Origin of the sequence: Acidovorax sp., from assembly GCF_046339755.1 — a bacterium.
GTDB lineage: Bacteria > Pseudomonadota > Gammaproteobacteria > Burkholderiales > Burkholderiaceae_C > Acidovorax.
Genome location: NZ_JBKDTZ010000183.1, coordinates 1 through 57,671, shown reverse-complemented (window position 1 = coordinate 57,671; position 57,671 = coordinate 1). Strand labels below are relative to the sequence as shown.

General features: G+C 66.1%; 46 protein-coding genes (2 of these 46 only partly in view). 28 read left to right on the top strand and 18 right to left on the bottom strand.

Annotated elements, in window-relative coordinates:
* On the bottom strand, positions 1-2 hold part of the coding region annotated (locus ACK59X_RS15120; protein WP_409958359.1) for a glycosyltransferase (this coding region is incomplete at its 3' end). 451 nt of the annotated region lie to the left of the window's left edge; 2 of 453 annotated nt are visible.
* A protein-coding gene (locus tag ACK59X_RS15115) for a class I SAM-dependent methyltransferase (RefSeq protein WP_409958357.1) crosses the window boundary here: on the bottom strand, positions 1-1,180 show its 5' portion. 8 nt of this gene lie to the left of the window's left edge; the window shows 1,180 of its 1,188 coding nt (coding positions 1-1,180); the start codon lies at positions 1,178-1,180; its stop codon lies off the left edge, out of view. The genes ACK59X_RS15115 and ACK59X_RS15120, both read right to left, overlap by 10 nt.
* Complete coding sequence (locus ACK59X_RS15110) at positions 1,177-1,920, bottom strand: hypothetical protein (protein ID WP_409958355.1); 744 nt, start codon at positions 1,918-1,920, stop codon at positions 1,177-1,179. The genes ACK59X_RS15115 and ACK59X_RS15110 overlap by 4 nt, the downstream gene beginning before the upstream one ends.
* A 36-nt stretch (positions 1,921-1,956) precedes the next feature.
* Positions 1,957-2,904, bottom strand: a complete 948-nt coding sequence (locus ACK59X_RS15105) for a lysophospholipid acyltransferase family protein (protein ID WP_409958353.1) — start codon at positions 2,902-2,904, stop codon at positions 1,957-1,959.
* Entirely contained in the window at positions 2,901-3,659 is a 759-nt protein-coding gene (locus tag ACK59X_RS15100; RefSeq protein WP_409958351.1) for a class I SAM-dependent methyltransferase, read from the bottom strand. Before ACK59X_RS15100 ends, ACK59X_RS15105 begins: the two co-directional genes overlap by 4 nt.
* 179 nt (positions 3,660-3,838) lie before the next feature.
* The gene (locus tag ACK59X_RS15095; RefSeq protein WP_409958349.1) at positions 3,839-4,849 is read right to left on the bottom strand and encodes a hypothetical protein; all 1,011 of its coding nucleotides are present in this window, start codon (positions 4,847-4,849) and stop codon (positions 3,839-3,841) included.
* Positions 4,846-6,162, bottom strand: a complete 1,317-nt coding sequence (locus tag ACK59X_RS15090) for an ABC transporter ATP-binding protein (protein WP_409958348.1) — start codon at positions 6,160-6,162, stop codon at positions 4,846-4,848. The genes ACK59X_RS15095 and ACK59X_RS15090 overlap by 4 nt, the downstream gene beginning before the upstream one ends.
* Positions 6,152-6,916, bottom strand: a complete 765-nt coding sequence (locus ACK59X_RS15085) for an ABC transporter permease (protein ID WP_409958346.1) — start codon at positions 6,914-6,916, stop codon at positions 6,152-6,154. The genes ACK59X_RS15090 and ACK59X_RS15085 overlap by 11 nt, the downstream gene beginning before the upstream one ends.
* 85 nt (positions 6,917-7,001) lie before the next feature.
* Positions 7,002-7,700, bottom strand: coding sequence for a Crp/Fnr family transcriptional regulator (locus ACK59X_RS15080; RefSeq protein ID WP_409958344.1), 699 nt, complete (start codon positions 7,698-7,700; stop codon positions 7,002-7,004).
* Between the two features lie 423 nt (positions 7,701-8,123).
* Between ACK59X_RS15080 and ACK59X_RS15075 the strand changes: the two genes are divergently transcribed.
* The 7 genes from ACK59X_RS15075 (at position 8,124) to ACK59X_RS15045 (ending at position 19,966) form a co-directional block, all read left to right on the top strand.
* Positions 8,124-9,479 (top strand): FecR domain-containing protein, encoded by a 1,356-nt coding sequence (locus ACK59X_RS15075; RefSeq protein WP_409958342.1) that lies wholly within the window; start codon positions 8,124-8,126, stop codon positions 9,477-9,479.
* Positions 9,480-11,660, top strand: a complete 2,181-nt coding sequence (locus tag ACK59X_RS15070; RefSeq protein ID WP_409958341.1) for a CHASE2 domain-containing protein — start codon at positions 9,480-9,482, stop codon at positions 11,658-11,660.
* Between the two features lie 88 nt (positions 11,661-11,748).
* On the top strand, positions 11,749-13,260 hold the full coding sequence (locus ACK59X_RS15065) for a tetratricopeptide repeat protein (RefSeq protein ID WP_409958339.1): 1,512 nt from the start codon (positions 11,749-11,751) through the stop codon (positions 13,258-13,260).
* A 314-nt stretch (positions 13,261-13,574) separates the two neighbouring features.
* Positions 13,575-15,290: a beta strand repeat-containing protein gene (locus ACK59X_RS15060; protein WP_409958337.1), complete on the top strand. Its 1,716-nt coding sequence runs from the start codon at positions 13,575-13,577 to the stop codon at positions 15,288-15,290.
* 521 nt (positions 15,291-15,811) lie between these two features.
* A complete protein-coding gene (locus ACK59X_RS15055) occupies positions 15,812-17,347 on the top strand; it encodes a class I SAM-dependent methyltransferase (RefSeq protein WP_409958335.1) in 1,536 nt (511 codons plus the stop codon).
* Between the two features lie 525 nt (positions 17,348-17,872).
* Positions 17,873-19,252, top strand: coding sequence for a hypothetical protein (locus ACK59X_RS15050; protein ID WP_409958333.1), 1,380 nt, complete (start codon positions 17,873-17,875; stop codon positions 19,250-19,252).
* A 165-nt stretch (positions 19,253-19,417) separates the two neighbouring features.
* Positions 19,418-19,966 carry a hypothetical protein gene (locus ACK59X_RS15045; RefSeq protein ID WP_409958331.1) on the top strand — a complete coding sequence of 183 codons (549 nt, stop codon included), beginning with the start codon at positions 19,418-19,420 and terminating at the stop codon, positions 19,964-19,966.
* A gap of 42 nt (positions 19,967-20,008) precedes the next feature.
* Here the strand turns inward: ACK59X_RS15045 and ACK59X_RS15040 are convergent, their stop codons facing one another.
* The 8 genes from ACK59X_RS15040 to ACK59X_RS15005 are packed head-to-tail and all read right to left on the bottom strand — an operon-like array spanning position 20,009 to position 29,370.
* Positions 20,009-20,893 (bottom strand): 3-keto-5-aminohexanoate cleavage protein, encoded by an 885-nt coding sequence (locus ACK59X_RS15040; RefSeq protein WP_409958329.1) that lies wholly within the window; start codon positions 20,891-20,893, stop codon positions 20,009-20,011.
* 13 nt (positions 20,894-20,906) lie between these two features.
* Positions 20,907-22,073: an acyl-CoA dehydrogenase family protein gene (locus tag ACK59X_RS15035; RefSeq protein ID WP_409958327.1), complete on the bottom strand. Its 1,167-nt coding sequence runs from the start codon at positions 22,071-22,073 to the stop codon at positions 20,907-20,909.
* A gap of 4 nt (positions 22,074-22,077) precedes the next feature.
* Positions 22,078-24,051: an acetyl/propionyl/methylcrotonyl-CoA carboxylase subunit alpha gene (locus ACK59X_RS15030; protein ID WP_409958325.1), complete on the bottom strand. Its 1,974-nt coding sequence runs from the start codon at positions 24,049-24,051 to the stop codon at positions 22,078-22,080.
* Positions 24,048-24,863, bottom strand: coding sequence for an enoyl-CoA hydratase/isomerase family protein (locus ACK59X_RS15025; protein WP_409958323.1), 816 nt, complete (start codon positions 24,861-24,863; stop codon positions 24,048-24,050). Before ACK59X_RS15025 ends, ACK59X_RS15030 begins: the two co-directional genes overlap by 4 nt.
* A 13-nt stretch (positions 24,864-24,876) precedes the next feature.
* Positions 24,877-26,058: an acyl-CoA dehydrogenase family protein gene (locus ACK59X_RS15020; RefSeq protein ID WP_409958321.1), complete on the bottom strand. Its 1,182-nt coding sequence runs from the start codon at positions 26,056-26,058 to the stop codon at positions 24,877-24,879.
* Positions 26,059-26,116: 58 nt separating this feature from the next.
* Positions 26,117-27,730 (bottom strand): acyl-CoA carboxylase subunit beta, encoded by a 1,614-nt coding sequence (locus ACK59X_RS15015; RefSeq protein WP_409958319.1) that lies wholly within the window; start codon positions 27,728-27,730, stop codon positions 26,117-26,119.
* A complete protein-coding gene (locus tag ACK59X_RS15010; RefSeq protein ID WP_409958317.1) occupies positions 27,727-28,632 on the bottom strand; it encodes an SDR family oxidoreductase in 906 nt (301 codons plus the stop codon). The genes ACK59X_RS15015 and ACK59X_RS15010 overlap by 4 nt, the downstream gene beginning before the upstream one ends.
* Before the next feature lie 3 nt (positions 28,633-28,635).
* On the bottom strand, positions 28,636-29,370 hold the full coding sequence (locus ACK59X_RS15005; RefSeq protein ID WP_409958316.1) for a TetR family transcriptional regulator: 735 nt from the start codon (positions 29,368-29,370) through the stop codon (positions 28,636-28,638).
* Between the two features lie 258 nt (positions 29,371-29,628).
* On the opposite strand from ACK59X_RS15005, the gene ACK59X_RS15000 reads away from it, so the two are divergent.
* Positions 29,629-30,747 carry a carboxypeptidase regulatory-like domain-containing protein gene (locus ACK59X_RS15000; RefSeq protein ID WP_409958314.1) on the top strand — a complete coding sequence of 373 codons (1,119 nt, stop codon included), beginning with the start codon at positions 29,629-29,631 and terminating at the stop codon, positions 30,745-30,747.
* Positions 30,748-30,761: 14 nt separating this feature from the next.
* On the opposite strand, the gene ACK59X_RS14995 is transcribed toward ACK59X_RS15000, so the two are convergent.
* Complete coding sequence (locus tag ACK59X_RS14995; protein WP_409958312.1) at positions 30,762-32,495, bottom strand: hypothetical protein; 1,734 nt, start codon at positions 32,493-32,495, stop codon at positions 30,762-30,764.
* Between the two features lie 803 nt (positions 32,496-33,298).
* Between ACK59X_RS14995 and ACK59X_RS14990 the strand changes: the two genes are divergently transcribed.
* The 20 genes from ACK59X_RS14990 (at position 33,299) to ACK59X_RS14895 (ending at position 57,568) form a co-directional block, all read left to right on the top strand.
* A complete protein-coding gene (locus tag ACK59X_RS14990) occupies positions 33,299-34,615 on the top strand; it encodes a M12 family metallo-peptidase (RefSeq protein ID WP_409958310.1) in 1,317 nt (438 codons plus the stop codon).
* A 165-nt stretch (positions 34,616-34,780) separates the two neighbouring features.
* On the top strand, positions 34,781-35,389 hold the full coding sequence (locus tag ACK59X_RS14985) for a hypothetical protein (protein ID WP_409958308.1): 609 nt from the start codon (positions 34,781-34,783) through the stop codon (positions 35,387-35,389).
* Positions 35,386-37,146: a type I secretion system permease/ATPase gene (locus ACK59X_RS14980; RefSeq protein ID WP_409958306.1), complete on the top strand. Its 1,761-nt coding sequence runs from the start codon at positions 35,386-35,388 to the stop codon at positions 37,144-37,146. The genes ACK59X_RS14985 and ACK59X_RS14980 overlap by 4 nt, the downstream gene beginning before the upstream one ends.
* Positions 37,147-37,167: 21 nt before the next feature.
* On the top strand, positions 37,168-38,913 hold the full coding sequence (locus tag ACK59X_RS14975) for a type I secretion system permease/ATPase (RefSeq protein WP_409958304.1): 1,746 nt from the start codon (positions 37,168-37,170) through the stop codon (positions 38,911-38,913).
* A gap of 58 nt (positions 38,914-38,971) precedes the next feature.
* Positions 38,972-40,330, top strand: a complete 1,359-nt coding sequence (locus ACK59X_RS14970) for an HlyD family type I secretion periplasmic adaptor subunit (RefSeq protein ID WP_409958302.1) — start codon at positions 38,972-38,974, stop codon at positions 40,328-40,330.
* A 4-nt stretch (positions 40,331-40,334) separates the two neighbouring features.
* Positions 40,335-41,726, top strand: coding sequence for a TolC family outer membrane protein (locus ACK59X_RS14965; RefSeq protein WP_409958300.1), 1,392 nt, complete (start codon positions 40,335-40,337; stop codon positions 41,724-41,726).
* 196 nt (positions 41,727-41,922) lie between these two features.
* Positions 41,923-43,023, top strand: a complete 1,101-nt coding sequence (locus ACK59X_RS14960; RefSeq protein WP_409958298.1) for an MraY family glycosyltransferase — start codon at positions 41,923-41,925, stop codon at positions 43,021-43,023.
* Between the two features lie 244 nt (positions 43,024-43,267).
* The gene (argB, locus tag ACK59X_RS14955) at positions 43,268-44,158 is read left to right on the top strand and encodes an acetylglutamate kinase (protein WP_409958297.1); all 891 of its coding nucleotides are present in this window, start codon (positions 43,268-43,270) and stop codon (positions 44,156-44,158) included.
* A gap of 13 nt (positions 44,159-44,171) precedes the next feature.
* Positions 44,172-44,864 carry a response regulator transcription factor gene (locus ACK59X_RS14950; protein ID WP_184858658.1) on the top strand — a complete coding sequence of 231 codons (693 nt, stop codon included), beginning with the start codon at positions 44,172-44,174 and terminating at the stop codon, positions 44,862-44,864.
* Positions 44,865-44,944: 80 nt separating this feature from the next.
* The gene (locus ACK59X_RS14945) at positions 44,945-46,396 is read left to right on the top strand and encodes a sensor histidine kinase (RefSeq protein ID WP_409958295.1); all 1,452 of its coding nucleotides are present in this window, start codon (positions 44,945-44,947) and stop codon (positions 46,394-46,396) included.
* A 182-nt stretch (positions 46,397-46,578) separates the two neighbouring features.
* Positions 46,579-47,241: a nucleoid occlusion factor SlmA gene (slmA, locus tag ACK59X_RS14940; protein ID WP_409958293.1), complete on the top strand. Its 663-nt coding sequence runs from the start codon at positions 46,579-46,581 to the stop codon at positions 47,239-47,241.
* Between the two features lie 188 nt (positions 47,242-47,429).
* Positions 47,430-48,164, top strand: coding sequence for a TetR/AcrR family transcriptional regulator (locus ACK59X_RS14935; RefSeq protein WP_409958291.1), 735 nt, complete (start codon positions 47,430-47,432; stop codon positions 48,162-48,164).
* 4 nt (positions 48,165-48,168) lie between these two features.
* Positions 48,169-49,965 carry an acyl-CoA dehydrogenase C-terminal domain-containing protein gene (locus ACK59X_RS14930; protein ID WP_409958289.1) on the top strand — a complete coding sequence of 599 codons (1,797 nt, stop codon included), beginning with the start codon at positions 48,169-48,171 and terminating at the stop codon, positions 49,963-49,965.
* Positions 49,966-50,017: 52 nt separating this feature from the next.
* On the top strand, positions 50,018-50,464 hold the full coding sequence (locus tag ACK59X_RS14925) for a DUF2147 domain-containing protein (RefSeq protein ID WP_409958287.1): 447 nt from the start codon (positions 50,018-50,020) through the stop codon (positions 50,462-50,464).
* An 89-nt stretch (positions 50,465-50,553) separates the two neighbouring features.
* Positions 50,554-52,977: a 3-hydroxyacyl-CoA dehydrogenase NAD-binding domain-containing protein gene (locus ACK59X_RS14920; protein WP_409958285.1), complete on the top strand. Its 2,424-nt coding sequence runs from the start codon at positions 50,554-50,556 to the stop codon at positions 52,975-52,977.
* Positions 52,978-52,997: 20 nt separating this feature from the next.
* On the top strand, positions 52,998-53,513 hold the full coding sequence (locus tag ACK59X_RS14915; RefSeq protein ID WP_409958283.1) for a DUF4442 domain-containing protein: 516 nt from the start codon (positions 52,998-53,000) through the stop codon (positions 53,511-53,513).
* 14 nt (positions 53,514-53,527) lie between these two features.
* Complete coding sequence (locus tag ACK59X_RS14910; protein ID WP_409958281.1) at positions 53,528-54,727, top strand: acetyl-CoA C-acyltransferase; 1,200 nt, start codon at positions 53,528-53,530, stop codon at positions 54,725-54,727.
* 197 nt (positions 54,728-54,924) lie between these two features.
* Entirely contained in the window at positions 54,925-55,818 is an 894-nt protein-coding gene (locus ACK59X_RS14905; protein WP_409958279.1) for an alpha/beta fold hydrolase, read from the top strand.
* A gap of 28 nt (positions 55,819-55,846) precedes the next feature.
* Complete coding sequence (locus tag ACK59X_RS14900) at positions 55,847-56,689, top strand: acyl-CoA thioesterase (RefSeq protein ID WP_409958277.1); 843 nt, start codon at positions 55,847-55,849, stop codon at positions 56,687-56,689.
* A 99-nt stretch (positions 56,690-56,788) separates the two neighbouring features.
* Positions 56,789-57,568, top strand: a complete 780-nt coding sequence (locus ACK59X_RS14895; RefSeq protein ID WP_409958275.1) for an enoyl-CoA hydratase — start codon at positions 56,789-56,791, stop codon at positions 57,566-57,568.
* Positions 57,569-57,671: the final 103 nt, after the last annotated feature.

Here is a 57,671-nt window from a genome sequence, read left to right as displayed (position 1 = left end):
ATGGGCTGTCCTTGCGCGGAATGGCGCGGACCAGGAATGCATAGGTGTCCCAACTTGCCGCATCGGCCTTCAGGCGCGGGCTCTGCCCCCAGTGCCGGGCCCAGTCCTCAGGCGCTGGAACCCGCACGCGCTCCAGGTGCTCGACCTGGAAGCCGGCGCTGGCGAGCAGATCCTGCAGGGTCTTCCAGGTGAAGAAGCGCAGATGGGTCACGCAGTGGATACCCAGTGGGCAGTAGTCCCAACGCCCTTCGATCAGATCGGCCATCACGCCCCAGTGGCCCACGTTGGGGATGGAGAGGAGGACCGAGCCACCCGGGGCCAGCAGGCTGCGGGCCCGGGCCAGCCAGGCACCTGGGTCGTTGGCATGCTCCAGCACATCCAGAAAGCTGATGCAATCGAATGCGCCCTCGCCATGGCCCGCCAAACCGGCAAAGGGCTGGGTGAGAAAGTCGCCTTGCCACACATGGTCCACCTGGGCGCGCGCGGTGCGGCAGGCTTCTTCCGAATACTCGGCCAGGTGGGTCTCGCAGCCGCGCTGCTCCTTGACCGCCTGAAGAAAGCCGCCTTCTCCGCCACCGACGTCCAGCACGCGGGCCACGCCGGAAGGCAGCAGGGGCAGCATGTCCTCGCGCCGCGCCTGGTGGTAGCTGGCGAAGTCGTGCACGAAAGCACCGGGTATCCACAGGGCCTGGTTGCGCACGGTGCCGGCGCGCACGGCGGCCACGGTGGTCAGCGTCACCAGCGGTGCGTGCTGGCCGCTGTCCGCAAGAGCGGGGAGATCGCGCGCGCCCAGTTGTTCCAGGTAGCGCTCCATGCCGCGCACGGTGCAGTAGTCAGGGGCCAGGGAGGGGGGAAAGCCCGGGTCGAACGCATGCACCGCCGTAGGCGCATCTCCCGGCACGCCGTCCAGCGCCCTGCCCAGCCGCTCCAGCACGTCGGGACCGACCATGACATGGCCATGGCGCAGCAGCAGCACGCGGGCAGTCCCGTCCAGCGGCGCTGCGGCCAGTGCCTGGTCCAGGGCCTCGCGCCACGCCTGCGGACTGGCCGGGTCGGGCGTCTCCTGCCACCTGGTGGGTGGCGGTAGCGCGCGGTGCAACTGGTCCCAGCCGTAGCGGAATTCTTCCGACGACAGCGGGCTTGATGCCGTGGAGACGATGACCAGTGCGATGCTTGTCATGGCGCGTCCTGGTCCAGGGGCTGCGCATCGGCCGCAAGCATCGATTGCGCCAGCGTGCGCACATCCCCACGCTGGTGGATGGCAACGCAGGTCGTCGTCAGGGGAAATTTCTGTTCCCACTTGGCCTCGAACGCTGCCCCGCTGCGCGCGATGCGCTGCGCCGTGGGTCGGGGCAGGGGGGGCTGCTGCGGGGTGTTGGACCAGTGCTCGCAAAACGCATCCACGGCGGCGGCCTGCAGACCCGCCGCCTGGGCCTGCAGCACCAGGTCGGTGGCGTAGAAGTCCCAGCCCAGCGCCGGGTCCATGCGCAGGCCGATGTCGCTGCGCACGGCCACCAGCAGTTCGTCCAGGCTGTCCACCAGGCAAGGCAGCGGTGCCGCGCCGCGCAGCACCTGGCCCCGGTCCAGCACATGGCCCGCATGGACCGCGGCAGCCCCTGCGCCGGTCACGCCGTAAGTGCCGACGATGGCCAGGCGCCCCAGCCGCTGTTCGGCCTGCGCGATGGCCTGGGCGAACAAGGTGTCCCAACCTTCGGGCAGGACCACGTCCTGGTGCACCCACACCACCCATTCCTGTTCCGGCCGGGAATCCATCACGGCGTTGAACACCTGGGCCGCGGACGCAGCATTCCAGCGCAGCACCAGCGGCCGCCTGCCGGCAGCCAGGCAGGGCGATGCCAACAAGCGTTCGCGCACGGTATCGAAGCTGCTCACGGCACTGACAAACAGAAAATCAGACACGGTCAACCATCCTTGGAGCGGCACAGCCGGCCGCCATCATGCACTGGGGGTCTCGGCGGGCACATAGGTGCGGTACAGGTCGGCGGCCCACCATTGCCACGGGTGGGACAGCAGATGGCGCTCAAGCGCCGTATAGGCCTGTTGCAATCCGCCATTGTCGAGGGTGACGGGTTCGGTGACCTCCACCGTGAAATGCCCACTCGGCCCTTCCTGGCATGTATAGAGCGCCAATGGCGCGTGGCCGGCCTTGGCCAGAAACTGCGGGCCCGACGCCATCAGGCGGCGTGCACCCAGAAAATCCACCGGTTGCGACCGATCCTGCGACGTCGAAGGGCCATCGCAGGCGATGACCACGATTTCACCGCGCCGCAGCGCACTCACGAAAACACGCAGGCTGTCCTCGAAATGCATCACCCGCCCGGGGGCCAGCAGCCGGTTCAAGGCCACGGCCTTGGTGGCAAAGTGCCGGCTGATGGCTGGCGGCACCATGGCGTCGTCAGTGAGCCGGGTGGCCATGAGATTGACGGTAAGGCCCGCTTCGGCCAGCGCTGCCAGCCCCACATAGAGACTGTCGAAATGCGCGGTCAGGAGCACCACACCCTGCTGGTTGTCACGTGCCTTGAGCAGCGGCTCCAGGCCGGTGATCCGGGCCTGGATGGTCTTGCGGTCCAGGCGGTTCAACCGAACGGCCTCGACCTCCTCGCGCGACATGCACAGAAAACGCCGCAGGGTCAGCCGCCGAGGCAGCGAGCCTTCCGGAGCTTGCAGGCGCAATTGCGCCATGGCGTGCTGCGTGGCTTCGCGCACATAGCCGTGGCCCAGCGACAGGGTGCGCCAGTCCCAGTCCATTGCATAGTTGATGCACCCGCGCAGCAGCCACAGCGGGCGGGCGAGCCAGCGTGGCAGCCGCGCCAGCAGGGGCAGCACCAGGCCGTAGTCCAGCCGTGCCACGCCCCGCGAGAGCCAGCGTGGAAACTGCTTCAATGGCCTGGCGCCGGGGCTTCCGGCTTCTTCAACACGAAGATGTGGTACCCCATGGCCCCGTCCTGGGCGAGCTCGCGGTAGTTGTTCAGCACCAGCGACCAGTACTTGGAAATGCGGCTGCGGTTGTTGGGTTGGCCAGCATTGAATTCATGCACGTGCTGGTACAGCGGGCCATACACCTCTGGGCCAATGTCCTCGGTCGAGACCAGCTCAAAGCCGGCATCGCGGATGAGTCCGTGGTAGGTCGCCGCGCTCTCGAAGTAGTTGCCCTGGCGAAAGCGCACGCCCTCCACGCGCGAACAGGTGATGTCTGCCACCACGGCGCGGCCTCCCGGCCGCAGCGTGCGGAAGATCTCGCCGAAGAACGAGGGCTTGTTGTCGTAGTGGAACGAGGATTCGATGCACAGCCCGAAGTCGAAAGCGTTGTCCTGCAGGGGCAGGGCCATGGAGTTGCCCTGCTGTGCCTGGAAGCGGTCCTGCACCCCATGGGCCCTGGCATTGGCCTGCGCCAGCGCCAGCTGGCCCTCGGCGATGTCGACTCCGGTCATGCGCGCGTGCGGCAGTTGCTTGAGCACGTTGATGCTGATCCCGCCGATGCCGCAGCCCACTTCGACACCCTGAGCGCCGTCCTTGGGAATCGAGGCAATGATGCGCTGCACCAGCGACTGCTGGGCCTCGTAGAGATGGTCCACCCCCTGGGGCCAGTAGCCGAAGTTGAGCATCACGGTGGGCGGTGCGCTGGCCTTGCTGCCCATGGCGATCCAATAGTCGCGGTTCTGGGCGTAAAAATCTGAAACTTCGTGAACGCTGTGCATAAAACTTGGTAAGTAGGTGGGGCACGGACCACTGCGGGGTCCATGTCCATCATCGTGAAAATCAGCGCTGGAGCGCCATCGCGGGGCGCAGGCCGTCGGTCAGGCTCCAGACGTCAAGCTTAGCGAAAATCTGTATCCCCCCCGGTAAGCCACCACGGCTGGCCGCCGATGCCCGTTGGTACGGCGGCCGACATGCGTTGCGTCACGCAGTGCGGGCAGGCGGCCTGCTCGGTGGCGCGGATGCCGTCCACAGGGGCCGCCAGGTCCTGCAGCCGGCGCACCAGGGGCTGGCTGATCCAACTGGTCAGCACGCTGGCGCCGCCTTGGGCGGCCAGCTCCCGGGCTGCGGCCATCAGCACTGGCATGTGCTCCATGGCGCCCAGCCAATCGAGCAGCTCCCAGTCGCCGCCAGCGTCCTTTGCGGGGCGCAGCACCACGGCCCCCAGAATGCGCCGTGCATAGCGGCCGCGCACCCACCAACACCGGTAAGCCCCATCGGGGTGGTTGGCAAACCGGTGGCGCCACCAGTGCGCATCCCGCTGGGGCAGGACAAACTCTCGGGCGCTGGCGCGCAGCGCCTGCCACAGGGCATTGAGCCGCGCATCCGTGCCGGCCATGCCCCAGTCGATGGGGGCTGTGACCCAGGGGCGCTTCCAGAAAGGCGTGGCACAGGAGGAAAGCTTCCAGCGCAGTTCGAGAATTTCTCCCACCGGGGTGTACAGGCCCAGCTTCTCGCCCAGGCGCGTATGGCGTGCGTTGGGAAATCCGAAGCCCAGCGCAAAGCCCGTCGGCGTGCCGATGTGGTCTTGCAGGAAGGCCTGGGTGGCGGTGGCGAACGGCCCCTGGCGTGAAAGGATGCCGCGCGCCTCGGTCTTGACCATCACGTCGCCCAGTTGCACGGCCTGCACCGCCTCGCCCGTGCAGATCAGTGTGCGGGCCGTGCCGCCATAGTGGGCCAGCAGGCTGCCATCGTCGCCTCGGGTCCCGGTGGCGCGGCCGCGCCCGCCATCGTATTTCCAGCGCCACAGCGCCTCGCTCATGGGATGGCCGAACACCTGCGCGAACAGGGCGCGGATCTCCTCCATCTGGGCGGCGCCCAACTCAACGGCGTGCCAGGACCGCGTGCTCACCGGCCGACCTTGCTTTCCCAGTGGTGGGGCAGGCTCACCAGGCCTTGCTCCAGCCCGGTCTGCACCACGCGCAGCGTGATGGCGCGTTCCACGATCTCATAAGGGTGCAGGCCGCGCTCGCAGGCCAGTATCACCGAGACCGTGTAGTCCCCCTGCAATAAAGGCAGGTGCGTCAGGGTGAGCACGCCCACGCCTGTGCCCGTTGCATCCCTTTGCAGCTCCACGCCATCATTGGCGCTGCCGGCGCTGGCCACCACCGTGCCGTTGGCATGGGCGATGCCGATGGCCATCGAGGGGCAGGGGAGGGCGGGGTCGCTGTCGAACTGCATGCGCAATTCCAGTGTCGTGCGTCCGGAGTGGATGGCCAGCTCACGCCCTGCCACGCCATCGGCCAAGGCCTTGATGTCGGTGATCACGGCGGTGCCGTCGGGCGCCTTGCGCACTTTGGCGCCGTGCGCGATGGAATCGGCCTCGAAATCGTCTGCCGCCGACGCGGCGGCCGGCACTGCGATGGCAGCCGCTCCTTGCGCGCCTTCGCGGCTCGGGGCATCTTCCATCACCAGCGAGGTCTCGTAGGCTGCGGTGACCTTGGGCGCCTCGTCCCACATGCGCATGCGGCCGCCTTCCAGCCACAGCGCACGCGAGCACAGAGCCTGCACGTGGTACATGGAGTGGGAGCAGAACAGGATGGTGGCGCCCCGGTCCTTCATGTCCATGATGCGGTCGAACGATTTGCGCGCGAAAGCGCCATCGCCCACGGACAGTGCCTCATCGATCACCAGGATGTCGGGCTCCACACTCGTGGCCACGGCAAACGCCAGGCGCACGAACATGCCGCTCGAATAGGTCTTGACCGGTTGGTGGATGAACTGGCCGATGTCCGCGAACGCCAGGATGCTGTCCAGGCGCTCGTCCACCTGCGCGCGCCCCATGCCCAGGATGGCAGCGTTCATGTAGACGTTTTCGAGCCCGCTGAAATCGGGGCTGAAGCCCGCACCCAGCTCCAGCAGGGCAGCCACGCGCCCGCGCACCGCCAGCGTGCCCGTGGTGGGCGCCAGCGTGCCGCAGACCATCTGCAGCAGGGTGGACTTGCCAGCGCCGTTGCGGCCCACCAGCCCTACCACCTCGCCGCGGCGGATGTCGAAGCTCACATCCTGCAGCGCCCAGAAGTCGCGGCTGTATTGCTTGTAGCGGCCCCAGAGCAATTGCTTGAGCCGGTCGCTGGGCTGCTGGAACAGCGAGAAACGCTTGCCCACAGCGCGTGCCTCGATGGCCAGGGCATGGGGGTTGTCCACAGAGGTATCAAACGACATCGGAGAACCCCGTGCGCACTTTGTGGAAAAACGCCGCACCGGCTGCGGCGACGGCGGTGCAGGCCGCCAGCAGCACCGCCAGGGCCTGCCAGTCAGGCCAGCGGCCCGCAAGCAGCACCTCGCGCGTACCGGTCATCACCCAGGCGAGCGGGTTGAGCAGCAGCCACGGGCGTATGGCTTCGGGCAATGCCTCGACCGGAAAGAAGATGGGGCTCAGGAACATGAGTGCAGCCACCACCATGCCCAGCAACTGTCCTACGTCGCGCACATAGGTGCCCACTCCGGCCAGGAACCAGCCCAGGCCCAGCACCAGGGGCAACAACGGTAGCCACACCAGCGGCAGGGCCAGCATGGTGGGCGAGAGCCCGTGGCCGCTGAGCAGGGTCAAGCCCACCAGCAGCAACGCGGACACCGCCAATCCCACCGATGCGCTGGCTGCATTCACCCAGGGCATGATCTCCAGTGGAAACACCACTTTCTTGACCAGGTGGGGCTGTTCCAACACCAGATTGGGCGCGCGGTTCACGCATTCCGCGAAGAACCCGAAGACTGCGAGGCCTGCATAGATGCGCAGGGCAAAAGCCATGTTGCCTTCATCCACGCCATGCCAGCGCACGCGCATGACGTGGCGAAACACCAGCGTGTACACCCCCAGCATCAGCAGCGGGGTGAGCACCACCCACACCATGCCCAGCCACGACTGGCGGTAGCGGGCATGCACTTCGCGGCGCGCCAGTTGCAGCACCAGGGGCATATGGCGCCAAGGCCATAGATACGACAGCAGGAATCTCAAGGCAGTAACCGTAAAACAGGGGGGGAAGGGCAGCCTGCGGGCAACGTCAGGCTTTGGGGGGGTCTGCGCGCCCTTCGGCAATATCGCGCATCAGTTCGGGCTGCATCAGCTTGAGGATGTTGCCCTCGCGCACCAGGACCTTGTGCAGAAACAACACCTGGAATGCGCGCGTCACGGTCTCCCGGCTGGCATTGATCATGATGGCCAGTTCCTGGTGGGTGGGGGCCTGGGCCACTTCGACCACCCCGTCGACCGGGCGCTGGGGCAATTGTAAAAGCAATACGCAAAGGCGCTGGAAGGGGTTGGGAAGGCTCAGCAGCGTGCGTTGTGCCATCACTGTGCGCACCCTTTGCGCCAGCCGCGCCATCACCGCCTGTGCCAGCGCAGGGTGGCCCAGGATCAGCTCGCGCGCGGCAGCGCCATCGAGAAATGCCACTGTGGACTTCACGGCAGCAATGACGAACTCCGAAGGGGGTTTGCCATCCACCAGTGCCAATTCGCCGAAATAGTCCCCGGGATCCACGAAGTACATGCCCACACTGCGGCCGTCCACCGTGAAATCGACCCCCTGCAGCCGTCCTTCCACCAGAAAACCCAGTTCCTGGGTCGGGTTTTCCTTGCCCATCACCATGGCCCGGCGGGCAAACGAGCGCAGCGCCATGCGTGCCGACAGTGGTTCCAGGGCTTCGCGCGCCAATGGCTGCAGCAAAGGAAACTGGCTCAACAACTGAACGGAAACGGGCATAGATAGGGAAAAACGCGGCTTGAGCCGATAATACGAAGCCGCTGAAAACGGCGCCCAGCGGGCGCCAGGAGATGCAGATCCGGGGTCGGACCGTGCCATGCACCCATGGAATGTTTGCCGGGCTGCGCCGGGCAGCGCATTGCGGCATTACACCACTGGCAACGCTCCCAGCATATTGCCAGCGCTGCGGCAAGTGGTGTGTGACCGTGCTCACACACTGTGAAACAGACATGAGCGAAAATAGAGACCAGAGCTATTTCCTGGCCTGCGCCCCGTTTTGGCGCCGCCAGGCATTCTCTGCTGTCCGAAAGGCACACCATGAACCACCGATTGCACCCCATTGCCGCCTGCCTCGCATTCCCCTTGATGGGAATGGGAGGCATTGCGCTTGCCTCTACGCCCGGGCAACCTTTGGGCGCGGTCGTGGGTGAAGCCACGTTTGTCATCGGTGCCGCCTCCATTCTCCAGGAAGACGGCAGCAGCCGTGCGCTCGACCGCGGCGCCGCCGTGCGCGTTGGCGATCGCATCGAGACCAAGGCCGGTGGCCATGTGCACCTGCGCTTCGTGGACGGCGGGCGCCTGAGCGTGCGGCCGGCCAGCCGCCTGCACATCGAGAGCTACAGCCATTCCGCCCAGCAGCCGCAGCTGGGCGCCATCAAGTTCCGCCTGGACGAAGGCGTGGTGCGCTCCATCACCGGCAGCTGGGGCGAGGCGGCGCGCGAGCGTTTCCGCCTGAACACCCCTGTGGCCGCCATCGGCGTCAAGGGCACGGACTTTGTCGTGCGCTCCGATATGGAGCGCACGGCTGCATCGGTGTACACCGGCGCCATCACGCTCACCCCGCTGGCCAACAATGGCTGTGGCGCCAGTGTCGGCCCCTGCATCAGTGGCCACGAAAAGCTGCTGTCGGACGACATGAAGGGCCAGATCCTCGAGTACAGCCGGCGCGATGCCACTCCCTTGCTGGTGGCCACCGACACTGTGGCGCGCAATGCGCGCGCGATGGAGATCTCGGCGGCACGCACCGAGAAGCCGCAAGCCCCGGCGCTGGACGATCTGCGCGCCGAGCCCACCCCCGTCAAGTCGCTCACCAGTGAGCAAAAGGCGGTCGAAGTCGCCGTCTACACCCCTCCGGTCGCACCGGTGGCTCCGCCGCCACCGCCTGAGCCCCCCGTGACGGTGGCGCCACCACCACCACCGCCTCCAGCGCCCCCACCTCCAGCGCCGGCTCCGCCGCCTGCCGTGGTCGAGCCCACCATCCCTGTGCAGCCGCCCCAGGTGACGCAACTGGCGTGGGCGCGCCAGTCCTGGACCGCGCGTGTCGAGGGCGACAGCTTCGTGGTGGACTACGAAACCGCGCTCAAGTCGGGCTGGAACCGTGTGGTGGGCAACGTCTCCAACGTGCTTTTCCAACAGCCGGATGCGCAAGGCAAGCTGCCCCAGGAAGGCGTCGTCAATTTCCGCCTGGCCAACGCCAGTGCACAGTTCTACAAGGACGCCCAGACCGCCATCGAAGCAGTGGCGGTGCAGAGCGGGGCCTTGCAGGTGGACTTCGGTCGCTCGCTGTTCCAGACCTCGCTGTACATGGCCAGCAAGAGCGTGGGCACGCAAAACATCCAGGCCACAGGCAATGTGAGCGCGACGGGGAATTTCGTGCCCACCGCAGCCAATGCCAACGTCATCGGCGGCCTGAATGCGAGCGGCACCGAAGCCGCCTATGGGTTCGAGAAAAGCCTGCCCCAAGGTTCGCTCAGCGGCGTAACCCTCTGGGGGCGCTGATTGACGCCACGCCAGCCGCCAGCGGACAGACGTCCGGTAGGACGACACCGGGCTCTGCTGGCAGGTCTGGCAGCCGCTGCCATTGTCAGCCTGCTGCTGTCGCTGCTTTTTGGCCCTGCGCTGCAGGCGGTCGAAGAGCGCGCGGGTGACTGGGTCTGGCGCCTGGGCTCCCAGAAAACCGAGGAGCGCCGCGTCCTCGTTGTCGACATCGATGAAAAATCACTCGCCGAAATCGGCCCCTGGCCCTGGCCGCGCAGCACCCAGGCGCGCCTGATCGAGCAGATCGCCCAGCTGGGCGCGCGCGAGCAGATCCTCGATGTGGTCTTCACCGACCCGCGCGACGACGACGCCGCGCTGCTCGCCGCCGTGACCGAGCACCGGCCGGTCCTGGCCCAGGTCTTCGCACTGGGCGCGTCGGGTCCCGGCACCGGTCTGCCCCAGCTCAGCGAGCAGGCCGCCCCGCGCGTGGGCCAGCCTTCGGGAGCGCTCGACTGGGCCAGCTGCCCGGCGCCTTTTTCGGAAGCACTGGGGCATCTGTCCAACTTTCCCGCGCTGGCAGCGCTGGGCGACATGCCGCTCGGGCGCACTGGCCACATCAGCCCCCGCATCGCCGACGACGGCGTGGTGCGCCACCAGCCTGCCATCATCTGCTGGCAGGGCAAGTCCTATCCCTCGCTGGCCATCGCCTCACTGCTGCGGGCCACCTCCGAGACCAGCCTGCTGCTGCAGCGCGGCGGATGGTGGGATGCACCCTGGACCCTGGGCAGCGCCGGCCAGGCACTGCCTGCGCTCCCGCTGGACGAACGCGGCAACATGCGTGTCGCATGGCGCCTGCATCCCGACAGCTTCGTGAGCATTCCTGCCGCCGACGTGCTGGCCGGCCGGGTTCCGACCGACATCATGGCCGGTGCCTGGGTGCTGGTGGGTGCCAGTGCCTTTGGCATGAACGACACCATTGCCACGCCTTACAGCGGCTCCAGCGCCGGGCTGTTGGCGCATGCCCAGATCCTGAGTGCCCTGGTGGATGGGCACACGCCCTATACCCCGCGCGCTGCGTTGCCGCTGCAGGCGGCGGCCGCTGCGCTGGGTGCCCTGCTGCTGTGGCTGCTGGTGCGGCTGGCAGGGGCTGCGGCCAGCGGGCGCGGCGGCTCCGAGCGTGGTGCCCAGGCGCTCTCACCGTCGCCCATGTTGCGCATGCCGGTGTACCTGCTGCCCCTGGCGGCCCTGGCCTATGCGCTGGCACTGGTGCTGGCCCATGCCCTGGCCCTGTGGCTGGCCGATGTATGGGTGGGGTGGCTGCTGCCAGCGCTCTTCGTGCTGCTGGCCGGGGTGTTTGCCGGCACCATCGAGCACGCGCGCAGCCGCAGCGAGCGGGACCGCCTCTACCAGCATCTGGCCAGCTACCTGCCGGCGCCTGTGGCGGCTGCCCTGGCGCTGCAGCCGCCCTCCAGCGCCATCCGCGCCAGCACACGGCAGGTCAGCGTGCTGCTGGCGGACATCCGCAATTTCTCCGCTTACTGCGAGGCCCGTCCGCCCGAAGAGGCCGCGGCCGTGCTGCATGCCTTCTTCTCCGCCGCCAGCCGCATCGTGCAGGCGCACGGCGGGGTCATCGAATCCTTCCAGGGCGACGCCGTCGTTGCCGTGTGGAATGGCGCGGACGACGTTCCCCTGCCTTCGGCGGCCGATGACCAGCATGCACAGGTGCACTCACGGCAGGCCGTTGCGGCTGCGCTCGACCTGCTCGCGGAATCCCTCAAGCTGCTGCCCGACCCGGCGCCCGCCGGCCTGGAGCCCCTGAGCCTGGGCCTGGGCCTGGAGACAGGCCCTGCCATGGTGGGATCCTTCGGGCTGGCCAGCCGCCGCACCCACACGGTCATGGGCCGTACCATCACCATCGCCAGCCGCCTGGTCGATCTGACGGTAGACCTTGCGCACCCCATCCTGGTCGGCGAGGGCATGGCGGCGCAACTGGGCGGGCAATTCACCGTGAGCGCGCGTGCAGGAGGCGGCGCAGGCTCCGTGGAGCCGCAGCACCTGCAGTCCATGGGCACCTTCCTGCTCGAGGGCCTGCGCGTACCCCACCACATATATGCTGTGCCCCTGGACACCCTGGCGGCCGAGCACCCGCCTGCACCGGGGGACAGCCAGGCAGCCCAACCCACAACCCATGGCACAGCGTAGGCGGCACTACCGTTTTTCTGCCGAATCCCGCGCAGCATCCGCGCCCCCGGGCCCATGGCCCCGCACGGTGTGGACGCTTGCCATCGCCATGTCCGCTGCCACGGCCGTCCAGGCCCAGGCGCCCCGCGCAACTGAGCCTGAAAAGCGCCTGCCCCCCCTGTCCGCCCCTGTGCAGGAGACCGCTCCCGCTTTCAACGTGCCCCAGGTGCCACCGGCCGGCGCCGATCCCAGTGCCGCACAGGCTGCAGTGGCTGCCGTGTGCGTCCCGGTGCCTGATGGCACCCCTGCCGACCGCCTGACCCCTTATGTCATCACCTGCCAGCGCGTGCCCGAATGGCTGGCGCAACTGGGTGCATTGCTCAACAAGGAAGGCCGTTACGACGAAGCAGCCGAGCACCTGGAGCGTTCGCTCATGCTCGCGCCCGACCAGATCCAGGCCGGGCTCGACTACGCCGTGGCACTCGCTGGCGTGGGCGACCTGCTCAGTGCGACCCAGCTGCTGGGCCAGTGGCTGGCGCGCCCCGACCTGCCCGACACCTTGCGCGCCAGCCTGGCCCAGGCCCAGCAGCGCTATGCTGCGGCGGGCCGTGCCAATACCGGCTGGCAATGGCGCCGCCACGCCGGGCTGCGGCAGGGGCGCGACAGCAACCTCGCAGGCGCCCCCGGCATCACCAGCCTGACGCTGACACTGCCCACCGGCAACATCACCTTGCCGGTGGAAGAAGCCAGCCTTCCCCGCCCCGGTACCTACACCCGCGCCGACGTGCGCATGGACCTGGCGCGCCAGTGGGCCGATGGCCAGCGCGTGGAGGTGGCGGCCGCCGTGCTCGCCCGCTCCGCCCCCCAGGCCCCCCAGACCGGGACCACCCAGGCCGAGCTCGCGGGCGAATATTCGCGCCTGGCGGGAGAAATCGGCTCCGGCGGCAACACCACCCTGCTGCAGCACTATATGGGTGCTGCCATTGCCAACCTCCATACACGCGGTGGCACACGTTACTCAAGTTTGCACCTGGGCTCGGGCCTGCAACTGCAGGACAAATACATGCCCGCCAACGGCACCGGCCTGCCCAGTACGCAGGGCTTGTCGTCAATCTGCAACACCCGCGTGGGCGCAGAAGTGCAGTTGCGCAATCTTTATAGCAACCCGGTGCTCTCGGGCCGCTATGCGGGTCTGGCCTGGCAGTGGAGCTGCAACGCGCAGCCCCAGCAGGTGCTGGCGGACGGCGCAGGCCTTGCCTTCAGCCAGTGGCAGATCGGCCTGCGCGCCGGTGTGGACATGCCCACCGATGCCACCCGCCCCGGTGGCCGCCAGCAGCAGTACAGCCTGCGCGCCGCCGCCCACCTGGGCCCGCGCTGGTACCTGGACGCGGAACTGGGCCACAACCGGGACACCACCGCCTACAGCGCCATTCTGGACAACGGGCGTGTGCGCAACACCACCCGCCTGTCCATGCGCGCCGAATACCAGCATCCGCTGACCGGCCTCGCACCCGGTGCCGTGGCAGTGCTGGGCTTCGAAGGCTTCAGGCAGACCGCCAACCTGCCCTTGTTCGCCATCCGCAGCAGCGGGCCCTACATTGCCATTCGGGGCCAGTGGTAGCCACAAGCCACTGTGGGCTGTTGGCTTGCTGCAACATCGTAAGCAGGAGGCAGACATCACCGACAAGCGCGCGCTACTTGTGATCCGCATCACGCCCCCACCGGTGGGTTGGTTGCTACACTTCATCCCAAGTTGGCTAGGCATTGCTCTTGAATCACTGGCATTTTTTTAAAAGTGCGTGTGATAATGCCAGAGCAAACTTGTAAAGATGGGGCTGAACTGGCACGCACGGCAGACAAGCGTGGTGCACTAGACGGGCTGGCCTTGCTTTAGCAACTTGTTTTCATTTTTCAACTGTCAATAGGAAGTTTCAAATGCCTAAGCAAATTTTTGGTGTCGATTCGACGGTCACTTCGCTGAACCGCGCGTTCAACGACCAATCCCCTGCCAATGCCGTGTACAACAACCAAGTGGCGCAAGCCACTGCAGTTGGCACCAACGCATTTGCTCTGTCGTTCGGCGCCGGCTACTCCAGCCTGACCGAAGACGCTCTGGCTGCAAAGATCCTGGGCAACCTGGGCGTGCTGCCTAACACCGGCCTGCAAGCCGCCGTCAAGGACTACCTGGTTTCCGTGGGCAAGGCCAACGTGGGTATCGTTGCTCTGCAACTGGCTGACATCCTGTCCGGCCTGGAAAACGCCACCGGCGACCAAGCTGCTTTCGCTCCATTCGCTGTGAAGTGGAACAACGAAGTCACCGCTTCGTACACCTATTCGGCTAACCCAGCTAACACTGGTCCTTCGCCTATCGGTGATACCGACCAGTCCGTGACCGGCGTGACCCTGTCGCTGACCAACGGTGACGACTTCCTGTCGACCCAAGCTGCTGAAGCCAAGTACAAGACCACGGCTAACAACGACACCATCGTTGGTGGCACTGCCAACCTGGGCGCTAATGACGTTATTGACGGTGGCGCTGGCACCGACACCCTGAAGGCTGCTATTTCTGCCAACGGCGTGGCTCCAACGGTCAGCAACGTTGAAAACTTCTTCATCGCCAACACCAACGCCGGTTGGGGCTTTGACCTGAAGAACTCCACTGGCGTGCAACAGCTGTGGAATGATGGCTCTGCTGTCGCTACCAACTTCAACACCATTACCCTGGGTACCACGGTTGGTCTGAAGGACACGACCGCAGACACCACGTTCAACTTCGCCAAGGCAACCGGCACGGCTGACGCAGCTACCCTGGTTCTGAGCGGTTCCGGCGCTGGCAACACGCAAATCGACGCTATCGAAACGCTGGCCGTGCAAAGCACCGTCAAGGCCAACACCCTGACGCTGAAGGCCAACACGCTGGAAACCATCACCGTGACTGGTGACAAGGGCCTGACCCTGTCGGCGACGAATGCCAATGCCGCTTCGGTGAAGGCTGTTGACGCTTCTGCCGCTACTGCTGCAGTGAGCATTGACCTGGCTGCCAACGCCAATGGCGTGAACGTCAAGGGCGGCACGGGTGCTGACACCGTGAGCGTTATCGGTGCTACCAAAGCTGTCACGATCGACGGCGGTGCTGGTGCTGACACGATCTCCGTGACGGCTTCCAAGGGTCACACCTTGACCGGCGGTGCTGGCAATGACTCCTTCAACGTTGCTGTCGGCGGCAAGGGCGCTGGTGAAACGACCGGTAGCCTGACCGCTGGCGATCTGACCACTTCGGCCAAGCTGATTGCGGCAGCTGTCAAGATCACCGACTTCGCTTCGGGCGACACTCTGACGCTTAACACCAGCGCCACGAAGTACGTTGCTGCTGACGTGGTTAAGCTGACCGGCACGCAAGTCGAAAACCTGGCAGCTACTGGCGACCTGCTGAACATCGTCTCCGATCTGACCGACACCGCTCTGCCAGCTGGCTCGGGTACCACGACCACCATCGTCGGCGGCATTGCTGCCGGCGCTGCAGTGAGCTTCACGGTTGGCGGTAACGCTTACATCTTCGTGAACGACAGCGCTGCTGGCCTGACCGCTGGCGACGTGCTGATTCAACTGACTGGTGTGACCGCTCCTGCTACCATCACGTTCGCTGGTTAATTTGGCGATTGAAGTGGGCTCCTCTCAGTGGAGCTCCCGAGAAAAAGCTGCCCTCTGGGCAGCTTTTTTTTGTCTGACCCTTTCTGCCTTTAGCTGGTCCCCTTTCGTTGAGGAAAGAGCAGGAGTCATGGGATCAACGACCAATCACACATGTGCGCAAGAGCCAGAAGACTGCAGAGTTGAGACCCCTGCGGAGCGCCTTACGGCCCGACTTTGGACGGAGGCATCCAGCAATGCTCAATCTACTTTCAGACCCTAGAAGTGGCCTGATCTGCTCAATGGCGCGTGGCTATGGCTGCTACCAGCACGCGCTGTCATGACCGGTCAATGGGATCCTGAAGCCGGAATTGCTGCTCTATCGACCGCATGAACTGAGCCACGGCAAACGCATAGTGGGAAAGACCATAGTGACGGGTCTTGCCCCATGTTGACACGCCCTGCGTCTAACCATGTCTATCTCTACGCATTGGACCGGCCTGATCGCGTGTCAAAATAGGGAATCAAAACAGGAGTGGTATTGCATGTCTGACTGGACCGCCGGCTACGTGGCCGATATTGGATACACCTACGGCTACTATCCTGAGCTCAATCCTTTGAGAGTCAAGCTAGCTTTCCTCAGCCAAGGGTTGGTCTTTCCAGAATTCGGTGCTGCCTGCGAACTAGGCTTCGGTCAGGGTCTGAGTGCCAACATACATGCTGCGGCTTCTCTCACTACTTGGCATGGAAACGACTTCAATCCCGCTCAGGCCGGCTTTGCGCAGGAACTGGCGGCCGCTTCTGGGGCGGGTGCACAGTTGTCCGACGAATCTTTTGCGGAGTTTGCAGCGCGCACAGACTTGCCGCAGTTCGACTACATCGGCTTGCATGGCATCTGGAGTTGGATCAATGATCAGAATCGGGCCATCATCGTAGAATTTGTGCGCCGCAGGCTCAAGGTGGGGGGCGTACTCTACATAAGCTACAACACGCTCCCAGGCTGGGCCGCTTTTGCGCCAATGCTCCATCTGCTGACTTTGCATTCACAAGTGCAGGGCTCAAGCGGCCAGGGAATCGTTGCCCGTATCGAAGGGGCGTTCGAATTTGCGGACAAACTGCTCGATGCGAACCCTGGCTACGCCCGCGCCAATCCTTCGGTGCGGGATCGCATCACGAAGGTCAAAGAGCAGAATCGCCACTATGTGGCGCACGAGTACTTCAACCGCGATTGGTTGCCCATGCATTTCGCGACCATGTCCGAGTGGCTTGAGCCCGCAAAACTGCAATTTGCGTGCTCGGCCAGTCCTTTAGATCATGTGGATCCCCTCAACCTGACACCGGACCAGCAGGAGCTGCTCAAGGGGATTGGCGACGTCACACTGCGCGAGACCACCAGGGACTTCCTGATTAACCAGCAGTTTCGCAGGGACTACTGGGTACGTGGTGCGCGGAAGCTAAGTGCGCTTGATCAGCGAACGGCTTTGCGGGCTCTAAGGGTGCTTCTAGTGGTGCCACGCAGCGAAGTCTCATTGAAGGTTACTGGGGCTGCAGGCGAAGCGGAGATGAGTGAAGCGATTTACAAACCCATTCTGGATCTGCTGGCCGACTACAAGCCTCGCACGCTGGGACAGATCGAAGAGGCCTTGCGTGAGAAGGGAGTATTGTTCGCTCATGTCCTGCAAGCAGCGCATGTACTTAGTGGAGGCGGCCACTTGGCGTGCGCGCAAGACGACGCACAAGTGAACAAGGCGCGCAAGCAGAGTGACAAGCTCAACGCCATTCTTATGCAGAAGGCAAAGAGTAGCCATGACGTTGGCTACCTAGCCAGCCCTATGACCGGCGGCGGTGTGTTGGTCCCGCGCTTTTCTCAGCTATTCCTTGCTACATACATGCAAGGAAAAAAGCTGCCAGCCGATTGGGTGCAACCCGTTTGGCAAGTGCTGCAGATGCATGGCCAGCACCTGCTCAAGGATGGAAAGCCATTGTCGACCCCTGAAGAAAATCAAGCTGAACTTTTGGCCCAAGCCCAAACCTTCGCTGAGAAACAACTGCCAATCATGAAGGCACTGATGGTGGTCTAAAGCTGAACATGCCACCCGCATCGCTTTAAGATGGACCCATCAGCATAAGTTGGAACTTGCACACCTCTAACGACCGCCTCTGGGGTCGCCTGCCGTGTTGTTCGCCTGGTCTTGAAGTGCTTTAAAAAGAAGTCCAAGTCCGGTGCTTGTCAGTAGGCGCATGCCATAGGCTTAACAAGGAGTGGAAGCGCTGGACTTACCTGAGGAGAGCGTGCCAGCGAGGTGTGCATATATGCCGCACCTTCCCGGTTCCGGGCATCCCGCGGACATTGCTGCCACGGGCGAGGTGCCCGGACAAATGGGCAGGCAAGGGCCCGGAAAGGGAATCACACCATGGGACGTCATCTGGTACCGGGCACGGACGCGCAGAACCAGGCCGTATTGGCGGTGGCCGAAACGGCGCTGGCTGCGGGGGACTATGCCAAGCTGGGAGCAGGGGGGCTGGTGCGGCGAGCTGCCGATGGCGTACCCCTGGCGCTGCAGAATGCAGGGGCTGGTGTCAGCGCGCTGGTCCCAACTGCCACCGTGGAGAGCAGCGGGAGTGCCTGGGGGCGCAATATCTTCAGTGCCCAGGTCTTTCGCTCGGTTCTCGCTTTGGACAATGGCAGCTTTGCGATTGTCTACAGCGGCAACGGTTCGCAGTCTGATACGGGAGCCAATCTGCGTATCTATGGCCCGATGCGTGTTGCGCTGTCCTCCAGAATCCCGGTGGCCACTGGCAACGGAGTTGTGGGAACCCGCCTGGCACGGGTTGGCAGCGACGGCATTGCCGTCATCTGGGTGGAAAGTGTGAGCCTCAAGCTGGCGATCCATGCTGCGGTGACGGGCGCCATGGTGGTGTCTGAATCCACCTTGGCAACACTTCCCAACAATGACAACCAAAGCTGGAACGTGGCGATGCTGGCCAGTGGTGAAATCGTGGTGGCTTATGCCAAGAACGGGTCCAACGACCTGGCGTTCAAGCGCTTCAATGCATCGGGCGTGTTGCAGGGCAGCGAGGTGCTGGTGGAGGCAGGTGCCAACCCCAGTTGCGTGGGCGTGCTGCCTTTGGCTGCAGGGGGCTTTGTGGTGCACTATTTCCGCAGTGCGGTGGCGACTGCCTACAAGTTTGCACGCTTCAATGCAGCGGGGGCTTTGCAAGGGGCATTGACAACGTTGGCGGTAACGACTTTCAACCGCAATGTGACCCCAGCAGAGCGCAATGCCATGGAGCTGGGCAATGGCAATCTGGCTTTTGTCGACACGTCCAGCAGCACCAATGCCGGTGTGCGCCTGTACGACGCGCTGGGCAATTTCCTCAGCACGGTGGTGGCGGCCACCGGGGCATCGGGCATGCCGAATACCGTTTGCATCTGCCCGCGCCAGTTTGGCGGCTTCTGGTTGGCGGTGGGGGGGCAATTGTACGAATATGACAACGCAGGGACCAGCCTGCGGCAGTCGGCGGTGGCGGGGTTTGCGCCGTTCATGCTGCTGGACCGTGCGGGCAATGGGCCGGTCATGGTGTCCCACTTGGTGGGCGGCGGGTTCACCGTCGTGCTGAGCAGTTGGAGCGCCGATCTGTCGGCCGTTGAAAACACCCTCACCTTGAGTACATCCAGCTCATACCCCTTGTCGTATGCGTGGACTGAGGTGCTGTCCAATGGCATGCTGGCCAGCGTGGTGTGTGGTCAGGCATCTACCGGGGCAGCAACGGTGCATGTGAGCATTCCCCAGGCGGCATCCATCCTGGGCATCGTGCAGGAGCCCGCAGCGGCCGGCGCGGTGGTGCGGGTGGCCACGGCCGGAAAGTTCGCGTCAACGCAGTCGTTCAGCGGCCCCGCGTTTGACCGGCGCAGTGCCACCCCTCCGGGTACGCGTGGTGTGGCAGTGGGCACTGCAGCCATTCTGGGCGGATTGGCGGGATAGCGGGCGGCTCGACAGCAGAGGGGCCGGCAGCCAGAGCCGGGGGCAGGGGCGTGAAGAGGCATTGGTCGCCTCGGGCGGTCGCTGCGCACCACACAATGTTTTCTTGTAAGCCCTGGCGTGTAGGCTCTATGCTCTGCATGTTTCACCATCATTGGAGCTGTGTTTGTGGCCATCGTCCTCTCTGCCGACCTCGAAGTCAGCATTTTGAACCGCGCATTGAACGACCAGTCCCCCTCGAATGCGGTTTTCCACCAGCAGAGGTTGGCTGCCGGCGCTACCCCGCAAAGCTGGGAAGCCTATGCCTTCCAGTTCGGCGCTGGCTACCAGCACCTGACGACGGGTTCCATGGCGTTGCTGATCTCGACCAACCTGGGGCTGCCGCGAGACATTGGCCTGCAAGGCGCGCTGGTCTCGTACCTGGACGCCGTGGGCAAGGAAAATGTGGGCATCGTGGCCTTCCAATTGGGCTACGCATTGCTGGGCCTGGAAAAGGCCGGCGGTGAGCTGGCCGTTTACAACGCAGCGGCCGAGGCATGGTCCAAGGAGGTCGCGGAAGCCTATGTGTACTCGACCAACTCGGCCCACGGCAGCCCGTCGCCCAAGGGGGCATCGGCAGGTGCGGCGGGCTGGAGCTCCGCAGTGGAGCAACAGCCGGTCGACGCTACCGCATCGGTGCAACTGGTGGGCGTGGACGCCGGGGTTGTGCTGGCCTGAAGAGGCTGTCGCTGACGGGCCGCTGGCTGCCCAGCATCATCATCAAGCGGTGTATGTTTGCAAGCCCAGTAGCTCCCGCGCCTCCTGCGGTGAGGCCACGCTGCGCCCTGCGTCGCGTGCGACCTGGGCCAACTGCGCAATCAGCGGCCCATTCGATGTGGCCTTGCTGCCGTCGGGCAGGTAGAAGGTATCTTCGAGCCCGGTGCGCAGGTGGCCGCCCAGTTCGGCCACGCGCTGGTGCACGGGCCAGATATCCTGCCGGCCGATCACGGTGGCCTGCCAGGGGGCGCCCTTTATCTTGAGCTTGAGCAGTATGGGCAGCAGGTCCGGGTCGGCCGGCATGCCCGATTCGACGCCCATCACGAAGTTGTATTCGGGCAGGCGCTCGGTGTACATGCCCGTCTGCACATACATCTCCACGCAGCGCACGATGCCCACGTCGAAGCATTCGAACTCGGGCAGGGTGCCGGTTTCCAGCATCACGTCGATGAAGTCCTTGACCTTGGCGGGCTGGTTGTCGAACAGCATGGGCGGCCAAGCCCAGGTGCCGTTGCTGCGCACCTTGAGGTAGTTGAGCGAGCCGGCGTTGCAGGCCGCCATCTCGGGCCGGGTGGCGCGCAGGCAGTCGAGCGGGCCCTGGTAGTGCGGGCCCACCACGCCGGTGGTCTGGTTGATGATGAGGCCGGGGCATTCTTCGCGCATGGCCTGAACGCAGTCGCGCGCCACCTGCGGGTCCCACGAGGGCAGGTGGCCCTTGCCCGCCTCTTGCTGGCGAAAGTGCACGTGCACCACGGCGGCGCCGGCGTTCACTGCACGGCGCGCCTCGCGCGCCAGTTGCTCGGGCGTCACGGGCACATGGTGCTGCGTGGGGTCGGTCAGCACGCCGGTGATGGCGCAGGTGATGATGGCTTTGTCGTTGTTGCTCATTGCGTCTCGTCTCCTAGATGCCAAGCTGCCGTGCCGCCAGGTCCTTCATGATCTCTTCGGCACCGCCGCCGATCATCATGACCTTGACCTCGCGGTAGATGCGTTCGCTCACGGTTCCGCGCATATAGCCCATGCCGCCCAGGATCTGCACCGCCTGGTCGGCGCAGAACTGCATGGTCTGCGTGGCGTGGTTCTTGAGCAGGCAGACCTGGGCCACCCACTCGGGGCCGGTGTTTCCTGCATCGGCCTGCGCGGCCACTGATTCGAGCCAGGCGGCGGTGGAGTGCATGCGCATCTGCATGTCCACCAGCTTGTGGCGTATCACTTGGTGCGCCACCAGCGGTGCGCCAAAGGTCTTGCGCTGGCGCGCCCAGGCCAGGGCTTCGTCGTAACAGGCTTCGGCGAAGCCCAAGGCGGAGGCGGCCAGGCCAAAGCGCTCGCCATTGAAGTTGGCCATGATGGTGCGAAAGCCATCGCCCTCGGCCCCCAGCAGGTAGCGCGCGGGCACGCGCACGTTGTCAAAGCGCAGGTGGGCGGTGTCGGAGCACAGCCAGCCCATCTTGGCCAGGGCGCTGCGCGACAGTCCCGCGCTGTCGCCCGGCACCAGCAGCATCGATATGCCGCCGCTGCCCCGGCTGCCGGCCTCGCCCGTGCGCACGGCCACGGTGATCCAGTCCGCACGCATGCCCGAGGTGATGAACACCTTCTCGCCATTGACCACGTACTCATCGCCCTCGCGCCGCGCGGTGGTGGCCAGTTGCGCCACGTCCGATCCGCCGCCGGGCTCGGTGATCGCCAGGGCGGCAATGCGCTCGCCCGCCAGCACGGGCGGGATCACCTCGTCACGCACGGCATCGCTGCCATGCGCCAGCACCGGCGGCAGGCCGATGTTGTGCGACAGCAGGCTGGCCAGCACGCCGCCGCTCGTGCCATGGCGGCATAGCGCCTGCCACAGCGGCAGGCGCAGGGCGTAGCTGGCGGGTGTGCCGCCGTACTGCTCGGGGTAGCCCAGGCCCAGCAGGCCCAGCTCGCCGGCGCGGCGGTACAGCGCACGCGGGAACTCACCCGCCGCGTCCCAGGCGTCAACATGCGGTGCGATCTCGGTGCGGGCAAAGCGCGTGACCGTGTCGGTCAGCGCGGCACGGTCCGCGCGCAACTCATCATTCGTTGGGGCACGCATGGTCTCAAGCCTCCTGCGTTGCAAAGCGCGCCAGCACCTGGCCTGGTGCCACCTGCTGGCCCGGCGCCACCAGCAGTTCGGCCACGGTGGCTGCGGCAGGGCAGGCCAGACTGTGTTCCAGCTTCATGGACTCGAGCACCACCACCGTGGCGCCTGCCTGCAAGGCCTCGCCAGCAGACACGGGCACCGCCACCACGCGGCCGTTGAAAGGAGCACGCAGCTCGCTGGCACCGCCGGCCGTGCCGGCACGTGCTGCTGGCTCCCACGAGGCGTCTTCAACCCAGCCATCCACCCCGCCTGCTTGCCAGTGCCAGCGCTGCGGCCCCACCGCTGCCGTGCGCACCGTGTGCGCCACCCCATCGAGGGCGCATTGCACCCGGCCATCGGGCAAAGGGGTCATCTGAAGGGTGGTGGGCTCCCCTGCATCCCTCTGCTCCACGTGCAGATGCCCTCGGCCCAACTCACGCACGGCCATCGGCAGCACATCGCCCTGGTGGCGCAGCCGCATGGGGCGCGCAAAGCTGCAGGGCAGGGTGGTGGCGCGGGGCGGGAACAGGGCCGCCATGGCGCCGGGCAGCAGAGCGGCCTGTTGTTGCTGGCGCAGGGCCGCGCGCAGGGCATCGCCTTCAGCGGCCAGAAAGGGCACGCGCGCCTGGCCGGCGCGAAACTGCGGGTGGTCCAGGCAGGCTGCCAGCAAGGCGCGGTTGCTTGGCAGCCCGAGCAGCGTGGTTTCCCCCAGTGCGCGCACCAGCGCATCGATGGCCTCGCCGCGCGTGGCGGCATGCACGATGAGCTTGCCCAGCATGGCGTCGTAGTGGGGCGTGACCTCCGCGCCTTCTTCCAGTGCATGGTCAAAGCGCAGGCCGCCCAGCGGCGCGCGCTGGAACGCAGTCGCCTGTGGCGCCTTGAAGTGCAGCACCTGTCCCGCGTGCGGAGTGAAGTGCGCGTCTTCCGCGCACAGCCGTACTTCGATGGCATGGCCCTGCAAGGCCACCTGGTCCTGCTTCAGGGGCAGGGGCTCGCCGCGTGCCACGCGGATCTGCCACTCCACCAGGTCCAGGCCGGTGAGCGCCTCGGTCACGGGGTGTTCCACTTGCAGGCGGGTGTTCATCTCCATCAGGTAGAAATGGCCTTCGTCGTCTCCGTCGAGCAGGAATTCCACCGTGCCCGCGCCCACATACCCTGCCGCCTGGGCCAGCGCCACAGCGCAGGTGCCCATGCGCTCACGCAAGGCGGTGTCGACTGCGGGACTGGGTGATTCCTCGATCAGCTTCTGGTGCCGGCGCTGCACGGAGCAGTCGCGCTCACCCAGGTGGATGCAGTGGCCATGCGCGTCGGCAAAGACCTGTACTTCCACATGGCGCGGGCTGAGCAGGGCACGCTCGATCAGCAGATCGCCATTGCCGAAGCCAGCCAGCGCTTCCGACCGGGCGCTGGCCAGGGCCGCGGGCAGTTGCGTTGCCTCCATCACCAACCGCATACCGCGCCCTCCGCCGCCAGCCACGGCTTTCACCATCAGCGGGTAGCCGATGCGGGCCGCTTCGCTGGCAAAGCGTTCACCGCCCTGGTCGCTGCCCGCATAGCCGGGCAGGCAGGGCACGCCCTGGGCATGGGCCAGCGCCTTGGCGCCCGCCTTGCTGCCCAATGTGCGAATAGCAGCAGGTGGCGGGCCGATCCAGGTGAGGCCGGCATCCACCACGGCCTGCGCGAAATCCGCGTTTTCGCTCAGGAAGCCATAGCCCGGGTGCACCGCATCGGCGCCCGTGGCGCGCGCCGCAGCCAGCAGTTTGTCGATGCGCAGGTAGCTGTCGGCACTGGCGCTGCCGCCCAGGGCCACGGCCTGGGTGGCCTCGCGCAAGTGCAGGGCATGCGCGTCGGGGTCGGAGTACACGGCCACGGTGGCAATGCCCATGGCGTGTGCGGTGTGCACGATGCGCCTGGCGATCTCTCCGCGATTGGCGATCAGTATCTTTTTCATGCCGAAGCACTCCAGGGCGGTGCCTTGCGGGCCGTGAAGGCGGCAAGGCCCTGCGGCGCCTCCGGTCCGCGCAGGGCATGGGCAAACAGGTGGGCTGCATCGTCGAGCAGGGCCGGCAGCGGCAGGGTGCCTTGCACCTGCGCCAGCAGGTGCTTGGTGGCCGCAATGGCCTGGGGCGCAGCGTGGGCCAGGCGCTGCACGGCGGCCTGCACGGCTTCATCCATCGCGCCATCGACCACCTCGTCCACCAGCCCTGCCTGTTGTGCTGCAGCCGCCCCGCTGCGCGCCCCCGACAGCAGCCAGCGCCGTGCCGCCGCCGGCCCGAGCCGCCGCACCACGAAGGGGGCGATCTGTGCGGGCACCAGGCCCAGCGTGACTTCGGGCGCACCGAACTGCGCATTCGCATCTGCCAGCACCAGGTCGCCGCAGCAGGCCAGGCCCAGGCCGCCGCCCATGGCGGCACCTTCCACCGCGATCACCAGCCATTGGGGCAGGCCGCACAGCGCCTGCAGCGCCGCGCCGAAGCGGCGGTTCAGCGGCACCAGCGGGTCGGGCACGCCGGTATCGAGCGGCTGGCCAATGGCTTTGGCAAAACCGCCCAGGCTGCCGCCTGCGCAGAAGTGCCCGCCCGCGCCGCGCAGCACCACGCCGCGCAGCGCGGCATCGTTGCGCGCACGCGTGCAAGCGTTCAGCAGGGCGTCCACCATGGCATCGGTCAGCGCATTGCGGCTGGCCGGTTCATTGAGGGTCCAGGTCTCCAGGAAAAGGCCGCTGCCCAGCGGCGCGCGGTCGATCAGCAGGGCATCGGGCATGCGGTGTCCTGGTTCAGTGGGCAGTGGGCCGCTTGGCGATGCCCATGGTCTTGGCGAGAATGCCCAGCATCACCTCGTCGGCCCCGCCACCGATGGAGGCCAGGCGCCCATCGCGGAACATGCGCGAGACCTTGTTCTCCAGCGTGAAGCCCATGCCGCCCCAAAACTGCAGGCAGGTGTCGGGCACCTCGCGGTTCAGGCGCCCGGCCTTGAGCTTGGCCATGGAGGCCAGCTCCAGCACGTCCTGCCCGCCCACATAGAGTTCGCATGCGCGGTAGGTCAGGGCGCGCAGGGCCTCGACCTCGGTTTTGAGTTCGGCCAGCTTGAACTGCACCCACTGCTGGTCGGCCAGCGCGCCGCCGAAGAGCTTGCGCTCCTGCGCCCATTCGATGGTCCAGCCGATGCAGTTGGTCAGTGACTCCAGCGTGCTGGATGCGCACCACAGCCGTTCTTCCTGGAACTGCTGCATCTGGTAGATGAAGCCCTGGCCTTCGGCACCAATGCGGTAGCGCTGCGGCACGCGCACTTCGTCGAAGTAAAGCAGGCCGGTGTCGCTGCTGTGCATGCCGATCTTGCGGATCTTCTGCGCCACCTCCACGCCCTTGGTGAGCTGGCCACCAGGGCCATCGCGCAGGGGCACCATCACCAGGCTCTTGTTGCGGTGCACTGGGCCTTCGCCGGTGTTCACCAGCATGCACATCCAGTCGGCCTGCAGGCTGTTGGTGATCCACATCTTCTGGCCGGTGATCACGTAGTCGTCGCCGTCCTTGCGCGCCGTGGTCTTGATGCCAGATACGTCGCTGCCCGCCGCCGGCTCGCTCACGCCGATGCAGCCTACCGTGTCGCCCGCAATCGCCGGGGCCAGGAAGTCGCGCTTGAGCTCCTCGCTGCCATGGCGCGCCAGTGCTGGCGTGCACATGTCCGTCTGCACGCCGATGGCCATGGGCACGCCGCCGCAGTGCACGTGGCCCAGTGTCTCGGCCATGGCCACGGAGTAGGAATAGTCCAGGCCCGAGCCCCCGTATTCCTCGGGCTTGCACAGGCCCAGCAGGCCCAGTTGCCCCATCTTCTTGAAGACCTCGTGCGCAGGGAAGATCTCGGCCGCCTCCCACTCGTCCACGTGGGGGTTGATCTCTTCGTCGATGAAGCGCTTGAGGGTCTTCTGGATCTCGCGGTGCTCGTGCGTGAACTGCATGGTGTGTCTCCGTTGATTTTTGTGTGGACCAGTGCAAGAGGAAGAAATAGCCAGTCGTCTACATTCGTGCCACCCCGAACTGCATGGGATGCACCTTGCGCGTCTGTGCGTCGGCGCAGGTGGCCAGGCACAGTGCCAACACGGCGCGCGTGTCGCGCGGGTCGATCACGCCGTCGTCCAGCAGCAGGCCGCTGGTATAGAAGGCGTCGGCCTGCGCTTCGAACATGGCCACGATCTTGTCGAACTGGGCCTGCGACTCGGCCGGGTCGGGCGTGATGCCTTTGCGCGCCAGCGCCGCTTCGGTCACGATCTGCATGGTGCGCGCGGCCTGCTCGCCGCCCATCACGGCAGTCTTGGCGCCGGGCCAGCTGAACAGGAAGCGCGGCGCATAGCCACGCCCGCACATGCCGTAGTTGCCCGCGCCGAAGCTCGCGCCGCACTGGATGGTGATCTGCGGCACGGTGGCGTTCGATACCGCCTGGATCATCTTGCTGCCATGCTTGATCATGCCGCCCTGCTCGCTGTCTTTGCCCACCATGTAGCCGGTGGTGTTCTGCAGGTAGACGATGGGGTGGCCGAGCTGGCACATCCACTGGATGAAATGCGCGGCCTTGTTGGCGCCGGCCACGTCGATGGGGCCGTTGTTGGTGATGAAGCCCACGGGGCGGCCGTCGATGCGCGCCTGGGCGCACACGGTGGCCATGCCGTAGCGGGGCTTGAATTCCAGCAGCTCGGAGCCATCGGCGATGCGCGCTATCACCTCGCGCATGTCCACGGGCTGGCGCAGGTCGTCGGGCATCAGGGCCAGCAGGTCTTCGGAATCGAGAGCGGGAGCCGGTACTTGCGCGGGGGCGGACGGGTTCTCCCAGCCCGAGGCCGCCACAATGGCGCGCGCCATGCCTATGGCCTCGCGGTCATCTTGCGCCAGGTACTCGCCCAGGCCCGAGATGCTGGTGTGCATCTCGGCGCCGCCCAGCTCCTCTTCGGTCGCGATCTCGCCCGTGGCGGCCTTGAGCAGCGGCGGCCCGGCCAAAAAGGCGCGCGAGCGTCCCTGCACCATGATGACTACGTCTGACAGGCCGGGCATGTAGGCCCCGCCCGCCGTGCCCGAGCCATGTTGCACGGTGATGACGGGGATGCCCGCGGCCGACAGCCGCGCCAAGTTGCGGAACAGGCTGCCCCCGTGCACGAAGCCCTCCACCCGGTAGCGCATGAGGTTGGCGCCCGCGCTCTCGACCAGGTGCACGAAGGGCAGGCGGTTGTGCAGCGCGATCTCCTGCACGCGCAATATCTTCTCCAGCCCCATGGGCTGGATGGCCCCGGCCTCGATGCCCGAGTCGCTGGCCACCACCATGCAGCGCACGCCCGACACCACGCCGATACCGGCCACGATGCCGCCGCCGGGGACGGACTTGGCGGGGTCCTTGCTGTCCTGCAGGTAGCCTGCCAGCGTGGCCAGCGGCAGCCAGGGTGTGCCGGCATCCAGCAGCAGCGCAACGCGCTGGCGCGGCAGCAACTGGCCGCGCTTGTCGAATTGTGGCTGTGAGCGCGCCGATGCCATGGCGGCACGGTCTTCCAGCGCGCGCAGGGCTTCGAGCCGCGCCAGCTGGGCGCTGCGGCGGCGCTGCGCGTCGGTTGTGGCGGGGTTGAAGCGCGAGGAAAAGGACGTCAAGGTGCGCCCTCCGAAGGCATTTGCTCGGCAAACACGCGTGGCACCTGGGCGCGGTGAAAGCCTTCGAAAGGCCGCACGGCCAGCCTATATTGCGTGGCGGTGTCGGGCACCTGCATGGGCCAGCCCAGGCGGGCCTGGGGGCGGGCGCCATCCACACGCACGGTGCTGCCGTTGATGAAGCTGGCGGCGGGGCTCAACAGAAAGACGATGGCCGCCGAAACCTCGGCCTCGGTCCCGAAGCGCCCCTGCGGCACGGTGTGGCGCATGGCGCGCAGCATGTCGGCGGCGGCGGGTGGGTAGTTGTCCATGCCGCTCGATGCGATGTAGCCCGGTGCCACGGCATTCACGCGCACGCCGCTGCCTGCCCATTCCAGGGCGGCGGTCTCGGTGAAGCTGACCATGCCGGCACGCGCCGCGCCGCTGTGCCCCATGCCCGGCATGGATCCCCACATGTCGGCCACGATGTTGACGATGCTGCCACCGTGCGATGCCATCCACTGCCGGTGGCACTCGCGCGCCATCAAAAAACCGCCGGTCAGGTTGGTGTTGAGCACCGCCTCCCAGCCCTTGGCGGAGATGGTGGAGAGCGGTGCCATGAACTGGCCGCCCGCATTGTTCACCAGCGCATCGATGCGGCCGTGCCTGGCCAGAACCTGTTGCACGACGATGCCCACGGCCTCTTCGGAGCGGATGTCGCAGGCGTGCCAGGAGGCTTGCCCGCCGTCGGCGTTGATTTCGGCCTGCACCGCCTGCAGCTTGTCGGCCTTGCGCCCGACCAGCACCACCTGCGCACCCAGCCGGGCTAGTTCGTGCGCCGTGCAGCGGCCTATGCCCGATCCGCCGCCGGTGACGATCACCACCTGCCCCGTAAAGAGGCCTGGTGCGAACACGCTCTGGTACATGGCTCAGGCCTCCCTTATGAACAGTGCCAGCGCCTCACCGGTCAGCTCGTCCAGCGATTTGCCGCCCTTGGGGGCAAACCACTGCACAGCCCAGTTGAGGGCGCCAAAGAGGAACAGTCGCGCCACGCCCGGTGCGGCCTGCAGCGCGCCCTGGCGGGCCAGGGCTTCGAGCGTGGGCATCCAGGCGGCCTCGTAGGCATCCTTGACGCGGCTGATGCCCTTGCGCTGGGCGGGCGTCAGCGAGCGCCATTCGTACAGCATCACCGGGATGAAGCCGCTGCGCGGGCCCAACAGGATTTCGAAGTGGTGGCGGATCAGCACGCGCAGCTGTTCCCGCGCTGTGGCCGTGGGGGGAAGGGCGGCCAGCGCCTGCTGCTGGCTTTGCAAGGCCATGACCATGCCTTCGTTCATGACGGCGTGGAGCAGGGCCCCCTTGCTTTCGAAATGGTAGAAGGGCGAGCCGCTGTGCATGCCCGCGGCCGCCGCGATGTCGCGCGTGGTGGTGGCCGCAAAGCCTTTGGTCAGAAACAGTTTGGCCGCCCCATCCATGAGCTTGCGGCGGCGGTTGCCGTCATCGACTTCTTCGGCCGTCTTGCGCGGGCGGCCGCGGGGGCGCCGCGGCTCCTCGGAGGCGGCGACCAGGGTCTTGCGGGTGCGGGCAGCGACAGGCGCAGGAGAGGATGCAGGATCCAGTGGAACGGGGAGGGGACGCTTGCGCCGGGCAGCAGGGGTTTCCATGCGTTGCACGATAGCAAAACACTTTATTTTTAGCAATCGTTTGCTTGGTGAAAATAACACGCTGCATCCTCGGCCTGCTGCATCCCCGCTGCAGCGCGAGGGCCAACATAAATTTGTTCCGAATGTCCGGTGCACCTGCCGCGTGGATGCGGCCGTGCTGCCAAAATGCGCCTGAAGGTGGTTTTTGCCATGGTGCCACCTGGGGCATGCCATGGCATCCCGCACGCTTCGCGTTCCATTCAATGAGGGGCAGGTTTCATGAACACATACGGCATGGGCCGCTGGGCGCGCGGCGCCGTCATCGCCACGTCGGCAATCCTGGTGCTTGGAGTGCAGGCGCAGGTCATCGATTTTTCCGGCACCCGCGGCGCGGGCGTCAACAAGACGGATGTGCTGTTGGAAAACCTGCGCCTTCAGGTGCCGGTGGCCAATCCGCAGCAGCCGGGCACCACGACCCTGGTGGAGTCCAACTACAACGTCCTGTTCCGCTTTGACCCTGTCACCCTGCACCTGGTGCCAGTAGGTCTGCAGCAGACTGGCGGGGCGGGCGCGGTGCCGTGCGCGGCGGCCCAGGTGACGGTGTTCGATGCGCTGCGCGGCGCCAACCAGCCGCTGCCGAATGCATCGGTGACGCTGGGCACGCGCACGGCCACCACCAACGCACAGGGGGTGGCTTCTTTCAGCGGCTTGGCGCAAGGCTTTTTCACCGTGGCCGCGACTGCAGCCAACTACGCCTCTGCCAGCCAGACCGTGCTGCTCAGCTGCTCGGCCACCAACCAGGTAGCGGTGGCCCTGTCGCCGGCGAGCGGTGGCCTGGGCGGCCTGGCCGCTGGCCAGTTCCGCACCATCCTGACCTGGGTTGAGAATCCGCGCGACCTGGATGCGCACATGACGGGCCCCTCGGCAGGCGATGCCGCACGCTGGCATGTGTACCACGGTGCCAAGACCGGTGGAGACATGTGCGCGCTGGAGGTGGATGACACCTCGTCCTACGGCCCGGAAACCGTGACCTGCCCGCCTACGGCGAGTACGGGAACTACCGCGACCACGCTGCGCCCCGGTGTCTACCGCTACTCGGTGCACCACTATGCGGGAGCGGGCAGTCTGGGTACGTCGAATGCCAATGTGCGGCTCGAGCTGTCCAACGGCCAGTCCTACACCTTCACGCCTCCTGCGGGTCCCTACACAGGCACGAACAACGTCTGGACGGTGTATGAGCTGACGGTGCTGTCCAACGGCGCGGTGAGCGTGGCACCGGTCAACGCGGTGGCGCAGGGCGTATCGTCCGGCAGCGTGGCCCGCCAGATGCCTATCGTGGAAGGTTCAAGCCTGGGCCTGTCGGAAAGCCCGGCGTTGTTCATCAACTTGGTGAAGTAAGCGGCTGCGGCGCGTCAGGCTGCAGGAGAGGAGCGGCCGGTAAGCGCTGCGCACGATGCTGTTGGCGCGTCCTTGAAAAGATCTCCAGGTCCGGCCCAGCGCGTGCGGGCAACCGCAGCACCCTGTGCAGGTGCGGTGTGCGCGGGGCCGGATGCGGCGGGCCATGCCAGCAAGGGAGAGTAGGACAGCCGGCCATCCGCGTGCGTCACGCGGACGCGAAAGCAACCCTGCGGCTGCTTGTCCATGCGGAGCTGGCCCTGGCCCGGCACGGCCGTTGCAGTTCCATTGGACAGCACGGCAAAGCTGGTGCCCGCCGGCGCAGCCAGCTTCCATTCCAAGGCCTGGCGGTAGGCGTCATAGCCAACGTCCACGGACAACTCCGTGGGAGCCAGGCGCTCGCGCCAGCGCTGCACCATGGCGGGGATCTCGGCGTGGATGTCCTCCATGCCTTGCTGTTGGTTGTTGTAGCGCAGGACCGGCTGGGGGAACGGGGCCTGCGCATAGGCTGCCAGGTCCGACTCGTCGGCCACCGATAAAGGAGGGGGGGCGGTCCGCCCCATGGCCGGGCGCAGGTGCTCCAGGCCCTGCACAAACCAGGCAGGCACCGCTGGATCCCCCCAGATGGCAGTGGGGGCATCACGCTCCAGATAGGCGCTGCCAATGGCCCGGAACAAGGTGTTGCCGGGCAACGCGGCTTGAGCCACAGGGCGGGACTGCAGCCAGGCGGGCACGACCACGGCCAGCACGGCGGCCAGGAGCGCGGCCTGCACCCACCGGGGGCGGCCGTGCCATGCGTGCGCCAACGCCAGGGCGCAGCCTAGGGAGAGCGCAGCCCAGGGGATGATGAAGTACCGCTCCGACAGGCCTGGAAAGCGCACCAGCGGCAGCAGGGGGGCCAACAGCCATACGGGCGGCAACACGGCCCAGGCCAGCAGCAGTGCGCCAGGGGGCTTTCCATGCCGCCATGCGGCAGCTGCTGCCAGTACCCCCAGGCCTGCAAACGCCACCAGGGGGGCATTCCACAGCATGGCCGGTACGGTGGCGAATGCCGCCACGGCGTCGCCAAAGAGGTTTCCGGGAATGTCCGCTGCAGGCGTGTATCCGCCCACCAGCGTGCTCAGCATGTGGCCGCGCCAGGGAACGTACAGCGCCATGGCAAGCAGCCAGGGCCAGGCCATCGCCAGGCGCTGCCGGAAACGGCCTATCGGCAGCAGCAAGGGAATGAAGCCCAGGGGGACGAAAACCTCCTTGGCCGTGATGGCCGCGGCAAAGGCAAGGGCCGCCAGCCAGCGCAGCGGGCGGGGGCCGCCGTCCAGGGCGCGCACGGCCCACCAGATGGCCAGCAAGAAGAGCAGCAGGCCTTCCAGGTACTGCCGCACCATGAGCAGTTGTGCCGCCTGGGCCACTGGCACGCCCACCAGGAAAATGGCTGGTGCTGCAAGCGCCGCGGCATCTCCCGCCCAGCGGGCGGCAATGCGGTGCAGCAACCAGGCGCATCCGGCCAGCGTCAGCAGGTGGTGGACGAAAAACCCCCGGGGCTCGTAGCCGAACAGGGCCATGTCCAGGTCATAGGCGAGCGAGAGCCAGGGGGTGAGGCTGAAGGGTATCAGGGCCCTCCACGCGGATGGCACGGTGAAGTACTCCAGCGGTGCATAGCGCTGGGCATGCAGCAGGATGGCCGGATCGTCACAGCACCACCACAGCTGCAGGCTGTTTCCGTAAAGCGCAAACACTGCGCCAATGGCCAACACGAGAGAGGCGATGGAAAGCGTCAGGGGCCTAGGCAATCGGGATGTCCAAGAGATGGTCGGGGGAGGGCGCTCCATTGTTACCCATAGGGGGAGGCCGCCCTGCACTGTAGGCCATGAGGGGACACGCCGGCCGGATTGCCGGGGTAAATGGGCCTCGCATTGCGTCGCAATCGTATAAGGGGTGACTGTATGTTCCGTTCCGCAGGGCGGCGATAGCGCTTTTTGCTTCTGTTTTGGGAGCAAGAGAGCCTCTTCCTGCAAGGCATTGGGCCGATCAAAATGCTCCAATCCTTGCGGCCAGCATTTCTGGGCGCAGCCCCTGTTTAACAGAGACATTGCAGGGTTAATGCGACAAGGCCGGGGTGGCGGTGATAACGTGGGCGCATGAACAACACACCGAACCAAACCCCCACGCCCCCGTCCTCGGGACTTGATCCTCAAAAAGTGCGCGCCGACCTGGAGAACATCTTCCGCCAGGCCGCGAAGACGCAAGGCCAGGCGCCTGCCGAGAAGCCGGCAGGCCAATAAACCAGGCTCCATAAGCTGCGCTCACGCCGCCGGCCCGCACCGTGGCCCGGCGGCGTTTTCCTTGGTGGCGTTCCAGGCTTTGGCGATAGGGGCCGCTCACCACGCAATGGTGCCCATTGGTTTTCCATATCGTCCGTCTGGGGGCGCCGGTGTAGAGTGAGGCGACGTCCTGTCCTACGGTCAGATGTCGCGGTACCTCCCCGGCTTGGGGCTTGCCTTGCGGTGGGCCGGGGCGGTATCCGGCATATGGCCTTTCGCTAGAAAGCCCGCCCATGGCCACCGTTTCCGACCTCCAGCGCATCGTGTATTCCGGTAATCCGCAGGCCGATGCCCTGCTGGACAAGCCATCACCGTGGAACTTCTTTCCCGATGGCCGCAAGGTGCTTTACTACACCTTCGATGCCAGCCCTGGGAGCGTGGCGGCTTCGGATGCAGGGCGTCCGATCACGGCATGCAATGCGGCGCAGCAGCAGGCAACGCGGCAGATACTGCAGCATGCGGCGGCCGTCACGGGCATCACCTTCGCCGAGGTGGGCAGTTCCGCCCAAGCCGATCTGCATTTCGTGGCCACGAACATTCCGGGCGCATCGACGGCCGGACTGGCCTCCACCTTCTACAACTACAGCTACAACGGCAGCCAGACCCTGACCCAGCTCAATGCGGAATCGGTGGTGTACCTGGACAACGTGGAGCATGCCGGCATCAACAACCAGCCTACGGCGGGTGGTGCTGGGTACGAGGTGCTGCTGCATGAAGTGGGGCATGCGCTGGGACTGGCGCACCCGTTCGACTCCTCCCGGCCACTTCCGTCGGCGCAGGACAATACCAACAACACCGTCATGTCGTACACGCGTGCCGGCCCCTACAAGACCACCTTCCAGGCCTTTGACCTGCTGGCCCTGGACTGGATCTACGGGCGCGATGGACTGGGCGGCACCTGGGGCATGAATTCCACGAACGGGCCGACGCTGAATTTCTCCAGCCAACCCAGCGGCACCGCCGGGCCGGACGTGTTCACCAGCACCCAGGCCAATGAGACCTTCAATGGCGCAGGCGGAGTGGACACCCTGGTGGCGCATGGCGCCCGGGGCGGCTACTCGCTGACCCGCAAGGACGGCGGCTGGCAACTGGCCGATGGCACGGCAGGACGGGACGGTACCGACACCTTGCTGCAGATCGAGCGCGTGCGTTTTTCGGACCGCTCCGTAGCGCTGGACCTGGATGGGGCTGCCGGCACGACAGCGCGCCTGCTGGGGGCGCTGGTCGGCCCGGCCGGGCTGGCCAGCCGGGAGCTGGTGGGCGCGGTGCTGGGCGTGGTCGACTCGGGCGCATCGCAATTGCAACTGGCGCAACTGGGCCTGAACGCCATGCTGGGCGCCTCGGCGACGCCGGAGCAGGTGGCGGCGTTGCTGTTCGGCAATGTGGTCGGGTCGCCGGCCGATGCCGCCACGGTGCAGTTGCTGGCCGGTTTGGTGCGGTCAGGTGCCTATACCAATGCCTCGCTCACGGTGGCGGTTGCCAACCTGGACATCAATGCGGCCCATATCGACCTCGTAGGGCTGAGCTCGCGGGGGCTGGACTACGCCTGACCACGCCGGGCGCCAGGTGCTTCGGCATAGGCTCTTCCCCGGGCCACGTAGCCGGTATCCGGGTCGCGCCTTCTGTTCCCTGTGACGCAAGTCACTCCGGCGGGTCGGAAGCCTTGGTTTGCGGTAGAAAAATTCATATAGGAACTGCTACACTCCGCTTCCTATATGAATTCCTTCCTGCGCATACCGCTGAACGCTACACCCGAGCAGGTGGAGCGGCTGCGCGCATTGCAGACAGGTTTTTCCAAGGTCTGCAATGCCATTGCGCCCGTCGTGCAGCAGACCCGGGTGTGGAACAGGGTGGCCCTGCACCACCTGACCTACCGGCCGTTGCGGGAACAGTTTCCCGAAATGGGCTCGCAGATGGTGTGCAATGCCATCTACTCCGTGTCCCGCACAGGGCGCCTGGTCTTTCAGCACCCTGCCAGCCCCTTCAATCTTTCGCGCCTGGGTGACAAGCCGCTGCCCTTGCTGCAGTTCGCCGACACCTGCCCGGTGTACTTCGACCGCCATACGCTGAGTGTCAAGGCGGGGCAGCTGTCCATGTTCACCCTCGATGGGCGCATGCGCTTTGAACTCGCGCTGCGCCTGGAAGACGAGGCGAGCTTCCATGAGAAGAAGCTGCGCGAGATTGTGCTGTCCAGGCGTGCGGATGGCATCTACGAGTTGTCGTTCCTGTTGGGTGATGAGCCCGAGGGAAAGGACGCGCGCCCGGACATGCCCGCGCATGACGGCGAAATTCCCGAATACATCATGGTCCGAGAGACAGTATGAAACCCAACGCCCCTCCCTCTGAACTGCGCCAGGCCATATCGTCCTTGCAGCCCTACTTCGTCCGCGCTGGCTGGTTCAGTGTGTTTTCCAGCCTTCTCATCCTGGCGCCGTCGGGCTACATGCTGGAGGTGTATGACCGCGTGGTGAACACGCGCAACCATACGACCTTGGTGATGCTGACCTTGATCGTGCTGGGCGCCTACGTGTTGATGGAGGTGCTGGAGTGGGCGCGAAGCGAGGTGATGCGCGCTGCGAGCGTCGAGTTCGACCATTCGCTGAGCAACCGGGTTTTCGGCGTGATCTTTGACGCGAGCCTGCGCCGTTTGCCGGGTGGTTCGCAGCAGCCGCTCAATGACTTCCGCTCCGTGCGGGACTTCCTGTATTCGCCCGCCCTGCTGGCCGCGATGGAGACGCCCATCGCACTGGTGATGATGGTGCTGCTGTTCATGATCAGTCCCGTGCTGGGCTGGACTTCGCTGGTGTTCGGGGTGGTGCAGGTGGCGGTGGCGTGGTTCAACGAGCGCGCTACCAAACCCCCGTTGATGCAGGCCAATGGCAGCGCTATTGCTGCCCAGCAGTACGCCGACGGCGCCTTGCGCAATGCCGAGGTGATCGAATCCATGGGCATGCTGCGTGACACGCACAAGCGCTGGCTTGGCAAGCAGCAGGAATTCCTGCGGTTGCAGGCCCTGGCCTCCGAGCGTGCCGGCGGCTTCCAGGCCATCTCCAAGCTGGTGCAGAACGTCCTGGGTTCGCTGCTGCTGGGGATGGGCTGCTGGCTGCTGTTGCGCAATGAGCTCAATGGCGGTGCAGGGATGATGATCGTTGCCTCCATTCTCGGGGGCCGCATGCTCGCCCCGCTGGTGCAGGTGGTGGCGCAGTGGCAAACGGTGGTCCACGCGCGGGATGCATGGATGCGGCTGGACCAGTTGCTGACCGCCCTGCCGGCACCGATGCAGGGTATGGCACTGCCCGCCCCGCGCGGCCTGCTGCAGGTCGAGCAACTGATTGCATCGGCCCCCAACTCCCCTGGCCACATCCTGCGTGGGGTTGGCTTTTCGCTGGTCCCTGGAGAGGCGCTCGCCGTGGTGGGGCCCTCTGCTTCGGGCAAGACCACTCTGGCCCGCTTGCTGGTCGGGCTGTGGCCCGCCGCCGGTGGCAAGGTGCGGCTTGACGGTGCCGATGTGCATGCCTGGAGCAAGGCAGAGCTGGGTCCCTACATGGGGTATCTGCCCCAGGGCGTGGAACTGTTCGAGGGCACGCTGGCCGAGAACATCGCCCGGTTTGGCGATGTGGACATGGACAAGGTGGAGGCCGCTGCCCGTGCCGTGGGCCTGCACGAATTCAGTCTTTCCCTGCCGCACGGGTATGACAACCCGGTCGGGCAGGACGGTGCCAGGCTGTCGGGTGGCCAACGCCAGCGCGTAGGGCTGGCGCGGGCGCTGTATGGTAACCCGGTCTTGGTCGTGCTCGACGAACCGAACTCCAGCCTGGATGAGCAAGGCGATGCTGCTCTGAACCTGGCGATCGAAGGGGCCAAGGCACGCGGTACCACCTTTGTCATCATGACCCACCGCATGAGTGTACTGGCTGTGGTGGACAAGCTGCTGGTGCTGCGCGATGGCACCCAGCAGGTCTTCGGCCCGCGCGACGAAGTGCTGGCAGCGCTGCAAAAGGCCGCACAGCAGGCCCAGCCCGGGGCCCAGGCTCCGGCACCACAACCCGGCCCAGCTGCATCCGCACTGGCTGCACCCTGATACCCACGCGAGTTCACATTCATGAAGAAGACGGGTTTTTTTCACCGCAGCGAGCTGGCTGAGGTCCTGTGGTCCTTCCGCAGGGAGTTCATCGTGGTCGGCATCTTCAGCATGGTGGCCAACGTGCTCATGCTGGCGCCTACGATGTACATGCTGCAGATTTTCGACCGCGTGATGTCCAGCCGCAGTGACCTGACGCTGATCGCGATGTCGCTGATCACGCTGTTTCTGTTCCTTGTGATGGCCTTTGCCGAATGGATGCGTTCGCGCGTGCTGGTGCATGCGGGGGTGCGGCTCGACGGGCTCCTTGGCACGCGCGTGTTCAATGCCAGCTTCGAGTCGCGCCTGGGCCAGTCCGGTGCCTCGGTGGCCCGCGCATTCAGCGACCTCATCCAGATCCGCCAGTTCCTCACGGGCAATGGCATTCTGGCGTTCTTCGACATTCCCTGGGCGCCCATCTACCTGGCCGTGCTGTTCTTCCTGCACCCTGTGCTGGGCTATGCGGCGCTGGTCTTCGCCGCCATCCAGGGTGCCCTGGCATGGTTCGGCCATCGCCACACGGTGGCGCCATCGGAGGCCGCATCCAGGGCCGTTGCAGAATCGGGCACCTACCTGCAGAGCAAGCTGCGCAATGCTGAAGTGCTGGAGTCGATGGGCATGGTGCACAACCTGCGGCCCCATTGGAAGGCGCGGCATGACAAGGGTCTGGATCTGCACGGCCATGCGCAGGCCCTTTCCCACAAGATCAGCGCCTGGAGCAAATTCATCCGCTACAGTCAGCAGTCTCTGGCGCTGGGCCTGGGCGCACTGCTGGTGATCGATGGCCAGTTGTCCCCCGGGGGCATGATTGCTGCCAACGTGCTGATGAGCCGTGCGCTGGCGCCCATCGACATGCTGGTGGGAACATGGCGCGGCTTCATCGGCGCGAGGGGGGCTTTCGGGCGCCTGGAATCGCTGCTGGAGACCCACCCCGAGCGCGACCCGGCCTTGTCCCGCGTGGCTCCGAAGGGCGCAATCACGGTGCGCGACCTTGTTGCAACTGCTCCGGGCCGTCCCCTGCCTATCCTCAAGGGTGTGAGCACTTCGGTACAGGCCGGCACGGTGACGGTGGTCCTTGGCCCCTCGGGCTCGGGAAAATCCACGTTGGCACGTTGCGTCATGGGGATCTGGCCGAATGTGTCCGGCGAGGTGCTGCTGGACGGGTTGCCCATCGATGGCTGGGACCGCCACGAACTAGGTCCCCATCTGGGCTACCTGCCGCAGGACATCGAGCTGTTCGAAGGCACGATTGCCGAGAACATCGCCCGCTTCGGCGAGGTCGATCCCGAGAAGGTCATTGCCGCAGCGCGCAGCACCGGCCTGCACGAAATGATTCTGCGTTTTCCCAAGGGCTATGACACGCCCATCGGCGAGGCGGGAAATCTGCTCTCAGGCGGTCAGCGCCAGCGTGTGGGCCTGGCCCGGGCCGTCTATGGCGATCCGGTGCTGGTGGTGTTGGACGAGCCGAATGCCAACCTGGATGACGTGGGTGAAACCGCCTTGGTGCAAAGCGTGCTGCAGCTCAAAGCCAGGGGCTGCACCGTGTTCCTGGTGACGCACAGGCCCGGGATTCTGGCGGTTGCCGATCGCCTGCTGATTCTGCAGGACGGTGAGGTCCAGGCGGACGGGCCGCGCGATGCCATTCTGAATGCCCTGCGTGCACAGGCTGCCGCACAAACGCCGCCGCCTGCCGCCGCCACGGGCGGACTGCAACCAACACCTGCCTGAGTGCGCGCCCGGGTGCCACTCGCTGTTTTATTGAACCCTCTTTCTGTCGGGTACTGACATGGTCAAATCATTGTTTCCTTTGAATAAAAAGCCGGAAGCCTCGCTCGATGCCATCGAGGCGGCCATGCGTTCGCCTGCCGGCTCGGCCCGGCCGGGCCGGCTGGGCCTGTGGGCGCTGGCCATCGGTTTTGGCGGCTTCTTGCTGTGGGCTGCCTTCGCACCTTTGGACGAAGGCGTTCCGGCCGCAGGTATCGTCGCCATCGACACCAAACGCAAGGCGGTGCAGCACCTGAGCGGCGGCATCGTCAAGGAAGTGCTGGTGCGCGAAGGCGACGAGGTCAAGGAAGGCCAGTTGCTGATCCGCTTGGATTCGGCTGTGGCACGTGCCAACTATGAATCCGTGCGCCAGCGCTACCTGGGGCTGCGCGCCATGCAGGGGCGTTTGCTGGCGGAGCAGGGCAATCTGCCCAGCATCAGCTTCCATGCCGACCTCCAGGCCGCGGCCTCGGATCCGCTGATTCGCCAGCAAATGCAGAACCAGGAGCAACTGTTCCAGACCCGGCGCAGCCTGCTGCGCTCCGACCTGCAATCCATCGAGGAAAGCATCCAGGGCCAGGAGGGCCTGCTGCAGGCCTATGACGGCATGCTTGCCAGCCGCAAGAGCCAGTTGTCGCTGCTCAATGAAGAGCTGGGCAACCTGCGTGGCCTGGTCAAGGAAGGCTATGCGCCGCGCAATCGCCAGTTGGAGATGGAGCGCATGGTCGCCGACTCCATCACCGCGATCGCCGACCTGGTGGGCAACACGATCCGGGGCCGCCGGGCTATCGGTGAATTACGCCAGCGTGCCCTGTCGCGCCAGCAGGAGTACCGCAAGGAAGTGGAAACCCAGCTGGCGGAGGTGAGCCGCGAGGTGCTGTCGGACAACGAAAAGCTCCATGCCGTCACCGACGACCTGGGGCGCACCGAGATCAAGGCGCCGGCAGCCGGCCAGGTGGTGGGCTTGGCCATCCAGACCGTGGGTGGCGTGATCTCTCCCGGACAGAAGCTCATGGACATCGTGCCCAGGGATGCGTCCCTGCTGCTGGAGGCGCATGTGGCGCCGCACCTTATCGATCGCGTGCACTCCGAATTGCCGGTGGACGTGCGCTTCTCCTCCTTTGCCCATTCCCCCCAACTGGTGGTGGACGGGAAGGTGGTGTCTATCTCCGGGGACTTGCTCACCGAGCCACAGACCAATGTCAGCTACTACCTGGCACGCATCCAGGTGACCCCCGAAGGCATCAAGAAGCTGGGCAAGCGCCAGTTGCAGCCCGGCATGCCGGTGGAAGTGATCTTCAAGACCGGCGAGCGCTCGATGCTGACCTACCTGCTGCACCCGCTGACCAAGCGCTTGGCGGCATCCATGACCGAGGAGTGAAGCCATGACATCGCAACGACATCCCCTCCTGCCTGCTGCGGGCCCTGCCCGGCACCGGCCGGTCGCACGCCTGGGCTGCCTGGCCGCCGCGGTGGCCGGGCTGCTGGTGGGAGCGCCGGCATGGTCCATCGACCTGCGCCAGGCCTATGAAGCGGCCGTGGCCAACGATGCGACCATCCGCTCCTCGCGCGCAACGGCCGATGCCAACCGCGAGCAACTGCCGCAGGCGCAGGCGCAGCGCCTGCCCAATGTGTCCCTCAGCGCGGGCCGCAATTACAACGACCTCACGAGCAGGACGCAGAATTTTCTCGGTGAGCCCTCCACGACCATCAACCGCTACTACAGCGGCAACCAGGCGCTGACGATTCGCCAGCCGATATACCGGCCCTTCATTGGTGCGCTGGTCAAGCAGGCCGAGGCGGTGGTGCAGGACGCGGACGCCACGCTGGAAAGCGCGGAGCAGGGCCTTGTGGTGCGCGTGGGCGAAGCCTACTTCGAGGCCTTGCTGGCCGAGGAGCAACTGGGGCTCATCGGCGCGCAGAAAAGCACCTACACCACCCAGCTCGACGCCGCCAAGAAGAGCTTTTCGGCCGGCAGCGGCACACGCACCGACATCGACGAAGCACAGGCCCGGCTGGACATGACCTATGCCCAGGAGCTGGAAGTCCAGCAGAACGTGGAGTTCACCCGCCGCAAGCTGGAGACCATCACCGGGCAGCCCGTGGGAACCCTGGCGCGGCTGGACTTGGCGCGTTTCAAGCCAGGCGCACCCATGCCCAACCTGCTGGACGACTGGATTTCCCGTGCCGAGCAGGCGAGCCCGGACATCAAGGCCCTGCGCGCCCGGCTGGAAGCAGCAAATTTCGAGATCGACAAGGCCAAAGCGGGGCACAAGCCTACGCTCGATGCGGTCGCGCAGTGGTCGCGCAACAGCAGCGACAGCGTCACCAACGTCAATTCGCGTTATGACAACAAGTCCATCGGTCTGCAACTGACCATTCCCATCTACGCCGGTGGCTATGTCAATTCCACAGTGCGCCAGGCCGTCGCCAGTGCCGAGCGGGCGCGTGAGCTGCTGGAGGCCGCGCGCCTGGATCTCAGCGTGCGCGTGCACCGCGAGTTCCGCGGCATGACCGAGGGAGTGGTGCGCATCAGCGCGCTGGAACAGGCCGTACGCTCGGCCGAGCAGGCCGTGCTGTCCAACCAGATGTCGTTCAAGGCCGGTGCCCGTACCACGCTGGACGTGCTGAACGCAGAGCAGCAAAAGACCACGGCGCTGCGCGATCTGGCCCAGGCCCGCTACCTGTACGTGGCTTCGCGCCTGCGCCTGCAGTCCCTGGCGGGCGACGAGCGCGCGGCCAGCGTGTCGGAGATCAACACCTGGCTGGCCCTTTGAGCCAGGCGCGAACCACCGTCCTCTGCGGTTCCGCAGCGGCTTCTGCTGGCGCAGAGAGGGTGACTGGCCGACTGCGGCAATGCAATCGGGATGCATTTGCATTGGCGTGTATTGGTGCCGTTTGTGTGACCAGCCGCACGCAGGGGTACATGAGGTTACTTGCCGACACAGGCCCTGCAGTTACGATTGGCGCCTCATGATCTGGTTGTCTGTGGTGGGTTTTCTGGTGGCGGCGATGGCTGCAGGGTTCGTCGTACGCTGGGTGCGGGGACATGCATCCGCCTATGGAAACGGCATGCCGCAACGCTTTCACATGGGGGATGTACCGCGCCTGGGTGGCGCGGCTCTGCTGCTGGGCCTGGCGAGTGCCTGGGGCCTGGGCATCCTGCAGTCCTTCCTGGGCGATCCAGGGTCCCTCAAACTGGGGTGGTGGGTCGGCAGCTGGCTGCTGGTGCTGCTGCCAGCGGTGCTGGGCGGCATTGCCGAGGACATGACCCAGCGGCTGGCCGTGCGCTACCGCCTGGCCCTGACCGGCGCCTCGGGGCTCCTGGCCATCTTTCTTCTGGACCTGTCCATCCCCCGCTTCGGCCTGCCCTGGTTCGACATGCTGTTGTCGGCCTGTCCCTGGCTGGGCCTGGCCATCGTGGTACTGGCCGTGGCCGGCCTGCCCCACGCCTTCAACATCATCGATGGCTACAACGGCCTGGCCGGCATGGTCGCCATCATCGTCTGCCTGGCCCTCGCGCACGTGGCATTGCAGGTGGGTGACCGCTCACTGGCAGCCCTGCTGGTGACCACGGCGGCGGCCACCGGGGGCTTCCTGGTCTGGAATTACCCGAGGGGCATGCTGTTTGCCGGCGATGGCGGGGCCTATGTGTGGGGCGTCGTCATTGCCCTGGCCAGTATCTCCCTGGTACAGCGCAATGCCGATGTCTCTCCCTGGTTCCCCATGCTGCTCTTGATCTACCCGGTCTGGGAGACCGTGTTCTCGATCTACCGCAAGGCCGTGCGCGGCGTCTCGCCCGGGGTGGCGGATGCGCTGCATTTTCACCAACTGATCTACCGGCGCATCGTGCGCGGCGTGTTCCACGACGACGAGTCGCGCCGCGTGCTCATGCGCAACAACCGCACCTCGCCCTACCTCTGGGGCTTCACCCTGCTCACCGTGGTGCCGGCCATCCTGTTCTGGAACAACACCCTGGTGCTGATGGGCTTTTGCTGGCTGTTCGTCATCAGCTACGTGGTGGCCTACCTGGCCATCGTGCGGTTCAAGGTGCCTGACTGGCTGCGCCGGTAAACACCCCCTGAGTCGCTTCGCGCCTTCCACCGCTCTCGACTCGCTGTGCGAGTCGGGAGGGGAACGCTCCCAGCGCGGCGGGGCGGTCCTTGCGCTGGAGCGCTGGTACGGGGCGCACCAGTTTTTGCGGGCGTGAACAGTGGGCCGTGCAATGGATAACGGAATGCACGGGTACTGCTTGCAGGACCGGCCCGCGAATGCGGCACAATTTGCGCATCCTCGTTTTCAACAGATGGCACGCCCCATGACCGATCTTCTCTCGATTGCGCCCCGCGACAAGGCTGAAATTCTGGCCCAGGCGCTGCCCTATATCCGCAAGTTCCATGGCAAGACCATGGTCATCAAGTACGGCGGCAACGCCATGACGGACCCGGCCCTGCAGGCCGACTTTGCCGAAGACGTGGTGCTGCTCAAGCTCGTGGGCATGAACCCCGTGGTGGTGCACGGCGGTGGCCCGCAGATCGAGACCGCCCTGAACCGCCTGGGCAAGAAGGGCGAGTTCGTGCAGGGCATGCGCGTGACCGACGCCGAAACCATGGAAGTGGTGGAGTGGGTGCTCGCGGGCGAAGTGCAGCAGGACATCGTGGGCCTGATCAACCAGGCCGGCGGCAAGGCCGTGGGCCTGACCGGGCGCGATGGCGGCATGATCCGGGCGCAGAAGCTCAAGCTGGTGGATTCCAAGGACCCGAGCGTCGAGCACGACGTGGGCCAGGTGGGGGATATCCTTTCCATCGACCCGAGCGTGGTCAAGGCGCTGCAGGACGATGCCTTCATCCCCGTCATCAGCCCCATCGGCTTCGGCGAGAACAACGAGAGCTACAACATCAATGCCGACGTGGTCGCCAGCAAGCTGGCCACCGTGCTCCAGGCCGAGAAGCTGATGCTCCTGACCAACACCCCCGGCGTGCTGGACAAGCAGGGCAAGCTGCTCACCGATCTGTCGGCGCGCGAGATCGACGCGCTGTTCGCCGACGGCACCATCTCGGGCGGCATGCTGCCCAAGATCGCCGGCGCGCTGGACGCCGCCAAGGCCGGCGTGCATGCGGTGCACATCATCGACGGCCGCGTGCCGCATGCCATGCTGCTTGAGATACTGACCGATCAGGCCTACGGCACGATGATCCGCAGCCACTGAATCTGGTGATGGAATGAGACTGCTGCTGGTCGAAGACGACGTGATGGTGGCCAGCGGCATCAAGCTGGGGCTGTCCGATGCCGGCTACGCAGTCGATTGGGTCGGCAGCGGCGAGCGCGCCGAAGAGGTGCTTCGCGTCGAATCCTTCGATGCCGCCATCATCGACATCGGCCTGCCCGCGATGGATGGGCTCGAACTCACGCGGCGCCTGCGCCGCCCGGACATGGCCAGCCCCTCGATGCCGGTGCTGATCCTGACGGCGCGCGACGCCCTGCACGACCGGGTGCAGGGCCTGGACCTGGGGGCCGACGACTACATGGTCAAGCCCTTCGAGCTGCCCGAGTTGCTGGCCCGCCTGCGCGCTCTGCTGCGCCGCTCGCAGGCCGCCACCACGGCCGTGCTCAGCTTCGGGCCGCTGGAGCTCGATACCGCCGGCCGGCGCGCCAGCGTTCGCGCCGACGGCAGCGAACAGGTGATCGAGCTGGGCCCGCGCGAATGGACGGTGCTCGAGTACCTGCTCATCAACGCGCCCAAGCCCGCCAGCAAGGACAAGCTGCTGCAGGCCCTCACCGGCTGGGACAAGGAGATCACCCCCAACGCGGTCGAGGTGTATGTCTCCCGCCTGCGCGGCAAGCTGGAGCCGCATGGCGTGGCCTTGCGCTCGATCCGGGGGTTTGGTTACCGGCTGGAACTCCAGGCGGGCTGAAACCTTCCTCATTTTTCCTCCTCGCGGCCCCGACCATGGAAACCCGGATCCCTCCTGCGCGACGGCCCGGACTGCGTGCCATGACGTCCGATCTGCGCAATCGGCTGCTGCTGCTGCTGGTGTTGCCCCTGTGCGTGCTGGCCACCATCGGCGTCTGGCTGGACTACCGCTCGGCCGACGAGGCCGCCGGCCAGCACGACCAGCGCCTGCTGCGCCTGCTTCCGGCACTGTCCGACTCGGTGCTCGCCCCAGCCATCAGCGACAACGATCCGCCCTTGCTGCTGCTGGCGCCGCCGCTGGAGGATTTTCTGCGGCAGAACGCCGGCTTTTCGGGCTACAGCGTGCGCGACCCTTCGGGCAAGCTGCTGCTGGGCGACGACTGGGTGCACAGCGCCGTGCCCACCACCCAGGCCCCTGAATTCCACAGTGTGGAGTACGGTGGCGTGACCTACCGGGTGGCGGTGCAAAAGGGTCGCACGGGCGCGGGCGAGATGGTGGTGGCCCTGGCCGATGGATCGGATCCGCGCCAGCAGTGGGCGCAACAGCTGCTGCTGCGGGTGCTGCTGCCCAACCTGGTGCTGGTGGCGGCGGCCGCGCTGGCCATCCACTGGGCCGTGCGCCAGGCCTTCAAGCCGCTGGTGGACCTGGCCGAGGCCGTGGAGCACCGCTCACCGCGCGATCTGAGCCCGATCGACGAGGCAGCCTCACCCTCCGAAGTACGCCCCCTGGTGCATTCGCTCAACCGCCTGTTCGCCCTGGTCAACGCCCAGGCCGAAGGGCAGCGCCGCTTTGTCGCCGACGCGGCGCACCAGCTGCGCACGCCCCTGGCGGGCCTGCAGGCCCAGGTTGAGGCCTGGGCCATGATGGCCAAGGCGGCGGCACCGCAGCGGCAGTCGCAGCCCGGCCCGGACAAGAAGGGCCCCGTGTCTACCGACGGGCGCACGCAGGGCGCCATCGTGCTGGGCGTGGACCAGATCGAGAAGCTGCGCAATGCCACCCGCCGCACGTCGCAGTTGGCGCACCAGCTGCTCGCCCTGTCGCGCGCCGATGCGCGCAGCCTCGATGCCCAGCAGCCGCAGCGCGTGGACCTCAAGGACCTGTGCGAGACCCTGCTCGAGACCTTTCTCGACCCTGCGACCGGTAAAGGGCTGGATCTGGGGATCGAGGTGCAGCCCGTGCACGTCACGGGCCACGGCTGGCTGCTGCGCGAGCTGTTGTCCAACCTGGTGGACAACGCCATCAAATACACCCCGCCCTCGGGCATCGTCACCATCCGCTGCGGTATGCGCCAGGGCAAGAGCGGGCCGCCGCGCGTGTTCCTGCAGGTCGAAGACGATGGCCCCGGGGTGCCCGATGCCGAGCGCACCCGGGTGATGCAGCGCTTTTACCGGGTGCCGGGCACGGTGGGGGAGGGCACGGGCCTGGGCCTGGCGATTGCCGACGAGATCGCGCGCGTGCACCGCGCTTCGTTGACCTTGGGTACGGGAGCGCAGGGCCGCGGCCTGATGGTGACTGTGGTGTTTCCGCTGTAGCGCCACCTGCTTGCCTGACCACCCCCGGGGGCTGTGCGAGAATCATTTCCACACATGATTTACGCCCTGCCGCTGGACGGAGGCCTGCCGTTTGCGGCAGACCGGCCACTGAGGCAGGAACCACGGGCCTCCGGGCGCCGGGGCCCTTGCGGGGCCTGCGTGCCTTCACACCATCTTTGCGCATGTCCGATCTTTCACAGCCCACCGAGCCAGCCAGCACTGCCGATGCCGAGGAATCTTCCACAGCACGCAAGCGGCCCAAGCCCGGAGAGCGCCGGGTGCAGATCCTGCAGATGCTGGCCACGATGCTGGAGCAGCCGGGGGCCGAACGCATCACCACGGCGGCCCTGGCATCGCGCCTGTCGGTGAGCGAGGCAGCGCTCTACCGCCACTTCGCCAGCAAGGCGCAGATGTTCGAGGGGCTGATTGACTTCATCGAACAGTCCGTTTTCGCCCTGGTGCAGCAGATCACGGGCCGCGAGGTCCCCGATCCGGACCAGCCCGCTGACGTGAGCCGGCGCCAGGCCGCCCGCATCGTCGCCGTGCTGCTGCAGTTCGGCGAGCGCAATCCCGGCATGGTGCGGGTGATGGTCGGCGATGCCCTGGTGTTCGAGCACGAGCGCCTGCAGCAGCGCATGAACCAGTTCTTCGACCGCATCGAGTCCACGCTGCGCCAGTGCCTGCGACCGGCCAACCCGGACTCGGCCACTCCGACCGTGGACGCCCAGGTGGCCGCCAGCGTGCTCACGGCGTTTGCACTGGGGCGCCTGCAGCGCTATGCGCGCTCGGGCTTTCGCCGCATGCCCAGCGAGCACCTGGACGCCAGCCTGGCCTTGATGCTCTGAGAGCGGCTTTGCCCCCGGATTAGGGCCGGTCTGCCGGCTCCCTTGCGCCATGGGCGGCCGGGCCCACGCACCGCGGGTCGCCGCCGTGCAACAAAGTTTTGGTACGGTCTCCCTATTTTTGGAGAGGCCTTTGGTGGCAGGGCAAATTTGCTGCAGAATAGTACGAACGTTCGTTTTTATTTGCACGCATGCCCGCCACCTCCGACTCTACCCCGGTCACCCGCATACCGCGCGCGCGCAGCGGCACCGGCCGCGCCCTGCAAAAAGGCCAGCAGACCAAGGCGGTCATCGTCGAGGCGGCGCTGGGCCTTGCCACGCACATCGGGCTCGAAGGCCTGTCCATCGGGGCCCTCGCCGACGTCACGGGCATGAGCAAGTCGGGTGTGTTCGCCCATTTCGGCTCGCGCGAGGAACTGCAGATCTCCGTGATCCGCGAATACCACACCCGCTTCGAGCAGGAGGTCTTCTATCCCGCCATGGCGGCCCCGCGCGGCGTGGCACGCCTGAGCGCGCTGTTCGACAACTGGATGAAGCGCACCTCGATCGAAATCGACTCGGGCTGCATCTACATCAGCGGCGCGGTCGAGTTCGATGACCGCAACGGCCCTGTGCGCGACGCGCTGGCCAGCTCGGTCCTCACCTGGCTGTCCGCCATGCGCCGCGCCATCGAGCAATGCAAGGAGTGCGGCGAGTTGCTGGCCGACACCAATGCCGACCAGATGCTCTTCGAGATCCACGGCCTGATCCTCGCACTGCACTACGAGGCGCGCTTCCTGCGCACCCCCGGCTCCATGGCGCGCTCCGTCACGGGCTTCCAGAACATCCTGGCGCGCTACAGCGCACCAGGCACCCCGGTGGCACCAGCCGCACCCGCTGCTGCACGCCGCAAAGTTTCCAACCAAACCACCATCCCCAAGGAGTAACCCCATGCCCAGCTATACGCCGCCCCTGCGCGACATGCAATTCGTCATGCACGAAGTGCTCAAGGTCAGCGATGAACTCAAGGCCCTGCCGGCCCATGCCGAGGTGGATGTGGACACCATCAATGCCGTGATCGAAGAGGCTGGCAAGTTCGCGGCCGAGGTCACCTTCCCGCTCAACATCAGCGGCGACACCGAAGGCTGCGTGCTGGACAAGGCGACCCACGAAGTGAAGACCCCTAAGGGCTTCAAGGACGCCTACGCCAAGTACGTCGAAGGTGGCTGGGCGGCGCTCTCCTGCGACCCCGCCTACGGCGGCCAGGGCCTGCCCTTCGTACTCAACCAGTGCCTGTACGAGATGATGAACTCGGCCAATCAGGCCTGGACCATGTACCCCGGCCTGTCGCACGGTGCCTACGAAGCCCTGCATGCGCATGGCACCGAAGAGCAGAAGGCACTGGACCTGCCCAAGCTCACCAGAGGCGAGTGGCCCGGCACCATGTGCCTGACCGAACCCCACTGCGGCACCGACCTGGTCCTGCTGCGCACCAAGGCCGAGCCCCGGGGCTGCGGCAACTACAAGATCACCGGCAACAAGATTTTCATCTCGGCCGGCGAGCACGACATGGCGGCCAACATCGTCCACCTGGTGCTGGCACGCCTGCCTGACGCACCCAAGGGCAGCAAGGGCATCAGCCTGTTCGTCGTGCCCAAGTTCAACATCCAGGCTGACGGCTCCCTGGGTGAGCGCAACCCCATCTACTGCACGGGCCTGGAGCACAAGATGGGCATCCACGGCAACGCGACGGCGCAGATCGCCATCGACGGCGCCGTCGGCACCCTGGTGGGCCAGCCGCACAAGGGCCTGGCCGCCATGTTCGTGATGATGAACGCCGCGCGCCTGGGCGTGGGCAACCAGTCCCTGGGCCTGACCGAAGTGGCCTACCAGAACGCCCTGGCCTACGCCAAGGACCGCATCCAGATGCGCAGCCTGTCTGGCACCAAGGCCAAGGACAAGGAAGCCGACCCCATCATCGTGCACCCCGACGTGCGCAAGATGCTGCTCACGGCCAAGGCCTACGCCGAAGGCGGCCGCGCGCTGCAGATCTTCTGCACACTGCTGCTGGACAAGGCCCACGGCCACGCCGACGAAAAGGTTCGCAAGGACTCCGAAGAACTCGTGGCCCTGCTGACTCCCATCGTCAAGGCCTTCATCACCGACAACGGCCACATCGCCACCAACGCGTGCATGCAGGTCTTCGGCGGCCATGGCTTCATCAAGGAATGGGGCATGGAGCAGTACGTGCGCGACAACCGCATCAACATGATCTACGAAGGCACGAACACCGTGCAGTCGCTGGACCTGCTGGGCCGCAAGATCCTGGGCAACAACGGCGCCTCGCTCAAGAAGTTCGGCAAGCTGGTGGCCAAGCTGGTGGAAGAAGAAGGCGTGAACGAGAAGATGGCCGAGTTCATCAACCCGGTCGCCTACCTGGCCGACCAGATGACCAAGTTCACCACCGAGATCGGTTTCAAGGGCCTGCAGAACCCTGACGAAGTGGGCGCCGCCGCCGTCGACTACCTGCGCGTGGCCGGCCACTTGGTGTTCGGCTACCTGTTCGCCCGCATGGCCCAGGTGGCCCTGCGCGAGATTGCTGCCGGCAACACCGACCCGTTCTACCAGGCCAAGCTGCAGACCGCGCGCTTCTACTTCGCCAAGCTCTTCCCCGAGACGGCGACGCTGATGCGCACGGCTCGTGCCGGCAGCAAGGTGCTTCTGGCAACCGATCTGGCCCGGGCCTGATCGGCACCCCGCCAGCGGATCCCGAACCTTCAGCCACGGAGCAGCCACCACCATGGTCAAAGCAGCAACCACCGCAGTCGTTCTTTTGCTTGCCGCCGCCGCGGCACCGGCCTGGGCGCAGATGACGCCCGAAGGCCTGTGGCGCAACATCGACGACAAGACCGGCGAAGCCAAGGCCGAGATCCGCATCCGCGATGCGGGTGGCGGTGCCTTGAACGGCGTGCTCGAAAAGCGCCTGGCCAAGGACGCCAAGCCCGACGAGGTGTGCGGCGAATGCAGCGATGACCGCAAGGGCAAGCCGCTGGTGGGGTTGGAGCTGATCCGCGGTGCCAAGAAAGCCGAAGGCAAGGACGTGTGGGAAGGCGGCAAGATCCTCGACCCTGAGAACGGCCGCAACTACACCCTGCGCATGACGCCCATCGAGGGTGGCAAGAAGCTGGAGGTGCGCGGCTCCATCGGCCCCTTCGGCCGCACGCAGACCTGGGTGCGGGTGCAGTAACAAGACAACCGCCTGCACCGGCCACGCCCGGTGCGGGCAACAACGAGGGCAGGGCGCTGCGCCGCCGTCGTCCTTCTGGAGAAATACCGATGTCAAGATTCCAAGTGAAGAAAGTCGCCGTTCTCGGCGCGGGCGTGATGGGTGCGCAGATCGCGGCGCACCTGGTCAACGTCAAGGTGCCCGTGGTGCTGTTCGACCTGCCGGCCAAGGAAGGCCCGAAGAACGGCATCGTCACCAAGGCCGTGGAAGGCCTCAAGAAGCTCAAGCCTTCGCCCCTGGGCGTGGCGGACGACGCCGCCCTGATCGGCCAGGCCAACTACGAAGAGCACCTGGAGCAGCTGCGCGACTGCGACCTCATCATCGAGGCCATCGCCGAGCGCATGGACTGGAAGCTCGACCTGTACAAGAAGATCGCGCCTTTCGTCGCACCACACGCCATCGTGGCGTCGAACACCTCGGGCCTTTCGATCACCAAGCTGTCCGAGGCGCTGCCCGAGAGCATCAAGCCGCGCTTTTGCGGCATCCACTTCTTCAACCCGCCGCGCTACATGGTGCTGGTGGAGCTGATCAACACGCCCACCACTTCGCCCGAGGTGCTCGACCAGCTCGAGGCTTTTGTCACCAGCGGCCTGGGCAAGGGTGTGGTGCGTGCGCACGACACGCCCAACTTCGTGGCCAACCGCGTGGGCATTGCCGGCATGCTGGCCACCATGAAGGAAGTCGAGAACTTCGGCCTCTCCTTCGACGTGGTGGACGACCTCACGGGCAAGAAGCTCGGCCGCGCATCGAGCGGCACTTTCCGCACCGCCGACGTGGTGGGCCTTGACACCATGGCCCACGTCATCAAGACGCTGCAGGACAACCTCGACGAGAACAGCGACCCGTTCTACGCCAGCTTCGGCACGCCCGCCGTGCTCAAGAAGCTGCTGGAACTCGGCAATCTGGGTCAGAAGGCCAAGGCTGGCTTCTACAAGAAGGTCGGCCGCGACGTGCTGCGCTTCGACCTGGAGAGCGAAGAGTACGTGCCCGGCGGCCAGAAGGCCGACGAGGTGTACGGCCGCATGCTCAAGAAGCCCGCCGCCGAGCGCCTGCGCCTGCTGCGCAACGCCGAAGGCGCGCAAGGCCGCTTCCTCTGGGCCATCCTGCGCAACAGCTTTCACTATGCCGCCGTGCACCTGGGCACCATTGCCGACAACGCGCGTGACGTGGACCAGGCCATGCGCTGGGGCTTCGGCATGAAGCAAGGCCCCTTCGAGCTCTGGCAGGAAGCCGGCTGGCTCGACGTGGCGAAGATGATCCAGGAGGACATCGACGCCGGCAAGGCCCTGTCCAAGGCACCGCTGCCCGAGTGGGTGTTCAAGGGCCCCGTGGCCGAGGCCGGTGGCGTGCACACCGCCCAGGGCTCATGGAGCGCATCGGCTCAGAAGTTCATCGCACGCCGCGCGCTGCCGGTGTACGAGCGCCAGCACTTCCCCGAGAAGCTGCTGGGCGAGACGTCGCTGCCCGAATTCACCACCGCCGGCACCACGCTGCACGAGGACGACTCCATCCGCGTATGGACGCTGGAGGGCGCGGACCGTGCGCCCGGCTCCGGCGTCGTGATCGCCAGCATCAAGACCAAGATGCACGCCATCAGCCCCGACGTGGCCGAAGGCCTCACGCTGGCCGTGGACCTGGCCGAGAAGGACTACGAGGGCATGGTGATCTGGTCGGGCGACGAGCCCTTCAGCGCCGGTGCCGACCTGCAGGCCATGCTGCCCGCCTTCATGGTGGCCGGTGTGAGCGCCATCGAGGGCGCCGAGGCCGAACTGCAGAACACCATGCTGCGCATCCGCTACGCCAACGTGCCGGTGGTGGCCGCCGTGCGCGGCCTGGCCCTGGGCGGCGGCTGCGAGCTGGCCGTGCACTCGGCGCGCCGCGTGGTGCACATGGAAAGCTATATCGGCCTGGTGGAAGTCGGCGTGGGCCTGGTGCCCGGCGCCGGCGGCCTGACCTACATCGCCCGCCGCGCTGCCGAGAACGCCGCCACCTCCACGGGCAAGGACATCCTGCCCTTCCTGACCGAAGGCTTCACCGCGGCTGCGATGGCCAAGGTGGGCACCAGCGCACTCGAATCGCGCAAGCTCGGCTACGTGCTGGAGAGCGACGTGATCGTGCCGCACAAGGACGAACTGCTCTACGTGGCCATCAACGAAGCCAGGTCCCTGGCCAAGGGCGGCTGGCGTGCGCCGGCCAAGCGTGTGATCCCGGTGGCTGGGCGCAGCGGCATCGCCACCATCAAGGGCTCGCTGGTCAACATGCGCGACGGCGGCTTCATCAGCCAGCACGACTTCCACATCGCCGGCCTGATCGCCGAGGTGGTTTGTGGCGGTGACGTGGATGCCGGCACCCTGGTGAGCGAGGAGTACCTGATGACGCTGGAGCGCAAGGCGTTCTGCGCCCTTATCGAGCACCCCAAGACGCAGGAGCGCATCCTGGGCATGCTGTCTACCGGCAAGCCGGTGCGCAACTGACAGAGCCTTTGCTGTCCACCATGAGCGAAACCACCCGCCCGCCGAACAAGCTGCAGCGCTCGCTGATGCGGCTGGACGAAGCCCCGGCCTTCATGCGCGGCTTCGTGCAGAACATCATCCTGCGCCGCGCCGTGCCCTTCACGGGCACGGCCGGTGTGAAGTTCGTGTCGCTCACGCCCGAGCGGGTCGAGGTGCACCTGGCCAACGAGCGACGCGTGCAGAACCACATCGGCGGCGTGCATGCCTCGGCCATGAACCTGCTGGCCGAAACGGCCACCGGCATGGTCGTGGGCATGAACGTGCGCGACGACTGCACGCCGCTGGCCAAGGAGTTCAGCATGGCCTTTCGCAAGCGCGCCACGGGCGGCCTCAAGGCCGTGGCCGTGCTCAGCGCCGAGCAGCGCGCGGCCATGCAGGCCAGCGACAAGGGCGAGGTTCAGGTCACCGTCAGCGTGACCGATGAGGCTGGCATCGAGCCGGTCGAATGTGCATTTACGTGGGCCTGGGTTCCAGCCAGTCGCCCCGCCAAGAATTGAAGGAGTTCACCACCATGGCCAAACAAGTCCAGGAAGCCTACATCGTTGCTGCCACGCGCACGCCCATCGGGCGCTCGCACCGCGGCTTCTTCCGCAACACCCGGCCCGACGACCTGCTGGCGACCACGCTCAAGGCCGCGCTGGCCGCAGCGCCCGGCCTCGATCCCAAGGCCATCGAGGACATCATCTGCGGCTGCGCGATTCCCGAAGCCCAGCAGGGTCTGAACGTGGCGCGCATCGGCGCCGTGCTGGCCGGCCTGCCCACCAGCGTGGGCGGTATCACCGTCAACCGCTTCTGCGCATCGGGCCTGTCGGCCGTGCAGATGGCGGCCGACCGCATCCGCGTGGGCGAAGCCGACGTGATGATCGCCGCCGGGGTGGAAAGCATGAGCATGGTGCCCATGATGGGCAACTCGCCCTCGCTGTCGCCCTCGATCTTCGAGCGCGAAGGCGATGTAGGCATTGCCTACGGCATGGGCCTCACGGCCGAGAAGGTGGCGCAGCAGTGGAAAGTCAGCCGCGATGCGCAGGACCAGTTCGCGCTGCAGTCGCACCAGAAGGCCCTGGCCGCCCAGCAGGCCGGCTACTTTGCCGATGAGATCACGCCCATCGAGGTGACCGACCGCACGGCCAACCTGGAAACCGGCGAGTCGATTGCCAACAGCCGCACCGTGAGCCAGGACGAAGGCGCCCGCCCCGACACCACGCACGAAGGCCTGGCCAAGCTCAAGACGGTGTTCGCCGCGCGCGGCTCCGTCACGGCCGGCAACAGCTCGCAGACCAGCGATGGCGCGGGCGCGCTGATCCTGGCCAGCGAGGCCGCCGTCAAGCGCTTCGGCCTGACGCCGCTGGCGCGCTTCGTGAGCTATGCATCCAAGGGTGTGCCGCCGCACATCATGGGCATCGGCCCCATCGAGGCGATCCCCGCGGCCCTGCGCTATGCGGGCCTGAACCAGCAGGACATCGACTGGTTCGAGCTGAACGAGGCCTTTGCCGCGCAGTCGCTGGCGGTGATGAACACGCTGGGGATGGATCCTTCCAAGGTCAACCCCATGGGCGGCGCGATTGCGCTGGGGCATCCGCTGGGTGCCACGGGTGCCATCCGTTCTGCCACGGTGGTGCATGCGCTCAAGCGCAACAAGCTCAAGTACGGCATGGTCACGATGTGCGTAGGCATGGGCCAGGGAGCCGCCGGCATCTTCGAGGCTGTGTAAGGCTATCGAGCGGGCGATCTGCGTCGTTGGGCGGTGCTCGGAATCCTCACGTACAGGAAGTACGTTCCGGTTCCTGTGCTCCGTCCGCCTAGCAGCTCATCCCGCTCGCTACGCCCTTGAGGGCGGGGTATTGAAGCCCAAAGAGTTGACGTGTTTTCCATCTAACCGGCACAGATCGGCTTTTACAGGAGACGAACATGGATAAGCAGACTTTGCAGGTAGATGGTGTCCAACTGGCGCTGCGCGTGTACGAGCCCGAAGGCGGGGCTGGCGCTGCGCGCGCCAGTGTCGTCATCGGCGGGGCCATGGGGGTGCGGCAGGCGTTCTACGAGGTGTTTGCGCGCTGGCTGGCGCAGCAGGGGTTTCGGGTCACGACGTTCGATTACCGCGGGCACGGGGATTCGCTGCAGGGGCCGATGCGGGCCGTGAAGGCGGATCTGTTCGACTGGGCGCGGGACTACGAGGCCGTCATCACGAGCGCCAAGGCCGCGTTGCCGGCGCAGCCGCTGTACCTGCTGGGTCAAAGCCTGGGGGCGCAACTGCCAGGGCTCCTGCGCAATCCGGCGCAGGTCGATGGGCTGCTGAGCATTGCCGCGGGCAGCGGGTACTGGCGTGACAACGCGCCCCGGCTCAAGCGCATGGTGCCGTATTTCTGGTGGGTGCTGGTGCCGCTGGCGACACGGCTGTGCGGTTACTTTCCCGGACGCAAGCTCAAGAAGGTGGGGGACCTGCCTGCCGGTGTGATCCTGCAGTGGCGCCGCTGGTGCCTCTCCCCCACCTACAGCGTGGGCGCCGAGGGTGCGGCGGCGGCGCAAAGCTATGGCGCGGTGCGCTTTCCGGTGCTGGCGCTGTCGATGAGCGACGACGAGCTCATGACCCTGCGCGGCACGCACAACCTGGTGAACCTGTACGCCAACACCGAGCGCCGCGTGGAGCGCATCACCCCGGCCGACGTGCAGGTGCGCCGCATCGGGCATTTTGGCTTTTTCCGGGACCAGTTCCAGCAGAGCCTGTGGCCACGGGCTGTGGAGGCGCTTGCCGGGCTGGGCCAGGGTGACAGGACTGCGACAGTCACCGGCATGACGGCTTAGACGGCCGACCCGCGGCACACTCCACGCCATGACGAAGACTTCTGCGACAGCTTCCCACCCCCTGGACGAGGCCCTGCAACTGGAGCCCGTGGCCGGTGCGCCCGGCCAGTACCAGGGCAAGACCCATCCGGGCTACTGGAACATGGTCGGCCCGTTCGGCGGTGCCACGGCGGCCACCCTGCTGCAGGCCATCCTGCTGCACCCGGACCGGCTGGGCGACCCGCTGTCGCTCACGGTCAACTATGCGGGGGCACTGGTGGAGGGCACGTTCACCATCCAGGCCGTGCCGGTGCGCACCAACCGCTCCACCCAGCATTGGACGCTGTCCATCCTGCAGCCCGATGCCGAAGGCGCACCCGTGGTCACCACCACCGGCACGGCGGTGACGGCGGTGCGCCGCGAGACCTGGAGCGTGGGCGATCTGCCCATGCCCGAGGTGACGCCGGCCGCTGACCTGGAGCCCATCTCCCGGCAGGGGGTGGAGTGGATCAACCGCTATGAAATGCGCCCGCTGAAGGGGCCCATCCCTAACACCTGGGACGGCAGTGGCGACCACAGCACCACGCAGCTGTGGATGCGCGATGCACCACCACGGCCGCTGGATTTCCTGTCGCTCGCGGCCCTTGCCGACGTGTTCTACCCACGGGTCTGGCTGCGTCGCGCACGCCGCGTGCCCGCCGGCACGGTCTCCATCACCGTGTACTTCCATGCCAGCGCCGAGCAACTGAAAGCCACCGGCATCGGCCACCTGCTGGGCCAGGCACGCGGCCAGGAATTCCGCAACGGCTTTTTCGACCAGACCGCCCAGTTGTGGAACGAGGCCGGCACCATGCTGGCCACGAGCCACCAGATCGTCTACTACAAGGAATGAACCCTGCGGCGGCGCGGGTGCTGGTTATCCTCGCCCGTTGTCCTCGACATTGACCGCCTGCCATTCGCAAGCCATCCAACCCACCCACATCCAACCACCATGACCGACGCCACCACCCAAGACATCCTGGTCCATACCGAGGCCGGTATCACCACCATCACCTTCAACCGGGTGGACAAGAAGAATTCCATCACCACCACCATGTACGCCGCCATGGCCGATGCATTGGTTGCCGCCGGGGCGGACGCTGCAGTGCGCGTGGTGGTGTTCCAGGGCGATGTGGCGATCTTCAGCGCCGGCAACGACATCGGCGATTTTCTGCAGCACCCGCCGGCCACGCAGGATTCGCCGGTGTTCCGCTTTCTGCACGGCATCGCCGCGTTTCCCAAGCCCATCATCGCGTCCGTCTGCGGTCCGGCCGTGGGCATCGGCACGACCATGCTGTTCCATTGCGACCTGGTCTACGCGGGCGACAACGCAGCGTTCTCCATGCCCTTCGTGAACCTGGGCCTGTGCCCCGAGGCAGCGTCCAGCCTGCTGGTGCCGCAGATGATGGGCTACCACCGCGCGGCCGAGGCCCTGCTGCTGGGCGAGCCCTTCATGGCCGAGGCCGCTTTGGAGGTGGGTCTGGTGAACCGCGTGGTGCCGCCCACCGAGTGCAACGGCGTGGCGCAGGCGCAGGCGAAGAAGCTGGCCGCGAAGCCCTTGTCTGCGTTGATCGAGACCAAGCGCTTGATGAAGAAGGGGCAGACGCAGCCGGTGCTGGAGCGCATGGGCGAGGAGGGGGCGAGCTTTGGGCGCATGCTGCGGGAGCCGGCTGCGCGCGAGGCGTTTTCTGCGTTCATGGAGAAGCGCAAGCCTGACTTCAGCAAGGTTTGATTTTTTTGATGGTGGTTGCTTCTCTTCTTTGTTGAAGGGCGGAGGCCGGGATGTGCGCCCGGCGGCGCAGTAACTTTCTCTTGCGTCGCCAAGAGAAAGTCAC

What these genes read in the sequence shown, in the direction of transcription:
- ACK59X_RS14930 (WP_409958289.1), top strand. Translation starts at nt 48,169, where the DNA reads ATGCCCAGCTATACGCCGCCCCTGCGCGACATGCAATTCGTCATGCAC.
- slmA (WP_409958293.1), top strand. Translation starts at nt 46,579, where the DNA reads ATGTCCGATCTTTCACAGCCCACCGAGCCAGCCAGCACTGCCGATGCC.
- ACK59X_RS14960 (WP_409958298.1), top strand. Translation starts at nt 41,923, where the DNA reads ATGATCTGGTTGTCTGTGGTGGGTTTTCTGGTGGCGGCGATGGCTGCA.
- ACK59X_RS14935 (WP_409958291.1), top strand. Translation starts at nt 47,430, where the DNA reads ATGCCCGCCACCTCCGACTCTACCCCGGTCACCCGCATACCGCGCGCG.
- ACK59X_RS14910 (WP_409958281.1), top strand. Translation starts at nt 53,528, where the DNA reads ATGGCCAAACAAGTCCAGGAAGCCTACATCGTTGCTGCCACGCGCACG.
- ACK59X_RS15065 (WP_409958339.1), top strand. Translation starts at nt 11,749, where the DNA reads ATGTCCGCTGCCACGGCCGTCCAGGCCCAGGCGCCCCGCGCAACTGAG.
- ACK59X_RS14975 (WP_409958304.1), top strand. Translation starts at nt 37,168, where the DNA reads ATGAAGAAGACGGGTTTTTTTCACCGCAGCGAGCTGGCTGAGGTCCTG.
- ACK59X_RS15060 (WP_409958337.1), top strand. Translation starts at nt 13,575, where the DNA reads ATGCCTAAGCAAATTTTTGGTGTCGATTCGACGGTCACTTCGCTGAAC.
- ACK59X_RS15000 (WP_409958314.1), top strand. Translation starts at nt 29,629, where the DNA reads ATGAACACATACGGCATGGGCCGCTGGGCGCGCGGCGCCGTCATCGCC.
- ACK59X_RS14990 (WP_409958310.1), top strand. Translation starts at nt 33,299, where the DNA reads ATGGCCACCGTTTCCGACCTCCAGCGCATCGTGTATTCCGGTAATCCG.
- ACK59X_RS15100 (WP_409958351.1), bottom strand. Translation starts at nt 3,659, where the DNA reads ATGGGCAGCAAGGCCAGCGCACCGCCCACCGTGATGCTCAACTTCGGC.
- ACK59X_RS15030 (WP_409958325.1), bottom strand. Translation starts at nt 24,051, where the DNA reads ATGAAAAAGATACTGATCGCCAATCGCGGAGAGATCGCCAGGCGCATC.
- ACK59X_RS15010 (WP_409958317.1), bottom strand. Translation starts at nt 28,632, where the DNA reads ATGTACCAGAGCGTGTTCGCACCAGGCCTCTTTACGGGGCAGGTGGTG.
- ACK59X_RS14950 (WP_184858658.1), top strand. Translation starts at nt 44,172, where the DNA reads ATGAGACTGCTGCTGGTCGAAGACGACGTGATGGTGGCCAGCGGCATC.
- ACK59X_RS14970 (WP_409958302.1), top strand. Translation starts at nt 38,972, where the DNA reads ATGGTCAAATCATTGTTTCCTTTGAATAAAAAGCCGGAAGCCTCGCTC.
- argB (WP_409958297.1), top strand. Translation starts at nt 43,268, where the DNA reads ATGACCGATCTTCTCTCGATTGCGCCCCGCGACAAGGCTGAAATTCTG.
- ACK59X_RS15025 (WP_409958323.1), bottom strand. Translation starts at nt 24,863, where the DNA reads ATGCCCGATGCCCTGCTGATCGACCGCGCGCCGCTGGGCAGCGGCCTT.
- ACK59X_RS14985 (WP_409958308.1), top strand. Translation starts at nt 34,781, where the DNA reads ATGAATTCCTTCCTGCGCATACCGCTGAACGCTACACCCGAGCAGGTG.
- ACK59X_RS14945 (WP_409958295.1), top strand. Translation starts at nt 44,945, where the DNA reads ATGACGTCCGATCTGCGCAATCGGCTGCTGCTGCTGCTGGTGTTGCCC.
- ACK59X_RS15005 (WP_409958316.1), bottom strand. Translation starts at nt 29,370, where the DNA reads ATGGAAACCCCTGCTGCCCGGCGCAAGCGTCCCCTCCCCGTTCCACTG.
- ACK59X_RS14925 (WP_409958287.1), top strand. Translation starts at nt 50,018, where the DNA reads ATGGTCAAAGCAGCAACCACCGCAGTCGTTCTTTTGCTTGCCGCCGCC.
- ACK59X_RS15085 (WP_409958346.1), bottom strand. Translation starts at nt 6,916, where the DNA reads ATGCCCCTGGTGCTGCAACTGGCGCGCCGCGAAGTGCATGCCCGCTAC.
- ACK59X_RS15040 (WP_409958329.1), bottom strand. Translation starts at nt 20,893, where the DNA reads ATGAGCAACAACGACAAAGCCATCATCACCTGCGCCATCACCGGCGTG.
- ACK59X_RS14965 (WP_409958300.1), top strand. Translation starts at nt 40,335, where the DNA reads ATGACATCGCAACGACATCCCCTCCTGCCTGCTGCGGGCCCTGCCCGG.
- ACK59X_RS15090 (WP_409958348.1), bottom strand. Translation starts at nt 6,162, where the DNA reads ATGTCGTTTGATACCTCTGTGGACAACCCCCATGCCCTGGCCATCGAG.
- ACK59X_RS14920 (WP_409958285.1), top strand. Translation starts at nt 50,554, where the DNA reads ATGTCAAGATTCCAAGTGAAGAAAGTCGCCGTTCTCGGCGCGGGCGTG.
- ACK59X_RS14895 (WP_409958275.1), top strand. Translation starts at nt 56,789, where the DNA reads ATGACCGACGCCACCACCCAAGACATCCTGGTCCATACCGAGGCCGGT.
- ACK59X_RS15020 (WP_409958321.1), bottom strand. Translation starts at nt 26,058, where the DNA reads ATGCAGTTCACGCACGAGCACCGCGAGATCCAGAAGACCCTCAAGCGC.
- ACK59X_RS15080 (WP_409958344.1), bottom strand. Translation starts at nt 7,700, where the DNA reads ATGCCCGTTTCCGTTCAGTTGTTGAGCCAGTTTCCTTTGCTGCAGCCA.
- ACK59X_RS14980 (WP_409958306.1), top strand. Translation starts at nt 35,386, where the DNA reads ATGAAACCCAACGCCCCTCCCTCTGAACTGCGCCAGGCCATATCGTCC.
- ACK59X_RS14905 (WP_409958279.1), top strand. Translation starts at nt 54,925, where the DNA reads ATGGATAAGCAGACTTTGCAGGTAGATGGTGTCCAACTGGCGCTGCGC.
- ACK59X_RS15055 (WP_409958335.1), top strand. Translation starts at nt 15,812, where the DNA reads ATGTCTGACTGGACCGCCGGCTACGTGGCCGATATTGGATACACCTAC.
- ACK59X_RS14915 (WP_409958283.1), top strand. Translation starts at nt 52,998, where the DNA reads ATGAGCGAAACCACCCGCCCGCCGAACAAGCTGCAGCGCTCGCTGATG.
- ACK59X_RS14900 (WP_409958277.1), top strand. Translation starts at nt 55,847, where the DNA reads ATGACGAAGACTTCTGCGACAGCTTCCCACCCCCTGGACGAGGCCCTG.
- ACK59X_RS15035 (WP_409958327.1), bottom strand. Translation starts at nt 22,073, where the DNA reads ATGCGTGCCCCAACGAATGATGAGTTGCGCGCGGACCGTGCCGCGCTG.